Origin of the sequence: Microbacterium sp. NPDC077644, assembly GCF_040702785.1 — a bacterium.
Lineage (GTDB): Bacteria > Actinomycetota > Actinomycetes > Actinomycetales > Microbacteriaceae > Microbacterium.
In genome coordinates this window covers 57194-109121 of sequence record NZ_JBFBME010000004.1, presented here as the reverse complement: position 1 = coordinate 109121, position 51928 = coordinate 57194, and the positions used below count along the sequence as shown (strand labels likewise).

The following is a 51928-nucleotide window of genomic DNA, read 5'->3' as shown; positions in this document are numbered from 1 at the left end:
GAGCTCACCACCCTGGCCCGGACCCTGAAGAAGCGAGCCGCTGACGTGCTCGCCTACTTCGAACGACCCGGCACCAGCAACGGGCCGACCGAGGCGCTCAACGGACGGCTCGAACACCTGCGCGGCTCCGCACTCGGGTTCCGCAACCTGACCAACTACATCGCCCGAAGCCTGCTCGAGACCGGCGGCTTCAGACCCCAACTCCTACACCCCCGATTGGGATGAGCCGGTAATCCGTCGACGCACACACCACATAGCCGGGGTTCCTCAGTATGGAGTCGACGAAGTCATCGTTCAGGATCTGGGTGAGCTGCATGTGTAGCGACAGATCCTTCGAGAGGGTGTCTCCGAAACGCGCGTACCATTGGGCGATCCGCTTGGCGCCGTAGACGAGTTCTTCGGGGTCGTTCAGCATGGTCGCAGCAGTCGCCCAGAGTTGCCTGTTCTCGACCATGCTAACGAGCGCGCTCGAGTCGGTGAAATGCCAGATCGGACCGTGATAGTGCTCACTGAACGGGAGAGGACCGAATGCTCCACGGTGCTCGACGCTCGCGTCTTCGCGCGCGTCCGATTCTGTGCTCATCTCACCAAGTTAGCGGCTTTCACTCACTCCCCCGTTCAATCAACTACTACTCGCCCGCAGCGCCTGATAGGCGAGAGAGTCGACGGCACGCAGGAGGCGAGGATAGTCATCGACGAGCGCTCTCGGATCAGCGTCGAGATCAAAGTCCCGACGCCAGGACCGCATGGCTGCGCGCACATCCTCAGCTTCGGGACTGTTGTCGAGTTGATTGGTGATTTCTTCGATCAGATCCGAAACGTCTTCGCGGCGAGCTTGGTCATGATGGGTGCGCGTGAATGCACGCTTTGCCCGGTTGATGCGGCTTGAGATCCGGTCGACAGATTCTGCGCGTTCAGCTTGCCGTTGGCAACGTGCGATCTCGGCAAGCAGAATTCGAAAATTCTTCTCGACCTTTGCAACGTCTTCGTCGGTCGTTGAGATGCGCGCGTCACGTCGTGTCATCACGTCGACGACGGCCCTCGCGAACGCCACCTTATCCAGATGGAACCTCGGCAGCCCTGACCGCGCAGCGATCACACGCTGAAGCAGTTTGAGCGTGCCTTCACGTGTGCCGTTGTCCTCCGTTTGGGCAGTGAAGACGCTCGCATCGTCGAGTGACATCGCTGCGACGTCAACGCCTGGCACGAACTCACCACAGTACAGTTGCGCTGCGTCGATCGCGATGCGCAGAGGGATAAGGTCTTCAATCCCCGAGATTCCCTGCGGGTTAGACGATTCCATTCCGTCGAGGGGCGCGATGCCAAGTTGCAACACCAGGCCAGGATCAAGCAGTTTGTCCCCGTACGCGCCGCCGGCTGCGATGTCTTCCCTTGCCTCGTCACCCGCTTTGTCGCTGTCAAGGAGGACAACCACAGGAGGCTTCTCGACGTCGCGCCCTCGTGCGAGGTATACGAGATAGGGAATGTGGCGAGTACCTCCCGCAGGCACGATCGTGAGGCTGTTGAGATTCAAAATATCTCGGTCTGCTGCCTTCAGTGTCTTCAACCACCGCGACGCGCCCGCGATGAGCACCTGATCTGAGGTTCCCTCTACCATCAGGTTGCAGTTTCCGATGAACGCTGTCTCCGCCACAAAACTTCCGAACGCCGAGCGGAGTGGCTCGTAGTGGTTTGCGGACGCGTTACTCACCACTCGCGTCCCTTCATCGAACTCGCCCTTCTCGAGGACGCGAATCCTGTCGGCCTCGTTCTTGTCAATCAAGAACGGTGAGTGCGTGACGTAGACGACTTGTACAGGCTGCCGTCCAGCGTCCTTGGGCTGGGCAAAATCCTCGAAGATGCGGAGTAGGTCCTGCTGACCAGAGGAAGAGAGAAACCGATCGGGCTCGTCCATGAGCAGGATCTCTGCCTGACCATCGCCCCGCGGTTCGTGCGCTAGGTATTGGACGAAGTAACTCAGGAAGTACTTCATGCCATCGCTGCGCTCATCGAAGCCGTAGCTACGCCCGGTTCGATCGCGGATCATGAACACGAGGTCAAACTCGTACAACGAAACGAAAAGCTCGAACTGTGAGTCCTGCGACCACCAGTGCGGAAAATCGAGCGCTCGAGCGAGCAGCGCATTGATGGTATCGACGATGCTGTTGGCATACCCATTCTTAGTTCTCACCGCATCCTGAAGCTCCTGGAACAGGCTTCGCTTGACGCCGCCTACCTTCACCAAGAGGTCAGCTGCAAGCTCGTATTGCTTGATCTCGTCGGGGGAAACATCGCTACTCGATTGAAAGATGCCTACAATCGCGGCAGCGTTCGATGCGACGGATGCTTCGCTTCCGAACCAGTCTCTGTTCTGATTGAGACGATCCCAAAACGCGCGTAGCGATCTCCGCCCCACTCCTGCCGCGACCTTCCCCGTCGCCAGATACTGGATCGGCACGCTGTCGGGAAGTGGGACGTCGGCATCGATTCTGAATGGAACCGGTGCGCCAAGCTTCGCGAGCGAGGTAGACGACTTGATGTGCACACCCTCGGACCACGCCCCGCCGACCGACCTCACGTAGACACGCAGAACCGGGGTGTCATTCATTCGGAAGATGCCGACACGATCGATATCCGAGAGGTTGCGAAGCGACGACATCGCCTCGATCTCTTTTAGATCAGCGAGAGAGATCTCACTGTAAACAGCGCCAAACTCGGGCAGCGTGACTGTCCCATCGACGCCGAAGAAACGCGAGTATCTGCAGAAGTCACTGCGGTCGAATCCTTTGCCGGTGAGAGCGGCCTCGATCGCTCTCAGTACCTGGGATTTGCCCGATTCGTTAGCCCCAACGACCGTCGTGATTCCCGGGCGTAGCTTGACCCGAACGAACGGGTAGCTTCCCATCGGCGTCGCGTCCCACGGATCGGCCACGTACTTCTCGCCAGAAGCCCTCACGAAGTCGTAGTTCAGCGAACGGTAAAAGCGTGCGTAGACCGAGTGAAGCTGCATGGGACACTCCTTCTGCTGTGTTGGTCCATCTGTACCAGATGGGACCGACATCGATGGTGACGGCTCAGTAGCCGAGACGTGCATCAATGGCGGCTTCCACGGCAGCGCACTGACGGAAGCCTCACACGGCGTGTCGCAACAGGTCTGCGGGAAGCCCATCCGCCGTAAGGATCTGGCGCAGTTGTTGACGCCAGGCAGTCGCGCGCGCTCGCTCAACGCCCAGCGCGAAGGAGATCCACCCGTCTAGATGATCGATGAAGGAGAACACTGAGTCGAAGCCGCGATGGGCGGCGTGCTTAGCCAGTCCAAACTTCTCGCATCCTCGCAAGTGAACCTCGATCCTGCGACGGTCCTCGGGGAGCAGCCTCACCGAATCGTCAACGAGAAGGCCCAGGACGATCTTGCGTGCACCGGGAGGAACGACCCGGGACTTCGCGCGATGGGCCTCGAATCCCGCACTTCTTACAAGGCCGCTGACTTCTCCAATCACTCCAGAAGCTTCCACACGACTGAACGTCGAATGACCGGAGAACGCGAGATCATCCGAATAGCGGGTGTACACCAGTCCCGACCGAGTTGCGTAGGCCTGCAGTAGTCGGTCGAGCCGGCCGGCCACCGCATTGGCCAATTGACCGCTCGTAGGCCCACCTTGCGGGAGGACTCCCTGGCTGTGCATTGAGTAGTCGCTAATCACGTGCTCGGATCCAGACGCACGCAGGTTTCCTTCCGCTCGCGTAGTGATGCGCGCCAATTCAAATGCCACGAGTTTCGAGTACCCGAGCCTGCGGAACACTCGGTACACGGAAGGTTCGAGCACGGTGCCGAAAAAGTTGTGAAGATCCATCTTTACCATCCACTGTGCTCCCACGTGCTGCTCGGCGCACTGGACGATCGAAACTCCTTGCCGGTACGCAAAGCTCGCTGGATGCTCGCGAACACCGTTGAGCACGTTCGACAAGAGCCAGCGCTGAACGTCCATCAAGATGGGCTCAGGAACTGAGATCGGCCTTGTTCCACCAGACCGCTTCGGCATGGCGACCGACGAGTATGCGTCTCGTGTCCGATTGACGATCTCGCGGAGATACGAGTAACTCGCACCGGTCTCGTGCGCCAAGTGTGCCAATGACAGCACTGGATACGCACCTTGCGCCTTGAGGCGAGCCACCTCGGCTGTCGCTCGGTTCACTACAGAAGGGTCGCCGCCGTCGGCCACTCCGGTCTTGTAGTAGAGATGAGGAGGAAGCAAACTCACTTACCTTTCGACCCGTCAGGGTCCGCAGGAGCGGATGGGGAATCCCCGAGACATACGAGGACCCGGATTCTCCATCCGCCCCTACGCGTAGCCTCTGATCGTCCTGCGATCGCAGTTAGCCGCGACCTGCGGACACGATACGGCGATCGTGTCCGAGCGAGCTGCCGCAACGCGGCAGCCTCATCACTAAACGAGTTGCTCCTCCTCATCTCTTCAGCCGAGGATAGTACGGAGATGTGTCGGGACGCAGACCCGCGGAGACGTGCCGCGGTGTCTTCTTACGGCGTTCAAGAGTCTGCTTGCCCGCGCTCGTGATCTGGCCAGCGTCGTCAGTCAGCCCGAGGCTACTCAAAGAATTCATCGTTTGCTCAACTTCACCAAGCGACAGTCCGAGCTTTAAGGCAAGATCGTGCTGTGTCGCGGGAAGTAACGCCAGCACCGCAAGATGTTGCCCCCATCGATTCTGATCCTGGAATCGTCTAGCAAGTCGAAGTTGTCCAGCTTGCGCCAACAGCCGCGACGCTTCTACAACTGGACGCTGGACCTCGAGCTGCGCCGCGAGGTCCGCCGACACCGATCGCCCATCAAAAAACGGCTGCCACCTCGTGGATCGACTTATGAGAATCGCTGGGAGATTGTTTGGCACTGAGAACGAACTAGCAAAGAGACCAGCGCTGTTCCGAAAGCCCAAGGCCCCATTCAACCGTCCGCGCCTCGCGTAGCGCTTGCATATCTCTTGAACCCTGCCGTTGAGCGACAAGGCTTGGTCGAGTCCAGGAACAATCTCTTGGACATGCACAGCATCGACGCCTCGATGAGCGCGCACCCTCTCCAGCCCGAGGCGAGTAGCCGCATACGCGACGACCATGATCTTCATCAGACCGTAGGAGTGCCAACTCCGAAGCGACCCATGTCGCCACCATGCATCGATATAGTTCAGTGCCTGCTGCCCGGAACCGATGACGTCAGTGATTAGCACCAGCGAACGCACGCGTGCGCCACGCATACTCTCGAGATTTAGTGGCCGCGGAGCGATCAGTTCCTCTGGGAGCCCTCGACTCATTTCTCGAATCAGATGAGCGAACAGTGCCTCGCTTCCGGGCATATTGTCGAGCGGTTGGTCCGGATCAAACTCGACGAAGACAGTCGGTTCAGAGTCCGCGGGCAACTTCTCCCCGTTGGGGTCGCGCATATCCTCCTTCGACAGCATCGGCGCCAGGACCATAGGGGATCGCCCAGGTGCATTCGTCGCCAATTGCTCTACGCTCCGACGTACGCCCGCGATGACTTCGCCGCCAGGAACATAGAGGATCGAATCTAGAAGCGCCACCGCTGCGTCACGATCATCAACCTCGAACTGCCGCAACCAGTTCGCCGCGCGGGGAGTTTGCGAAAGCCTCATCCGGCAATCTCCGACGTATGTTCCCACTCCTCATCGGCCAACGGGGCACCGTTCAGTTCATCACGCCGCGCTCGCCAGTCTGGCAGGTACTGATCCATGAGCGCGACAAACCGTTCGTTGTGGCTGCGTTCGTGCAGATGCGTCAGCTCGTGGACAACGATGTATTCGAGACAGCGTGGATTCTTCTTCGCCAGCTCCGGGTTCAACCAGATCGTGCGTGAGTGCGCAACGCAGGTGCCCCACTTGGTCTTCATCCGCCGCACGATGATCTTGCCCGCTTCGACACCGATTACCGGTTGCCACTTGGACAGGAGCGCAGGAACGGCTGCCTTCAGTTCCCGGCGATACCAACGGTCTAGCGTTGCTCGCTTGGTCTCTGCGTCAGCGTCCGCGGGTGTGGTGACCCACAGTGTCTGTCCTTTCGGCTCGACGTGAAAGTTCCCCGAAGTTCTCGATATGTCGAGCCTGTACCGCTGACCCCAGACGTAGTGCGTCTCGCCGGACTGCATTTTGCGTACGCTCTGTCGGTCGGCCTTCTGCAGTTGTTCCCTCTGCCGTTTGATCCACGACAGGCGCTGCACGACCGCGAGACGGATCGTGTCCTCGCTCGTCGATGCCGGGGCTGCAACTCGTACACGTCCTACCGGTGGGTAGACGGAGATGTGCAAGTTCTTGATGTCTTTGTAGATGACATCGACCCCAAGTCCGGCAATTGTTAGGTAGGAGTTAGCGGTATTCATCGCGAGCCTTCACTAGTTCAAATAGCTCTTCGAAGCGGTCGAAGCCAGCAGGCAGTGCCCGGCGGAGCTCCCTGGCCAGCGCCCGCTCCTTGATGCGGCTGCCGACCCAGCCATGCTCCTTCTGGCGCATGACGGTGTAGTCGACCACGACGGCGAGGTTGGGGTCAGGGAAGCTGAAGTCGACCAGCGCCCGCTGGGCACCGTTCTTCGCCCACTCCGGATAGACCGTGTCGGACTCCTTCTTGCCGACCTTGGTCGCAAGCTCAAGGAGGCGCTCCAGGTATGCCCTGTAGTCGAGGGCATCCTGGCGGCGTTGTTCGATCAGGGCATCGAGCAGTTCGGACATCCGGTCGTAGTAGCGCGGGTTGAGAGCTCGCTCGTCAACGATGGTCTTGCGAACGTTGTTGACGATCGTCTCGGCAGCAGCTTCGGGGCTCTTGCGAATACCTGGTAGGAGCGAGGTCAGAGCGTCCTCACCGCGTTCGACGATGAGATCGACGAGACCCTTCTCGAAGGTCGCTACCACCTCCGACGGGTCAGCCTGGATGTAGTTGTCGAGCAGTGCGCGCATGCCAGCCTCGAACTGCTTCATGTCGATGTTCTCGCCAGCGCCGAGTTCGACCTCGTCGCGAACGGCGACGAAGTGTGCGACCTCGTTCTTGATCGCCGCAGCCTCAGCCAAGGAGTAGCCCGCAGCCTCCATCTCGTTAGCCAGAGCACCGTACGCGCGCACGAGGCCAGAGACGGTCTTGTACAGTTCGACGCGCTTGGCCTCGTTCGCCTTGATCTGAGCGAAATCACCCGGCGTTGAGGCCACGAAGTAGTGCTGGTACTCGAGAGTGCCCTTGGGAGGCGCGACCGGTTCGGTCAGAGCGCGGATCCGTTCCAGTGCCTCTTCGAGATCCTCGCGTCCCTGTTCGACACGGTCTTTGAGCAACCCCTCGACGTCCTTCTCCTCATAGCCGTCCAGAGCGCCCGAGGTGTAGTCAGTGATGGCCGACTCCAGCGAGTTGAACAGATCGCGGTAATCGATGATGTAACCGTAGGTCTTGTCGTCGCCGTCAAGACGGTTGACCCGGCAGATGGCCTGGAACAGGCCGTGATCGCGCATCTTCTTGTCGATGTACAGATAGGTGGCGCTCGGAGCGTCGAACCCGGTCAGGAGCTTGTCGACCACGATGAGCAGCCGCATCTGGCCGGGTTCTTCGATGAAGCGGCGCTTGACTTCCTTCTCAAACTCCTCGATCCGGCCAACCGCCTCGTCCGCGGGCACACCGAAGAAGTTCGCCAGCATCTGCCGGTAGATGTCGTACTGGCGTAGCTTCTCAGTCGCGCCCTCGCCCGAGTCCTCCTTGGAGATGTCGCTCGGGTTCGGCACGTAGCTGGTGACAATGGCAACCTTGTCCTTGAAGCCAGCGTTGACGAACATCTCGTAGAACTTGCACGCCTGGTAGATCGAATCGCCAACGAGCATCGCGTTACCGCGACCGCTCACCAGCCTTGGTTCGGTCTCCATGTCCAACAGGATGTCCTGGACGATCTGCTTGGCCCGAGGTTCAGCGGACACGACTTTCTGCATCGTGCCCCACTTCTTCTTCAAGCGGGCCTTGCTCAGGTCGGTGAGGCCCTTGGTCTTGGCCTCGAACCACTTGTCGACCTTGTCCGGGCTGGTCAGGTTTTGTTCGATATTGCGCGCCTCGTAGCGCAGATCGAGCACGACCCCGTCCTCGACAGCCTCATCGAACTTGTAGGTGTGGATGAACGAGCCGAAGGTCTCGATACTCGTTGCCTTGTCCGCCTTGAGTAACGGCGTGCCTGTGAAGCCGATGAACATCGCCCCGGGCAGAAGCTCTTTCATGGCTCGGTGCATCTTGCCCGACTGCGTCCGGTGCGCCTCGTCGACGAAGACGAACAGGTTGCCCTTCGGGATGAACCCGGCGGGAACGCGCGAGCGTAGCTCAGCGATGAAGTCCTCGCTGTCCCGGTCGATCTCCTTGTCGTCGTCGCTGCCCCGAAACTTGTGGACGAGGGAGGCGATGAGCCATGGATCGTGCTTGTTGACCTGGGTCAGCAGGTCCGCGCCGGAGGTCGTGCGGTAGATGTTCTCGTTGACGCCGCCGAAGACTTTCTCAATCTGCTCATCAAGCTCGGTGCGGTCGGTGATGATCAGGACGCGCGATTCCGGCTGATGCTCACGGATCCACTTGGCCAGCCACACCATCGTCAGGCTCTTACCAGAGCCCTGGGTGTGCCAAATGATGCCGCCCTCACGCTTGGCGATGCGTGCCTGTGTCGCCTTCACCCCAAAGTACTGGTTGTGTCGAGCCGTCTTCTTCTTGCCTGCATCGAACACCACAAAGTCGTGGATTAATTCGAGGAAGCGTTCCTTCGAGCACATCTGGAGAATCGCCCGGTCCAGCGGTTCGGCCGCGTCAGCCCCGACTTCGCTTCCCTCAGGCTCTTTCCATTCCAGCCAGTACTTCTCCGGTGTCTCGATGACGCCGTAGCGCAGGCCCTCGACGTCGTTGCCCGCGAACAGGAACTGGACAGTCGAGAAGAAAGGTCGGATGAAGTGAGCACTCTGGTTGCCGATGTTCTGGCGGATACCCTCCGTGATGCTCACCTTCGAGCGTTTGAACTCGATTACGCCCAAGGCCAGGCCATTGACGTAGAGCACGACGTCGGGACGCTTGTTGTGCTCGCCAGCGATCGCAACCTCTTCGGCCACGACGAAGTGGTTGGCTTCCGGGTTGCTCCAGTCAATCAGCCACACGGTCTCGAACTGATCGCCCACGCCCCGCTTTACCTTCACGCCGTAGCGCATCAGGTCGTAGACCTCACGGTTTGCCTCGTACAGCGTGCGGACTCCACCAACTGACGCAGCCTTGGATAGCTCGTTGATCGTCTTACCGACGATCTCCTCGTCGTAGCCACGAGCCAACAGGTTGTCCCGGAGGTCGGCAACCTCGACATTCGAGTTCGCCGCGCGGTCTTCCCAACTGCCGCCGTACCCGTATCCGAGGCGCTCTTGGAAGAAGCGGACGACGCGATCCTGCGTCTTGCGCTCGACTTGTCCGACGGTGCTCATGGTTAATCTCCCGCGTGCTCGACTGATGATTCATCGACCCAGCGAGCGAGCACGCTCAGAGCCGCCAGATACTCGAGCGCCATCTGCTCATCAAGCTCCTGGCCCGCCTCGTGGCTCAGCGGATTGCCGATGCCGGCGAAAACTCCCTCGGCCAGCGCCATCGCACCGCGCTGCACTGACTTGTAGGTGTCGCTGGCATCAGGCGTCATCCGGCGCAGCCGCGCCTTGCGAGGCTCCGCAGGTTTGTCCGTAAAAGCTTCCTGGAAGAGCTTCGTCTCACTTAAGTCGCGTCGACCAACCTTGTTCTGCGTCTCGGCATTGACCTTCTTGACAGCGTCCTCCACCGACGAACGGTAGTGGCCCGACTGCCAGAGGGACGCTGCTCCGCTCCAGATCCACGAGTGCAGGCTGGACGCCGAAATCTCCGGCGCATCATCGCCGAGGTTCGCGCCAACCTCCTCCCGGCGCAGCAATTCCTCCCTTGCACGGATGGCGGCCTCGCGATGGCGGGTCCATCGATTCGATTTCTTCAACTCAATCTCGGTGCGCCATTGAGGCAACACTCGATCCAGGATCTTCTCGACAATCTGTGCTTGTTTCGTAACCTCGGCATCCGGGGCTGCGGTGCTGGACGTGTGCGTAATCACCGTCATCCCACCACCACTCCTGCTGTTGTTGGTCAGCACGGTCTGCTGGATGAACTTGTCCAGTTCCGCCAGCGCCCACTCGGTGTTCAGGCCGCTCATGCTGATACCCCCGACGGCACCAGAAGAGTGCGACCCGTCAGGAGCTCCTGCATCATGCCCTGCTTGATGGCACGAGTGGCTTCGAGTCGGCGTTCGAGGGCGGCAATCTCGGCGTCAGCGTCGCGAATAGTCCTCCCGATCGTGTCTTGTTCGTCTAACGACGGCGCCCAAATCGGTATCGCGCCGACCTTTCGAGCACTGATCTCAAGGAACGTACTTCCTGCAGCCCGTGATTCAAGTTCCGCCGTGTTCTGTTGGATCCAGTAGTAGAGGAACCAGGTCGACCGGCGACTGTTCGGCACAAGTGACGCGAAGCCCTGGTTTGTAGCAACTGGAACGGCCGCCACCGCAGTATGACCGATGCTGGCACGTGACGTCACCAAGACCGTGCCTGCCGGGAGCAGGTTTGCGCCGGAACTCGCCAGCCCGTCCCGGGTGATAGAACGTTCTGACTTCGACACAAGCCCAGCGCCGCTTGCGCCGATTTCAGCTGGCGTGAACCACGGTATCTCGCCACCCCAGTACGCAGGGACACGCGTTGAAGGCGTACCGCCACCGACAGCGCGGGCAAGTGAGCCAATGGTCGATTCGCCCCACTCACCCGAGAACCCAGGCAGTCGCTTCCGGCCGCTCAGCAGCTCCTGCATCATGCCTTGCTTGATGGCCCGCTTCTTGACGATCAGTCGCTCCAGCGCATAAGCCAGAGCAGACACATTGGCAAGCTTGTCAGCTACATCCTCTTGAACGTCGATAGCCGGGAGGTCTAAGGGAAGTCGAGACAGCTGTTGGGCATTGATACCGGGCTGGCCACTGCGCGTGGATTCAGAAGCCACCCAGTTCCAGTACGGCTTCGATTGGAGCACATGGGATAGATATGTCGGATCGAGTCGCTGAGGGTCGGGGCGAATATTGATCAGAAACCCGGCAAATACAAGCTCTCCGTCCTCGTCGCGGTAGCGATATGACTTTCCGACGCTCGCTCCAGTTCGAGCAACTACCAGATCCCCGTCGCTCAGGCAGTAGTTACCGCTGAGAGGCGAATCAACGCTCACGCGCGGGCTTGGACGAAATCGGCCGGCCTCGTCGATATCTGTGATGCGGACATAGGTCGGAAGATCCGACTGGTATGGGACAGCGGCGGCCCCAATGCCATATCGCGGCGGGCGAGCAAGAAAACTCCCAAGCACACTCGTCATCGCTCTACCCCCATGTCCGCCAGATGGACCGTGACCTTCGCGCTCAACATATCTAGCTCGGCTTCGAGGTCGCCCACGGTCTGTTCGTAGCGGCCACCGAGCAGATTCAGACGCTCCACAAGTTTCTGGATCAACGCCGCACGCTCGGCGTTTACACCCCCAGCGATGCGGCCTCCCCACTTGTCGTCGATGACGATGCTCTGCACATCGGCAGTGCCGAGCCGGGTGTATTGCTTGAGCGTCAGCTGGTCCAGGTTGAGCCGGGCATCCTTGGCCGCCTTCTTCGCTGCAGTCTCCGCTTTGAAAAGGCCAGTCACTTGGACAAGTGCCTTGATCTCCTCGCCGTCGACACCTTCAGTCTTGGCGGCCTTGAGCCGGTCGGTCGCGGTCTTGTTGGTGACCTTGCCGTCGTCATCGGTCGCGTCAAACAACAGTCCTTCCTCGACGGCGTGCTCTTCGACGTACTCCTCGATCGCTTGGCCAGCCGCTTCGACAGCTGCGTCCAGCATGTCGAGCTCGACCTGCTCTTCGGCAAAGAAGCGAGCGACGATCAACTCAGGCGGCACCAGGTCCATCACCCAGCGTTGGGCCTTGACGCCGGTTCCGAACGTGATGTGCGCCGACTCGTACTTCGGCTTCTTGTTCTTGTCGTAACCGAGGATGCGGGCTGCGCGCGGCTTCGCTGCGTCATCCCAGCCCTCTCCCATGATGAGGGCCATGTCATCGTGCATGACGTCGTTCCAGTAGCTCATCAGCTGCTCATACACGCCATACTCGTCGAGGAGAGGCTGCGCGCGGAACGCCTCCAGCAGACTGTCGCCCAGCTCGGCAATCAGGTGAGCAGGTCGGGTGGTGTTCGTGATGCCTTGCAATAACGTCCCGTGACCGTTCCACCAGCCGTTGACGGCGTCGTTGGTGTCGCTCACAAACGCTTCGTACTCGGTGGAGCCGGTGATCGTGACCTGGATGTCACCCTTGTCGACAGCCAGTTCGCTGTAGCCGTCGCGCAGCGGCTGGAACAGAGTCCTCCGCAGACTCGGGAAGGCTTCCCAGTACGGCTGGAGGGCGTCGAGGTCGCGGTTCGGGATGCCGCCCTTGAGGTGGGCGTGCAGGTCTTGGATGTCTTCGGGCTCTGAACCGTCGATGTAACGAGGAATGTTGAGGTTGTAGTCGTTCTTCGGGTCGGCGATCTCACTGATCGGCACCATGCGCGAATAGCGCTCGATCTCCTTCTGATTCACGAAGGCGTCGATGATCTGGTGCATGTCCCGCGGGCGGAGACGGTTCTTATTGCCGTCTTTGGTGAAGCCCTTTGAAGCGTCGATCATGAAGATCCCAGTCCGACCTACGGCGTCCTCCTTATCGAGCAAGATGATGCAGGCCGGGATGCCAGTGCCATAGAAGAGGTTCGCCGGCAGACCGATGATCCCCTTGATGTTTCCGCGCTTGATCAGTTCCTTGCGGATGGTTGCCTCAGCATTGCCACGGAAGAGCACGCCGTGCGGCAGGATGACAGCGCCCTTGCCGGTGCTCTTGAGGCTCTTGATCATGTGGAGCAGGAAAGCGTAGTCGCCGTTCTTCTCGGGCGGTCGCCCGTAACCGTCGAATCGGCCGTACTCGTTCTCCAGGCCGTTGTTCCAAGACTTGACGCTGAAGGGCGGGTTGGCGACCAGGTAGTCGAAGGTCTGGAGTTCGTTGCCCTTCAGGAACTGCGGGCTCGTGATCGTGTCGCCCTGCCGAATCTCCGCGGTTCCGTTGCCGTGCAGGTGCATGTTCATCACGGCGAGAGCGCGCGTGGCGTTGTCCTTCTCCTGGCCGTAAATCGTCAAGCCATTCGGTGCGGCGTCGGCCACCTTGAGCAACAAGGAACCAGATCCACAGGTCGGGTCATATACGGTTGCCGACTTCGGCGTGTCCGGCTTGATGCCGATGAGCGCAGCCATCACTCGCGACACCTCGGCTGGCGTATAAAACTGCCCCTTGCTCTTGCCGGATTCGCTGGCGAAGTGACGCATCAGGTATTCGTAGGCGTCGCCCAGCAGGTCATCGCCCTCGGCCCGCGAGCCGGAGAAGTCGAGATCCTGGAAGATGCCGATCAGCTTGGTCAGCCGGTCGACCAGTTCCTTGCCCTTGCCGAGCTTGTCCGGGTCATCGAAGTCGGCGTTGTTGATCACGCCTTGCAGGTCGTTGGCGTCAGCCAGCTTGCGGATGGCGACATTGACCTGCTCGCCAAGATCGGGCTTGCCTTTCATCGCGACCAAGTCATCGAACGAACCGCCGTCGGGCACATCGACATCAGCGTAGGGATCGACCTTCGCCTTGTCCGAGACGTACTTGACGAACAGCAACGTCAGGACGTAGTCCTTGTACTGGCTGGCATCCATGCCACCCCGGAGCTCGTCCGCACCCGCCCACAACGAGCTATACAGGTCTGACTTCTTGAGAGCCATCAGCTGACCCGAGCATTCATACAAGACCGGAAATCGTGAACATTTGTCATCAGGCACTCTCTCTACGACGTTCAGCACGCCCTGCTCTGCCGCCCTTCACACTCTATTGGCGGACGACCTCCAGATCCGCTATGGGGAGCGCGGGAGGGTCTTCTCAACACCAAGCGTTGACAGTGCTGCATCGCTACGCGATCGAGGTCAGCCCGGGGCCGGGTCGACGTCGACGACCTCGTCGTGATGCCGATCGCAGAGGGCAATCACCCACATCCGGATCACATACTGCTTCGCCGGCGCTCCGCACTCCTCGCACGTTTCGATGCTTCGCCACTCCGCCGCGCGGATCGCCGCCTGGAATTCCTCGTTGTAGTCATACGGATCCTCGGACGGCGCGGCATAGAAGCTCAGGGATCCGAACTTCTGCTTGACCTGGTGGATGAGATACCCAGGCGCGATCGTCGCGAGAGTTCGATCGAGTTCCACGAGCAGGTGGTGCCAGCCGGCGGACACGTCGACGAGCGGCGGCCAGCCGGGCGCGAACCGAGCGACGATGCGCCGTAGTTCTGGAGGATATTCCTCGTGCATGGTCACCTCGCTGCTCGATGGGGTGATCCCCTATCAATAGCCGCTACTCCTGACACATCGGCTTCGTCTTGGATGCCGGGCCCGCGCGCCGCCGCAAGGTCCCGTTGGCGCCGACGTGACCGCTTGCGGAACTCACGGCCGACACGAAGACTCCGCATCACACCCTTGTCAAAGCTGATCATGCCGCGCCGTCGCCAGTCGATCGTCGCGTGGGCGCGGAATCCTGAGATCGCAAGGCGTCGCTCGTCCGGCTGGAGGTTGTCCGGGAACGGCCCCGGCAGTCCGCCCGAATCCGGGAGGAGAAACGCGAAGAGTTCGGAGAACGTCGGGCCGGCACCCGTGCGTCTGCGTGTCTGTGCGATGCACACCGCGGCCGCCAGCGCCCACTCGTCCGCAGTGTCCTCGCCCGTGAGTTCTTCGAAAACGTAGGCCCACTCAGCAGGTGGCGGCGTCGCAATTCCTCGCCACCAGATCGGGTAAGCCTCATGCATCTCAGCCATCGCCTTCGCGGTCGCACACGCGAGCCGTTCCCGTAACGCGACCGTCTGAAGTCGGGATCGGCAGCACACGTGCAGAGGAGAGCGGAACGATCCGGTGAAGTCGATGATTGTTTCGTATGGCCTCCCGAATTATGCCATACGGATTAGGCCATACGCGGACACCACAGTCACGACGCTTGAGACGTGCGGCAGCGGAACGATGACCTCGAAGCGGAGTGGGCGGCATTCGCCCAGCGTTTCGCGACTTCGCTCCGCACTGCTCGCGACAACGCCCACCTAAGCCAAGAGGACGTGGCCTACCGCGCCGGCCTGACACGCTACACGTACCAGAAGTACGAGAAGGGCGAATCGCGGCCCGGCCATCCTGCCAATCCCACGCTACGCACGCTCCTGGCCCTCGCTCAGGTGCTCGGCGTCACGTTGCATGACTTGATCCCGGACGATGCGCCCGATCTGCGGAGCCGTTGACTGAGCAGAATTGACCACCGGGTTCCACGGCCCGTTGTCCGCCCACCCCGGCACGATTCGTCGAGAAACAACACGGGAGGATGGCGCTCCACGCACCGCGCGGTTACCGAATGTATCCCGACGGCCGGAGCGGGTGACGTGGCGAAGGAACACCGCCTTGGCTCGGAAGGACGCCTCCGCGATAGCCTTTTCAAACGGCGCTCTGCTGATCGTTGCCTTGTTTGACTTGGGCATCCGGAGCGCCTCGTACATGGCTGCACGATGCACCCTGATCACACGGATTGCCGTGTCTTCCAGTTCCGACGTCCTGCTCCCCTTCCCCGCGCCGACCACTAGTCCGATCAGCCCCTCCACCTGCCGACGTTGACTTTCGGCAAGTGCCGCCAGTGCGAGGGCGACATCGGGATGGGTCAGCGTCACGAGAAGTTGTACGACTGCGCTGTACGAGCGCCAGGTCGGGCGCCGTGCTTCCGAGGGTTGTTCTCGCCAACTGTCAAGGAGGAGCCGGGTTGCAAGATCGAACTCGCCAGTGTGCAGCGTCACCCCACGACTCCAGAGCAACCCCGAAAGCGCCTGCTCAGCACGAAGGAGGTCGTCCGCATCGCCCACGAGTGAATCAACGTGGCGAGAATGCCAACGACGGTGACGGATGCAGAACCATCCGCCTCTGGAGAACACTTCGGTCGTGCTGCCATCGCTGCACACGAGGCAAGCGGCGCGCGCACGATCGACGACATTGCAGATGGCGCAACGCCGCAGAGCCCATCCCGTGTGATGGCATCTGCGATACAGACGATGCCTCGCCCGGTCCTGATCGAAGAACCCCGCACGTAGCCCACCGAGCGATTCGACTGCCGCGGTGAAGCGACGATCCGACGTTCCGATGGTTTTCACGCCAAACTCGTGCGACACATGGCGAGTAAGAGCATCAATGTCCAGCGCGTTATGTTCCGCAAGCCGGTTGAAGAATCCCGTCGGCGTCTCACCGGGTATCGGGTCTACACGACACGGGAGGGCACGCATCACTATCTCGCGACCGGCTCCACGCGATGGTGGAGCAGGTGCGCCCGGATCGTCTTCGCTCGATCAAGCATCCTTTGAGCTGATGGCGTGAGCGTCCGGCCCCCTTGGATGGGCACTACGCACGTTCCGATCCGAAGCTCGCGTCCTTGAAGTTGTAACCCATCGAGCACGCCCAAGGCGGCTCGATGCCCCATCGCATGCGCCGTCACGATCTGGTCCAAGATCATCGCCAGCGCATATGTGCCGACGGTCGGAACCATCAGGATGTTGACGAGGCGGGAGTCCGTCAGCAGAGCTGTTAGCCTCACGCGCCGAGAGAAGAAGCGAACTTCATCCTCGTTGACGCCTTCAACGCCATCGCCAGGGCTGTGCAGAGTGAGGAGCTCCGCCGCCGCTCTGACCTCGGGAGACCGATAGTGCACGCCGCGTGCGGCGAGCGGACCGTTGAGAACTCGTTGCGCAGCCAGGTGATCCGGTCGCGCGATGACGTCTACGTCGTCAGGGTTACTGCACCAGCGTCGATGGCGCAGGCAGACGGGCCCGTGCATCCGCGCCACGACGATCCGGTGACCGGAAGCGCAACGCTTGCACAAGACGACGGGAGGAGGGATCAACCGACAGGTTGGGCACTCTACTTGCCGAGTCGCGCCGCCATGGCCGCACGCAAGCCCACCGGTGTCATGGAGCAGCGCACCAGTCGCGAGTCCACCGAGAAGCTCGATGTACGCGAGTGCACTCCTGGGCGTCACTCGGATCGGGAGCGCGCGATCTCGCTTGCGCAGCGCAAGCCACAGGTCTTTCTCGGCGATCGCGTTGACTGCACACAGCCGAGACCAGTAGCTGGCCGGAGTCTCTCCGGGATAAAGGCTGAGGCCGATCGGGAGTGACGAGAGCATGATCACGCCGCATTCGTGCGAGCGCGTGTCCGTCGCGGAATGGTGCCAAGACCTTTCGCCAACTCTTGGCGACGTCCGAGGTCCCGCTCGAAAGAGCTGAGATCCAGCTTCTCCGTTCCGTCCTCGATGGCGCGGAGCGCCGCGAATTGGAGGAGATCCTTGAGCAGTCCTATCTCCCCGCCGGTCAACGCGTGGAGAGTAGCCGCCGCGGGGAGGATGGACCCCGCGGTCTGCTCAGCGAGGCAGAGCGAATTCTCCAATGCAAGCAACAGATCTCCCCAACGGGCTTTCTCCACGGTGTTACTCAAGGGGAAGGGGACTGCGACGTGCACTTCGAAGCGCTTCCCGATCTGACCGCCACGCTCACCGTCCAAGAGACCCGTACTCTCCACGGCGATCCCGGCGTACACGAACGTGCCACCGCATCGTTCCGAGAGTTGTTTGAGCATGTCCGACGCTTCGATGTTCTGCCGGTATTTCAAGTCCAGGTGGTGCACATCGTCGATCAAGACCAATTCCGTGGAGCACCGCCGCAGCGCATTCGCGACCATGTCGAGCAGATCCCCATATGTCATGCGGTTGAGCACCGGTAGCCCCAGGAATCTCGCGAACTCATGCATCAAGGCTTTCGCGGAGCACTGCGCCGGCACCGCAACGTACACGACAGGGATCTTGCCCCGCCCTGCCGCCGGATGCTGCGTCTCTCGCCTGCGCCGTTCATGAGCCTTGCCCACCTCGACGAGAGACGTGGTCTTGCCTTGCCCCGGCTCACCCGACAGGATCAGGCCCAGCTTCCCCACACGACGGTAGGCATTGAGCATGACGCGGTCGCGTACCGCCGCCTGGAAGGCTTGGAAATGCGGGGTCCGCACGAACGCACCCGCCTGTGAGAACTGGGCGCGACCTTGGTTGTACAACGCGCGCTCTCCAAAGCTCATCGCTCGAAGCTCCCGTGCTGTGACTGGCACAGGACGCTCGTAGACGGTGTTGACGTGCTCCCGCCAGCCTTCTTTCGTGCTGATCTCGGTCATTCGGTGATCCTTCGCCGTGTCTCCTCCAGCGAGTCGCCGATGAAGGGAAAACCGCCGGTGTTGGGCCATTCCTCGAGGTACTCGACTTCAGCCGCATCGGCTTGCACTCGATCTGAGGACTCCGCAGAATCAACGCTCTTCACGCTTGTGAAGTTCATCGGATCGTCAGCCACGGCTTTTACCCGAGCTCGTTGCCTTGCGTTCTTCGTCTGCTTGCGGCTCCGGGTGCCATGGTTCCCCTGTCCAGCGAACGCCTTGATCGCATCCGAGAGCTCCTGCCTCTCAGCATCAATCGCCGCATCACGCGTGCCGTGCTGCGTACGGGCGTATCGCCATACGTCACCGAGCATCGGGAGCTCATGGACCTGATTCGACCAACGCAGCGGTATGAACTCACCCTCGTGCTCGAGCCAGACGACATGCATATTGTAGGGATCCACGCGAATCGGCCATCGGCCGTTTCGCGCCTTGTCGTCGGACCTGCGTTGCCAGAGCCCCTTCAGCCGCGCTGAGTTGTAGACGCGATGATGAATGCGCACGCCGTAACGGTTGAGCACTCGGTGCTGGACCGGAAGAAGCGCAATGTAGTCCTCGCGCGTCAGCGGGACATGGATCTCGGGGACATAGGCACGAAAAGCCCGACACATCTCATTCGGGGACAGCTTGATCCGGGGATACAGCGGGTCTCGAAGGCCGTCGTGCGGACGATTCTGCCATTCGACTGCGATCCAGTCTTCGATCAGTTCCTGAGCCTGTGCGATCGTCAATAGTTGCTCGGAGTCTGCCGTTGCATCCCGTCCTCGATGTTCAACACTTCTGCCTACGTAGCCTTTGACATGCTGCAGGAGCATAGAGTTGATCGCTCCGAACGCACGCTCCACGTGAGGCTTGTCGGTCGGAGTGTGCGGCGCGGATGTGATCAGCGAGATCTGCAAAGCTTCGCACGCGGCACGGAAGTGCTGAGACAGGTAGTTGCGCCCTCGATCCGTCGTAATCGTGTCGGGGAACACGTACGGTTGCGCGAGCCTGAGTCGTTCAAAGCGCTCCTGCTCGATGAGCCGATCGTCGGCCCATGCCGTCGAGATCAGTTGACGAGTTTCCCGCGCGCCTTCCAGCCGACGGCCGTACGGCACGAGGGCTCGGGCCAGGACCGCCACCAGATCCACGCTCTTCGTGCCCTCAGGACGCAACAAGGCTGCCAGAATCGAGCGAGTCGCGACGTCGATCAGAATGGTTAGCTCGGGCCGCCCGACCGTCTCCTCGTCGATCCGCATCATCACATCTATGCGTGTCGAGTCCATTTCGACGAGTTCCCCGGGCCGCAGCGCCACGTGCGTACCAAACGGACGGTCAGGTCGAAGTGCCAGGGATTCGCGGGTCCGCGCGGATCCGAAGGTAAACCTGCCATTTTCTTCGGCCTCCAGCAGACGATAGAACGTAGCCTGGCTCGGCAACTTCACCGAGTCACCATAGAGCTGTCTGATTCTCCGTTCGACTTGCTCGATTACTGTGGATCGATTGACGGTCGAGGCCCGACTCCTGCCGCCCAGCACGTGCCCGATCGCTTCAGTAATACGCGGGTCCCACGTAGTTTTTCGTGGCGCGCGAGGCGATTCAGGAAGGGCTCCCTGTTCCCGGAAGCGCTTCAGTCGACGTTCGACGTTTCGGGTCGAGACGGGCCGGCCCAGGCGTGCCGATAACCATGCGGTCTCGGTTGCCACGGCCTTCCCTACCCCGACTTCTTCCCGCGCAGCCTCGATTCGGATACATGACTGAAGCCAGGGGTCCATGTCTGGCTCGATATCCTCCAGTTGCGGTGTGAAGCGCCGGAGGTTGATGTCATTGTCCGGCGCACGCTCCGCTTCGCACGTGAGCTCGTCCAGGTCAACTTCGAGCTCAGCTCCGTCGTCGTCTCTCAGCATCGCCGAGCTCTGGTTGATCACGACAACTTTGTACTTCCGCGTACGCCAGATCAGCGCCCCACCTACTGCAACGCGCATGATGCGCTCCTTTCCCACACGAGCGTGCTCAGGCCTAGAGGTTGGTCAAGATCTGTCTCAAGCGACCCTGACCAAAGCCGTGCGTAACAGTGGGCATACCCGTCGGCGCCGACGCCGTACACCGCTGCGGCTTCGGCGAGTGCCTGCCTGCCTGCTGGGAGCGATGGCAGTTCGTCGCCATCGCCCCAGTTTCTAAACGGAGCCAGGAATCGCAGATTCGCCATGCGAACTTGTGATTCCGCGTCGTAGACGACGTACCACCACCCTCGATCGGCCGCGAAGCGCGCTGTCGTGTCGAACTGTTCTCGGACATCGTCATCGATGTGCGCGGCGGGTTTGACATCGATGAGCACGGCTTGACCGCCCTCGAGACGCACAAAGTAGTCAGGTGCGTGCTCCCGCTGACCCGTGGGTAGCACCCACCGGATCCACATCGGCTGGCTTGCCACGGCAACAACGCCCGGGGTCCGATCGAGCTCAATCAGGAATGCCCGCTCCGTCAGCGATTCAAAGCCGACCGTCGTGCCCAGCGCACCCATCCAGTGGTAGCCGTCGTAGTGCCGCTTCAGCCGCCAGTTCGGGAAGGTGCGCACAGGGTCGCATTGCTCGAACGGGATGTCACCGCAGTCGACAGCATCCGCTTCCAGCCGGACCCCGGCCAGACGATATTCAACACGAGACCGCGCTGCGCCCGCCGCGGACGAGGCGGGTGCGTGCCACTGCTGAGTCAGGTCCATAGGGATCCAATCGACATCGACGGATACGTCCTATTCGGCAGTCAGCCTCTCTCCTGAGGAGTGGTTCTGGCCTATGTCCTGAGCCCTGACAATTTGATCCCCCGATGAGGGAGACCGACTCACGAGCAGGCTACGTCTCTTGCCGTGGCAGGACAGTCGCCACGCCGACGCTTCCGACAAGCTTCGTGAGAATCCGACACCTTCGTGAGAAGCTCCGACAGGCTTCGTGAGAATCCGACAGGTTTCGTGAGAACGGACAGCTCTAGCGTCGCCCAGAATCTTCGTGATCAAACCGTTGCATTCGTTACCTCGCCGTTATAGAGTGATCGCACGGTGAATGTTTGCTGTGGCATCCACCGCATGTGATTGCAGGACACTCTTGGTGCAAGGGACAAGGGCCGGTCGGGAGCCTCTCCGACCGGCCCTTCACCGTTCCGTTACTCTGTATCCATGTCAGACCGGAAGCTCGCGCTCGAAGCGTGGGAGGGCCTGTTCCGCGCCCAGCATGAACTCTTCGAAGCGATGAGCGCCGACTTCGTGGGCACCCCGATAACGCAGGCCGAGTACGACGTGCTCCTCACGGTGACGCGAGCACCGGACATGACCGCGCGCCTGCGCGACGTCACGACGCACATGCTCATCAGCCAGCCGAGCGTCTCGCGCCTGGTCGACCGGATGGTCGCCCGCGGACTGCTCACCAAGACCGGCGACCCGTCCGACGGCCGCGGCGCCGTCCTGAAGGCGACGGATGCCGGGGCGCGAGGCTTCCGCGAGGTCGCCACCGTGCACAGCCGCTCGATCGTCGACCGCATGTCAGCGCTCGACGAGGACGAGCTCCGTCAGTTGCGCGCGCTGACCGACAAGCTGCGCGGGCACTGAGTCCACTGCATCCGACCCTGCCCTGACGCGATACATGCCGTTTCTGGCATAGTCGGGGGTGCGTGCTCCGTTCGGAGCGCACTCACAAGGGGGTAGTCACATGGAGATCGCCGGACTCGTCGGCATTCTGGTTCTCGTCGGCATAGCGGTCGTCGTCCTGATCGTGATCGGTCTGGTGGTCCTGCTGTTCGCCCGGAGCTGGATCAAGGTCGCCCGGGCCGACGAGGCGCTGGTCATCTCGGGTCGCAAGCAGAAGGTGCAGCGTGCGATCGTCAGCGCCGACGGTACGAGCAGTTCCGAGATCGTCGACTCCCCCGTGACCGTGATCGTCAACGGCAAATCGCTCGTCAACCCGATCACCCAGCGCCACGAGATCATCTCGCTGCGTTCGCGGCAGGTGTCGCTGAACGCCGAGGCGCAGTCGCTCGACAGCGTCACGCTCAACGTCGATGGCGTCGCGATCGTGAAGATCGGATCCGACCCTCTCTACGTGCGCCGGGCTGCTGAGCGCTTCGCGTCGCAGGACAAGGCCATCGAGCAGTTCACCACCGAGCAGCTCGAAGGAGCGTTGCGCGGCATCGTCGCGACCCTGTCGGTCGTCGAGCTCATGCGCGAGCGCAAGAAGTTCTCGGACCAGATCGCCGCGGACGTCTCGCAGGAGCTCGCCGAGCAGGGCCTCATCCTCGACTCGTTCCAGATCAAGGGCATCACCGACAAGGTCGGGTACATCCAGTCACTCGGTGCCCCCGAGATCCAGTCGAAGCGTCAGGCCGCCGAGATCTCGCAGACCAATGCCGACCGCGCGATCAACCAGAAGAACATCGCCAACCAAGAGTCGAACCTGGTCGAGCAGACCGCGCTCGACACGAACACGGCCAACGCGAACGCCGGCATCGGCCGTGCCCGCGCCGAGGCCGAGCAGGCCGAGCACCTCGCCCGCGCCCAGGCCGAACAGGCCGTCCTGCAGCAGCAGGCCGAGAACCGTCAGGCTCAGCTGGACGCCGACGTCAAGCGCGTCGCCGATGCCCAGCGCTACGAGGCCGAGACGCGCGCACAGGCCGACCTGTACACGCGTGAGCGCGCCGCGGAGGCCGCCGCGATCGAGCAGGTCAAGCAGGCCGAGGCCCGCACCCGCATCGCCGAGCAGCAGGCCGAGGCCGACCGCGCCCGCGCCGCCGGTGAGGCGGCGGCCGCCGAAGCCAAGGCCACCGGTGAGGCGAACGCGCTGCGCGCCCTCGCGGACGCCGAGGCCGAAGCACGACGTCTGCGCGCCAGCGCCGAAGCCGACGCCATCCGCGCCGAGGGCGAGGCCCGCGCCGCCGCCGTCGAGGCCGAGGCCAAGGCCATCGCGTCGAACCAGGAGGCGTTCCTCTCGCAGCGCGTGCTCGAGGTGCTGCCGACGGTCATGGGCGAGTTCGCCAAGGGCTACGCGGCGATCGGCAGCGTCTCGATCATCGGCGGCAGCGGCGAGGACGGCGCATCGAACGTCGTCGGCGCCGACAGCGCCAAGGCGATGAAGTCGGTGTTCGACAGCGTGAGTTCGGCGACCGGCCTCGACCTCGCCGCGATCATCCAGGGCCAGGCCGTCGGACGAGGCATCGGTGAGAGTCTCGCGAACGCCCAGGCCGCGAACAGCCCCGCCCCCGCTGCGACGGCGCCGGAGACTCCGCGCACGCGGGCTGCGGCGACGGATGCCGGAGTGCAGGACGCCGGCGACGAGGCGGCACCGGAGTAAGGCTTCGACTCCCTCCGGTCGCTCAGCCCGTTTCGTCTCGCTGCGCTCGCTCAGCGCCCCGCGAATGTGTGTCTGCGGGTCGTTGAGCGAAGCGGCCGCAGGCCGCGCAGACGAAAACGGGCTGAGCGCAGTCGCGAAGCGACGGAGCCGAAGCCGCGCGAGATGATGGAACCGTGAAGACCGCGCCGTTCGACCTCGCCCGCATCGGCGACGGCCTGGCGTTCGCGGCAGCGGTCGGCGACCTCGACGCAGCACTCGATCGCAGCGACGGCGCCGTCGTCAGCGCCCCGCCCGGCACGGGCAAGACCACGCTCGTGCCGCCGAGCCTCGCGAACCGCGTCACCGGCCGTGTGATCGTCACGCAACCACGCCGTGTCACCGCCCGCGCCGCTGCCCGCAGACTCTCCCGGCTCGACGGCACACCGCTCGGTACCCGCGTCGGCTTCACCGTCCGCGGCGAGCGCGAGGTCGACGACCAGACGCGGATCGAGTTCGTCACCGCCGGGGTGCTGCTGCGCCGGCTCCTGCACGATCCCGCCCTCGACGGCGTCGGCGCGGTCGTGATCGACGAGGTCCACGAGCGCGCGCTCGAGACCGACCTGCTGATCGGACTCCTCGGCGAAGTGCGCGAGCTTCGCGAAGATCTCGTCCTCGTCGCCATGTCGGCGACGCTCGATGCGGACCGCGTCGCCGCGGTGATCGGGTCGGATGCGAGACCGGCTCCCATCGTCACGCAGACCGTGCCGCAGCATCCGCTCGAAGAACGCTGGGCGCCGAGCACGAGCCGGCGGCTGGACGACCGCGGGGTCACGCGCGACTTCCTCGCTCATGTCGCGGGCGTCACATCATCCGCGGCTCGAGCGCTTCGGGCGAGCGACCCGGCCGCCGACGTGCTGGTGTTCGCGCCCGGCGCATGGGAGGTCTCCGTCATCGCCGACCACCTCCGCCGCGATGCCACGGAGTTCGACGTCCGCGAGCTGCACGGCCGGTTGCCCGCTCGCGAACAGGATGCCGTGATCAGCGGCCGCGCGTCCGCGGGTCCGCCGCGCATCATCGTCACGACATCGCTGGCCGAATCATCGCTCACCGTCCCCGGCGTGCGGCTCGTCATCGACACCGGCCTGTCGCGGTACCCGCAGCGCGACGCCGCTCGCGGCATGACCGGTCTCGTCACAGGCCAGACCTCGCGGGCTTCGATGATCCAGCGTGCCGGACGCGCCACCCGCCTGGGTCCGGGAACGGTCATCCGCTGCGTCGACGAGCGCACGTTCGCTGCGGCACCCACCCGCCCCGCCCCCGAGATCGCGACGACCGACCTCGCCGACGCAGCACTCCTTCTCGCATGCTGGGGCACGCCGGGTGGCGCGGGGCTCCGGCTGCTCGACCCGCTCCCGGCGGACAGCCTGACCGACGCTGTGGCCGCACTGCGCAGCATCGGCGCACTCGACGAAAAGGGCCGGGCGACGGATGCGGGGCGCGAACTCGCCCGCATCCCCACCGATCCGCGGCTGGCCCGCGCGCTGCGCGACGGTGCTCCGCTGGTCGGGGCGCGGTTCGCGGCAGAGGTCGTCGCGCTGATCGGCGGGGACATCCGCATCGCCGACGGCGACATCGCCGCCTCGCTGCTCGCGCTCCGCACACGTCGAGCACCGGACACGCGTCGCTGGACGCAGGAGGTCGCCAGGCTCCTCCGCAACGCCTCGTTCGCGAACGCGGAACAGACCGGGTCGAGTACGGAGGACGTCGGCCTCGTCGTCGCGCTCGCTTTCCCCGAGCGCATTGCGCGGCGGATGGATCGTGCGAAGAGCGGAGCGACCTTTCTGCTGGCATCCGGCACGCGCGCCGGCATCACCGGTCCACTCGCGGATGCGCCGTGGCTCGCCGTGGCCGATATCACCCGTGCGCGGGGCAGGGCGGCCGCAGACACGGGAGCGGTCATCCGCTCCGCTGCGGCGATCTCCGAGGAGCAGATCGAGCACGCGGCCAGTCACCTGAGCACCGACCGCGTCGAGGTCGAGTTCGCCGATGGTCGCGTCATCGCGCGCCGTGAACGTCGCATCGGCGCGATCGTGCGATCATCGGTCCCCCTGCGCGCACAGGCCGACGGCGGCGGGCACGACGCCGTGCGTCGTGCCGTGACCCGGAACGGTCTCGAACTCTTCACCTGGTCGGATGCCGCAGGCGACCTGCGCCGGCGTCTCGCGCTGCTGCACCTCGAGCTCGGGATGCCGTGGCCCGACGTGTCCGATGCGGCGCTGCTCGATCGGCTGGACGACTGGTTGGGTCCGGAACTGGACGCCCTCGCCGGCGGCCGCCCTGCCGCCAGGATCGATCTCGCGCCGGCGCTTCGTCGCCTGCTGCCCTGGCCGGCCGCGACAGATTTCGACACGCTCGCGCCGGAGCGTCTCGAGGTGCCGAGCGGATCGCGAGTCCGCATCGCCTATCCGCCGCTCGACGACCCGACCGCGCGGCCGGTGGTCGCGGTGAAGCTGCAGGAGTGCTTCGGGTGGGCGCAGACGCCGCGATTGGTCGGTGGGCGCGTGCCCGTGCTGTTCCACCTGCTCTCTCCTGCCGGCAGGCCTCTCGCCGTCACGGACGATCTCGCCTCGTTCTGGTCGGGGCCGTACGCGCAGGTCCGCGCCGAGATGCGCGGGCGGTACCCGAAGCATCCGTGGCCGGAGGACCCGTGGGCGGCTGCACCGACCCGGCATACGAAGAAACGAGCGACGGGTGGCCAGAGCTAACGGGTCCGCCGGCGGAGCGTCAGCGAGGCGAGCAGCAGCGCGCCGACCAGGAAGGCGGCGACGACCAACAGGGGCCTGTAGACGTCCCATCCCTCGTCGCCCGCCGCGACCGCGCCGATCGCGTCGATCGCGTAGCTCAGCGGCAACCAGTCCGAGATCGCGTGCAGCACATCGGGCATCTGATCGCGCGGCATGAACAGTCCACCGAGGATGATCTGCGGGAACACGAGCAGCGGCATGAACTGCACGGCCTGGAACTCCGTCTGCGCGAAGGCGCTCGCGAGCAGTCCGAGCGCTGTGCCGAGCAGGGCGTCGACGACCGCGACGAGACCGAGCTGCCAGAGCGGCCCGTCCACGTCGAGCCCGCACACCCAGACGGCGAAGGTCACGGTGATGACAGCCTGCAGCAGCGCCATCAGCCCGAACGCGAGCGCGTAGCCGAGGATGAAGTCGGGCTTGCCCAGCGGTGTCGTCATGAGCCGTTCGAGCGTGCCGGATCGCCGCTCGCGCAGTGTCGTGATCGAGGTGATGAGGAACATCACGATGAACGGGAAGAGCGCGAGGATCGCGCCGCCGAACTGATCGAACACGCCCTCCTTGTCGCTGAACAGCCAGGCGAACAGCCCGACGAGCAGGCTCGGCGCGATGAGCATGAGCGCGATCGAGCGCGGGTCGTGCCGCAGCTGCGCGAGCACACGTCCGGCGGTGGCGAAGGTGCGGCGGATGCTCATTCCCCTGCCTCCTGTTCGCGGGCGTCCTGCTCGCGGGCCTCGCGCCGGGACCGCGGTGCCGAGTCCGATCGATCCCGCTCGATGAGGGCGAGGAATGCCGCCTCGGCATCCGTCGTGCCGGTCTCCTCGAGAAGCGATGCGGGGGTCGTGTCGGCGATGATCCGCCCCTCGCGCATGAGCAGCAGCCGGTCGCATCGCTGCGCCTCGTCCATGACATGGCTCGACACGATCATGGTCACACCGCGGTCGGCGAGCTCGCGGAACAGCTGCCACAGCTCGGAGCGCAGCACGGGGTCCAGGCCCACGGTCGGCTCGTCGAGCACGACGAGCTCGGGGGCACCGATCAGCGCCATCCCGAGCGAGACCCGCGTGCTCTGCCCACCGCTCAGGCTCTCGACCAGCTGCCCGGCCTGGGCGCGCAGCCCGACCTCGTCGATCACCCGGTCGACATCGCCCTTCGGCGCGTTCAGAAGGGATGCCGCGTACGCGAGGTTCTGCCGGACGCTCAGATCCCCGTAGACCGCAGCGCCCTGAGTGCCGTACGCGACCCGATGCCGCAGCTGCCGCGAGCCCCCGGGCTCGCCGAGGACCGTGACCGTGCCGGACGCGACCTTCTGCACGCCGACGATCGACCGCATGAGCGTGGTCTTGCCGCACCCCGACGGCCCGAGCAGGCCCGTGATCTGTCCGCGAGGAATCGTCAGATCGACGCCGTCGAACACGCGCACCGATCCTCGGCGCACGTGCAGCCGGTCGATCTCGACCGCGGCATTATTCATCATGTGATGAATTATTGATCCGCGCCCGTCCCGCGTCAAGGGGTTCAGTCGAACAGGTAGCGCTGGATCGTCGGCCCGATCCGCTCGACGAGCTCGCCCATCGACGCCTCCTTCATCGCCGGAAGCTCCACGATGTACCGGGCGATGATGAGACCGGCGACCTGCGAAGCCACGAGCGTGGCGCGCAGCTCGGCATCCGGAGCATCCAGGTCGGCGGCGATCCTCGGCAGCAGCTCGCGCGAGAGGAACCCCGTGACGAGCGGTCCTGTGAGCTTTCCGCTGACCGCGGTGCGCAGCACCATGACGCCGCGCTTTCGCACATCGGGCCGCTCGAAGGCCTCGAGCACGAAGCGCACGATCCGCTCCCCCGCATCCGACCTGCGCTCGCGCAGGATCGCGGGCACCTCGCGGTCGGGCCGCACCGGGAAGCCCGCGACCTCGGCGAACAGATCCGCCTTGGCGCCGAAGTAATGGTGCACGAGCGCGGGATCCACCTCGGCCCTGGCGGCGATGGCGCGCATCGTCGCACCGTCGTAGCCGTGCTCGCCGAACTCGTGCATCGCCGCGGCCGCGATCCGCTCGCGGGCATCCGAGTCGCCCGGAGGGCGCCCCCTGCCGCGTCTGCTCACCATGCCGACAGCCTACGACCGCCGACGTTCACCGCGGTCAGCACTCGATGACGTTGACCGCGAGACCGCCCTCGCTGGTCTCCTTGTACTTCGTCGACATGTCGGCGCCGGTCTGCCGCATCGTCTCGACGACGGCATCCAGCGAGACGTAGTGCTCGCCGTCGCCGCGCAGCGCGAGCCGCGCCGCCGTGACGGCGGTGGATGCCGCGATCGCGTTGCGCTCGATGCAGGGGATCTGCACGAGCCCGCCGATCGGGTCGCAGGTGAGGCCGAGGTGATGCTCCATCGCGATCTCGGCGGCGTTCTCGATCTGCCGGTTCGTGCCGCCCATGACAGCCGTGAGACCGCCCGCCGCCATCGCGCACGCCGAGCCGACCTCGGCCTGGCAGCCGCCCTCGGCGCCCGAGATGGACGCGTTCGCCTTGAAGAGCGACCCGAGCGCGGTCGCGGTGAGGAGGAAGCGCCGGATGCCGCGGCGCCGGTTGGCCTCGGCGATCTGCTCGGGGGACGGTTCGCTTTCGACTCCCTCCGGTCGCTCAAGCCGTTTCGTCTCGCTTCGCTCGCTCAACGAACCGTCAAGGGCACGCGCATCGCCCCCGGAGAAGCCGAGGAGGGCACTGCCGACGAGTTCACCGTACGGGGTGACGGCGTTGCCGGAGCCGAGCCCGGAGTCGGCGAGGAACCGCCACCAGTACATCGCGACGGCGGGGAGGATGCCGGCGGCGCCGTTCGTGGGTGCGGTGACGACGCGACCGCCCGCCGCATTCTCCTCGTTCACGGCGAGCGCGAACGCGCCCAGCCACTCCCCCGGGATCGCGGGCGAACCGTCCGCCTCGATCGCATCCAACTGCTCGCGGATGGCCCCGGCCCTGCGCTTGACCTTGAGGATGCCGGGCAGCACGCCGTCCGCATGGAGTCCGGCATCCACGCATCCGGCCATGGCGTCCCAGATCGCGTCGAGACCGGCCGCGACCTCCTGCTCGGAGCGCAGCGCCATCTCGTTCTCGCGGGCGACGTCGGCGATCGTGATGCCGCGCTCATCGCACAGCGCGAGGAGCGTCGCGGCGTCCGTGTAGTCGAGCGGGAAGCCGCCCGCTGCGATCTGCGCCTCCTCGCCGTCGCGCCGGACGAACCCGCCGCCGATCGAGTAGTACGTGTGCTCGGCGATCACGTCGCCGGCCGCGTCGTGCAGGCGCAGCGTCATGGCGTTCGGGTGGCCGGGCAGTCGCGTGCGAGGGGCGAACTCGATGTCGTCCTTCACGAACGGCACCGGATGCTCGCCGGCCAGCAGCAGCGGAGCGCCCTCGGGGTACGCGGACCACGCCGAACGGACTTCGGCCGGGTCGCAGGTCTCCGGCGCGAGTCCGCGCAGTCCCGCGACGACGGCATCCGGGGTTCCGTGCCCGATCCCCGTGGCGCCCAGCGACCCGTACAGCGTGCACGTGACCCTGGCCGCATCCGCGAGCGCCCCGCCTGCGTTCAACCGCTGCACGAAGTCGAGCGCGGCGCGCATGGGTCCGACGGTGTGGGAACTGGACGGCCCAACACCGATGGAGAACAGGTCGAAGGCCGAGACGTACGCAGTCACTCCTCCAGGCTACGCTGGCGGCGCCGAAACGCAGGGAAGAAAAGAGCCCCGCCGCTTTCGCGACGGGGCTCGACTACTGTCTCAACACAGTGTGCGCCACAAGGGACTCGAACCCCTAACCTTCTGATCCGTAGTCAGATGCTCTATCCATTGAGCTAGTGGCGCATTTCTCGGCCTGTTCCGGTGAAACGGGCCTCAGCAAGAATACATGACGGAGCACGCGAACGCGAAACCGGGCGTCAGGACGCCGTCTCGCGCTTGCGCTTGGCCCGCTGCTGCGAGGACAGCGCCTGGAGGTCGACGAGGCGCAGAGCCTGCATCCGCGCCTCGCGCATCGTGTCGTAGTCCGGGTCCTGATCCGGGCGCATGCCTTCGACGATGAGCCGGCGATCGAGGTTGCTGCGCACATCGGCCCACGCCGCCTCGCGGGCGCCCTCGACGAGAGCACCGAGCTTCTCGGCGTCGTCCGACATCGCCACCAGCTTCTCGGCGACGCCGGCGTACTGCCTGGCTCTGCGCCGCAGGTTGCGTACATCGCGATCGCGGTAGTCATGCGTGCCCGCCGGGTCGGAGTACCGCCCGCGCGCACGCTTTCGCAGTCGCGTCATCGCCTCGGCCGCGTTCTCGGACTCGCGTGCCATCGCCAGCAGCGCTTCGCGGGCGTCGCCCAGGTACTGGGCCGGATCGAAGACGCCGCCCTGAGCGATCGTGCCGACCAGGATGTGGTTCTTCACGGTCAGCCGAGCTGCGGCCGTGGCGATCGCGACGCCCTCGGCGATGGCATCCGCAGTCTTTCCCACCCCGACCTCCTCTCCCGATCGTATCGTCACCCGCCGACGCCGGTGTCGGCCAGAATAGAACGGACAGGTTCTCCCCACCTGCAATGACGCGAACGGCACGACCCGAGTGCTGGAGGAGGATGCGATGCGACGGCTGACCCTGGCCGGAAACACGACCGTGATCACCGGCGCCGCCAGCGGAATGGGCGCTGAGATCGCGCGGCTGCTCGCGGCGGCACGCGTCGATCTCGCACTGATCGATCGCGATGCCGAGGCGCTGGCATCCCTCGCCGCGGGCCTTCCCGGCCGCGTCACGACGCACGTGGTCGACCTGAGCGAGGACGCCGCCGTGGCGGATGCCGCGACGCAGATCATCGCGGCGCATCCGCGCATCAACGCCCTGATCACGTGCGCGGGGTCGTCGATGCTCGGCAGCATCGAGCAGCTCACCATGGACGAGATGCGCTGGCTCCTCGACGTCAATCTGTGGGGCACTGTATCGATCACCAAGGCCCTGCTGCCGGCGCTGCGCGCACAGCCGGCCGCGCACATCACGCATCTCGCGAGCATGTACGCCCTCGCCGCTCCCGCCGGACGCATCCCCTACGCCATGAGCAAGTTCGCCGTGCGCGGTTTCTCGGAGGCGCTCCGGCACGAGCTCGAGGGCAGCCCGGTGACGGTCGGCGCCGTCTACCCGGCGGGCGTGCGGACCGGCATCATCCTGCACGGCCGGTACGCCGCCGCGATCGACCCGGCGGTCGCGGCACGTGCGGCGTCGGCGCAGGCTGCGATGTACCACACCGAACCCGCGGATGCCGCTGCGCGGATCATCCGCGCGACGGAGCTGCGCCGCGCGAGGACCATGGTCGGCCGCGAGGCGCGGCTGATCGATCTCATCGTGCGGGCGGCGCCCTCCGGCTACTGGCGGGCGATGCGCGGTCAGCTGCGCGATGCCACCGATACGACGACGCCGGTGCACTGAGCGCGCGGAGAGGCCTCAGCCGGCGGACGCCTCCGGCAACCCGAAGCGGCGCTCGGCCGCCGCGAATCCCTCGGCGAGATGATCGGCCACGAGGCGGCGCACCAGTTCGACGTCGCGGGATGCGATCGCCGTGTAGAGTTCGCGATGCGACACGGCCATCGTGTCGGGCTCCTCGTACAGGCCGAAGATCCACTTCAGGCGCGTGCCGAACACGCCCACCAGCTCGACGAGCACGGCGTTGCGCGCGAGGACGGTCATGTAGGCGTGGAAGTCGACCGCCGCGTTCTGCGCCGCGAGGAGGTCGCCGTCCCGGGCGGCCTGCTCCTCGCGCTCCAGCACCCGCAGGAGCCCTGCGAGATCGGCTTCGTCATGACGCTCGGCGGCGTACGTGAAGAGCATCGTCTCGAGCGGACCGCGCACCTCGGCGAACTCGCGGACGTCGTCCCGAGTGTACTCGCGGACCACTGCCCAGGTGCGTGGACGCGAGACGACGATGCCCTCGGTGACGAGTGCACGGATGGCTTCCCGGACGGGAAGCCGCGAGACGTTCAGCTCTGCGGCGATGTCGCGCTCGACGAGCTTGGACCCCGGTTTCCTGCGCCCCAGCACGATGTCGTCCCGCAGCACGCGCGCGACGCGTGCTGACTCGAGTTCCCCAGATTTCTCCCCCATTCGAGCAATTCTGCCACTCATCCGCGCGTTCGCCCAGGAAACGGTATACCGGCGACGGTGCCGCGGCGGCGGAGAACCGGCCACCGCGGCAGCGCGACCATGCTCCGTCAGGGCAGGCGGTTCGCCTTCGCGAGGTTCTCGGTGAGCTCGGCGGCGTTCTGCCGCACGACGTACGCCGGGCGGTCGCGCTCGACCCGCCAGGACTCGCTCAGGGGCCCGACGTTGACGGCGTCGAAGCCGATCTCGTCGTAGAACCTCGTCGCGAACGCGGCGGCATCATCGAAGTCGCTGGAGATCGCGAGCGCGCGGCGGTTCTCCGTGCCGGCGGGAGAGCCGTCGGTGGTGATCTCGCCGGAGCGGATGTGATTGAACGCCTTCACGACCTTCGAGGTCGGCAGGTGCTCCTGCAGCAGCTGCGAGGTCGTGGTCTCACCCGCATCGAGGGCGTCGATGTGCCCGTCGCGCTCGAAGTAGTAGTTGTTGGTGTCGAGCACGATCTTGCCGGCGAGCGGCTCGACGGGCACCTGAGTCAGGGCGTGCAGCGGCACCGTCACGACGACGACGTCACCGGCCTCCCCTGCCTCGACGGGCGTCGCGGCGCGTGCCTTCGGTCCGAGCTCCGCGACGAGGTCGCCGAGCGTCTCGGGTCCTCGCGAGTTCGCGATCACGACGTCGTATCCGTTCGCGACCGCGGCACGCGCGACCTGGCTGCCGATGTGTCCTGCACCGATGATTCCGAGTGTTGTCATGCGGTGGTGCAACGCCGTCGGTGCGACGTTATTCCGTCAGTCGAGCTTGCGCAGAGCATCCTCGGCGGCCACCCAGGCGAGCATCGCGCACTTCACCCGAGCGACGTAGCGCGAGACGCTGCCGAGGGCCGCGGCATCGCCGAGGAGCTCCTCGTCGGGCTCGATCTTTCCGCGCGAGCGCATCGCCTCGCGGAACACGTCGATGCGCTGCTGGATCTCGGCGACCGTCATACCCTCCACGAGGTCGGCGAACAGCGAGGCCGAGGCCTGCGAGATCGCACAGCCGTGCCCCTCCCACGCGATCGCCTCGATCGTGCCGTCCGCGGCGGGATGCACCTGCAGGGTGATCTCGTCGCCGCAGGTGGGGTTGAGCTGGTGGGACTGGGCCGTGACCTCATCGCGCAGCCCGAAGCCGTGCGGGGTGCGCGAGTGATCGAGGATCAGCTCCTGATACAGGTTCTGCAGGTCGCTGGAGGTCATGAGCGCGCTCCGATGTCGCGAGTGGCGGCGACGCCGCCGAGGAAGAAGCCGATGGTCGCGGCGACGCCCTCGAGGAACGCGTCGACCTCGGCCTCGGTCGAGTAGAGGTAGGTGCTCGCCCTCGTGGACGACGTGACGTCGAGCCGGCGGTGCAGCGGCTGGGCGCAGTGGTGGCCGACGCGCACGGCGATGCCGCGGTCGTCGAGGAACTGGCCGACGTCGTGCGAGTGGATGCCGGGGATGTCGAAACTCGCCAGCCCCACCCGCGGCAGGTCGATGCCCGCGCCGAGGACGCGGACGCCGTCGATCGCGGCGAGCCCTTCGACGAGCCGGCGGCCGAGGGGCTCCTCATGGGCGGCGATCCGCGGCATCCCGACCTCGTCGAGATAGCGCACGGCGGCGGCGAGCGCGACGGCCTGCGACACGCGCTGCGTCCCCGCCTCGAAGCGCTGCGGCGGCGGCAGGTACTCCGCCTCGGTCGTCGTGACCGTCGTGATCATCGACCCGCCGGTGAGGAACGGTGGCATCGCGGCGAGCAGCTCTCGGCGGCCGTAGAGCGCGCCGATTCCCGTGGGGCCGAGCATCTTGTGACCGGACAGCACCGCGAAGTCGACGTCGAGCTGCTTCACGTCCAGCGGCAGGTGCGGCGCCGACTGGCACGCGTCGAGCAGGACGAGCGCACCGACGGCGCGAGCGCGCTCGACGAGCACGGCGACGGGGTTGATCACGCCGAGCACGTTGGACACGTGCGTGAACGCGACGATCTTCGCCCGTTCGGTGATGTGCGTCTCGAGTTCGTCGAGACGCAGTGCGCCGTCGTCATCGAGCGGGATGACCCGCAGCGTCGCGCCGGTGCGGGCGGCGAGCTCCTGCCACGGGATGAGGTTCGCGTGGTGCTCCATCTCGGTGGTGACGATCTCGTCGCCCGCACCGATCCGGAATCGCGCGGCATCCGCACCGCCGCGGCCCGCTGCCGCGTTCGAGAACGCATAGGCGACGAGGTTGATCGCCTCGGTGGCGTTCGAGGTCCAGACGATCTCGTCTTCGTCGGCTCCGACGAAGCGCGCGAGCGCGCCCCGCGCGTCTTCGAAAGCCTCGGTCGCCTCAGCGGCGAGGGTGTGCGCGCCGCGGTGCACGGCGGAGTTCAGCGTCATCGCGAAGTCGCGTTCGGCGTCGAGCACGGCGAGCGGACGCTGCGAGGTCGCCCCGGAGTCGAGGTACACGAGCGGATGCCCGTTCACCTCGGTGTGCAGGATCGGGAAGTCCTCGCGGATGCGGAGGACCTCGGCATCCGTGAGGGCGTCAGGAGAACTCATCCTTCAAGGATCTCATCCGCCGGGCGACGCGGGGCCCCGGGACAGCTCAGGCGGGGTTGTCATCGGGATCGAGAGACTTCAACATGTCCTCCTCGACCTCGATGTCGGCATCCAGCTGCTCCTCGGTGGTCTCGTCGCCTCCGAGCGGCGCACTCTCCCGGGCGTGGGCCACGCTCTCGGCTGTCTCCTCGGGGCGGCTCTCTTCTGCAGGGTCGGGTCGGTGATCGTCCATACCCGCACGCTACGCGCGATCCCGATCGTGTGCCACGTCATCGCCGGCTCGCGCTCGGTCGCGACGGATGCGCAGCGCACTACGCCGCGGCGCGCTCGTTCTTGACGAGCACGCCGGCGGCGATGAACAGGAGCGCCGCGACGAACTGCGCGGCCGTCCACACCTGGCCGGTGAAGCCGAACGGGAACACCGGGTTCCAGATCACGGCGATCGCGACGAACACGATCGTCCACCACCACTGCCGCGCCTGCCAGGCGAACCACGCGACGATCAGCGCGAGGATCGGGACGAGGTAGAAGATGATCGTCGCGACGACGTTGTCTCCGGTGAACAGCGGAGACAGGAACAGGGCGATCGCGGCGAGGAGCCCTGGAGCAAGCGCATTGCGCTGCGTCTGCGGGGTGGGGGAAGCCATGCCTCCATCTTCCCGCACTTCCAGTCTACCGGCCGGGTGGGGGCTTGCGGCAAGGGCCCCTCGGGGGCGCATACTTGTCGATCGTGCGCAACGAGAACCGCAGATGCGCGCCGGAATCGGAGCCCCGTGAACCAGCCTTCCCTCACCGCCTTCCACCTCTCTCACGGCCTCGCCCACAAGGCCGACCCCGCACTCACCGCTCGTGACGACCAGCAGTTCTCCGCCATCGCCGAAACGCTCAGCGAGAACCTCGCCACGGCATCCGCTCGACTCGATGGGGTGCTCGCCGCACCGAGCGGGGTCGGCGGCGCCGCCGTCGAGCGCGACCTCGAGATCCATCGCCTGGGCGCCCGTCTGACGATGCTGCGCCGCTACGGCATCGACATGTGCCTCGGACGCATGGTCACCGACGCCGGCGACCACATCTACATCGGCCGCCTCGGCCTCGCGGGCCCCGACGGACGCCAGCTGCTCGTCGACTGGCGCGCACCCGCAGCCGAGCCGTTCTTCGGGGCGACCCTCGCCGACCCGATGGGACTGGTCAGCCGCCGCCGTTACCGATGGAAGAGCGGCATGGTCAGCGACTACTGGGACGAGGCATTCACCGCCGACGCCCTCGAAGCCGGCGGTGCGGGTCGAGCTCTCACGGTTCGTCGCGCCGGAGATCATCGAGGACCACCGCAGCGCTCCGGTGAACGCGCTGGGCTACCTGCGGGTGATGTTCGAGGTCGACGACATCGACGACACGATCGCCCGGCTGGAGAAGCACGGAACGCGCCTGGTGAGCACCGAGGTCGTGCAGTACGAGGACGTGTACCGGCTCTGCTACGTCAGAGGCCCGGAGGACATCCTCGTCGGACTCGCGCAGAGCCTGCGCTGATCCGAGGTCAGAGCTCGACCGGCGGCGCCGGCTCGCTCTCTGCCTCTTCGGGGTGACGCACGAGGTTCACGATCGCGGCGACGAGGCCGCCCCACACCGTGACCATCGCGATGATCATGAAGATGATTGCCGGCGTCGTCATGCTCCCGCTCCCTCGGTCGTCCGGATCGTTCCGGTCTCGGCATCCGGCTCGTAGCTCTCCTCGACGAGGAATTCGTCGTACTCGGGGTCGTCCTTGGCGTGCGAACGCCGGCTCCATGGAACGAGCGACAGCACCACGGCGAGGATCACGAGGGAGATCACCATGCCCCACCCGAAGATCGACAGGAACCAGTCGGGGTAGCTCCCGTACGGGGTGTTGATCTTCGCGATGAGCTCGCTGATGAACAGGTAGCCGAGCACGATCGGGGCGAGCAGACCCACCAGCAGCTTCCAGGTCAGGCCGGTGCGGAAGCTCGAGCGGCGGTTCAGGTGCTCGCTCAGAACTGGGAGCTTGTGCAGCAGCCAGGCGACCACGATGACCGCCACGAGCGCGACCGCCATGATACCGAAGGCGTTGACGAAGGCATCCGTCGTGTCGAGCACCGCCAGCGCCGTGGTCGTCGAGAAGAACGCCATCGAGATGACCGCCAGCGGGATCGTGACGATGAGCGTCGCGCGTACGCGACCCCAGCCGAGCTTGTCCTGGATGGCGGCGACGATGACCTCAAGGATCGAGATCATCGAGGTCAGCCCTGCGAACGTCAGCGCGCCAAAGAAGAGAACGCCGATGAGCGGGCCACCGGCGGCCTGGGAGACGATCGTCGGGAAGGCGACGAAGGCAAGGCCGATGCCGGCAGAGGCGACGTCGGACACCTGGGCCGACTGCGCCTGCGCCATGAAGCCGAGGGCGGCGAAGACGCCGATGCCCGCGAGGATCTCGAATCCCGAGTTCGCGAAGCCGACCACGAGGCCGGAGCCGGTCAGGTCGGTCTTGCGCTTCAGGTACGACGAGTACGTCACCATGATGCCGAACGCCACGGACAGCGAGAAGAAGATGTGCCCGTACGCACTGGCCCACACGGCGGGGTCGCCGAGAGCCTGCCAGTTGGGCGTGAAGAACGCGTTGAGCCCGTCCATGGCCCCCGGGAGGAACAGCGACTGCACCACGAGGACGATGAACATGACCGTCAGCAGCGGCAGCAGCACCGAGTTCGCCGCGCCGATGCCGCGCTTGACGCCGAAGCCCATGATCACGATCGTCACGACCCAGACGACGAGCAACGGGATGCCGACCTGCGGAACGAATTCGAGCGAGATGCCCCCGGCGACATCGCCCATGTTGAGGAAGTCGCCGAAGAAGAAGTCGTTCTCGTTGCCGGGGCCCCAGCTGAGCTGCGCCGAGAACCAGGTGTACATCGCCGCCCACGCGATGATGACCGCGTAGTAGACCGAGATCACGACGCAGATGAGCACCTGCCACCAGCCGAGCGGCTCGGCCGCGCGGTGCAGGCGGCGGAATGCGAGCGGTGCCGAGCCGCGGAAGCGGTGTCCGATCGCGTAGTCGAAGAACAGCAGCGGGATGCCGGCGGTCAGGAGCGCGCACAGGTACGGGATGAGGAAGGCGCCGCCGCCGCCCTCGTATGCGACATACGGGAAGCGCCAGATGTTTCCGAGGCCGACGGCCGAGCCGATGGCCGAGAGGATGAAGACGTTGCGAGAGCCGAAGGCCTCGCGTTTCGGTGCGCGCGTCGTTGCCGTACTCATGTCAGCCGACACTACCCGACCGGGTCGCCGCACGTGGGTCGTTGAGCGCAGACGGCGAAGCCGTCGGAGACGAAACGGGCTGAGCGCGCGACAGCGAGTCGAAGCCCCAGCGCACCGCGTTACTGTGAATGGATGCCGCAGACGACGAGGTCTCTGACCGACAGGCTCATCGATGCCCTCCCCGACGAGGCGGTCATCACCGATCCGGCGTCGATGGATGCGTACCGCTGGGACCGTGCGAACGATCCTGCCGCCGGGGTTCCGCTCGCGGTCGTGCGCGCGACCTCGACCGAGGACGTGCAGGCCGTCGTGCGACTGGCGGCCGAGACGGGGACGGCGGTGATCCCGCGCGGCGCGGGCTCGGGGCTGTCCGGCGGGACCACGGCCGTGGCCGGCGCGATCGTGCTGTCTCTGGATCGGATGCGGTCGATCTCGGTCGATCCGGACACGCGGATGGCCGTCGTCCAGCCCGGCGCGTTCAATGCGGAGGTGAAGGCCGCGGCGTCCGCTCACGGCCTGTGGTATCCGCCCGACCCGTCGTCGTTCGAGTTCTGCTCGATCGGCGGGAACGTCGCGACGAACGCGGGCGGCCTGTGCTGCGTGAAGTACGGGGTGACGACCGACTATGTGCTCGGGATAACGGTCGTGCTCGCCGACGGGCGGGCGGTGCGCCTGGGCGGCCCGCGGGTGAAGGATGTCGCGGGGCTGTCGCTCACGAAGCTGTTCGTCGGCAGCGAGGGGACGCTCGGGGTGATCACCGAGGTGATCCTGCGGCTCGTGCCGCCGCAGCTGCCGCCCACGACGCTGGTGGCGGTTTTCCCGACGCTCGAGGGCGCGACCGGCGCCGTCATCGAGGCGACCCGCAGTGCACGCCCGTCGATGCTGGAGTTCATGGACAACCCGACCATCCGCGCGGTCGAGGCGGCGACGCGCATGGGTCTCGACGTGGACGCGGCGGCGATGCTCGTCATCCAGTCGGACGGGCACGCGGATGCTGCGGCGCAGGAGATCGCGACGATCGAAGAGGTGTGCCTGCGGCACGGCGCGACGGAGTGCTTCGCGACCGCGGACTCCGATGAGGGCGAGGCGTTCGTGCAGACGCGGAGGATGGCGATCCCGGCGATCGAGCGGATGGGCACGATCCTGCTCGAGGACGTCGGCGTTCCGGTCCCCCGGCTCGGCGACCTGGTGCTGGGTATCGAAGAGATCTCGAGAAGGCTCGAGGTGACGATCGCGGTGCTCGCGCACGCCGGTGACGGCAACACGCACCCGGTGCTCGTGTTCGATCCGGCCGACGATGCGCAGCGGGAGCGCGCGCACCTCGCGTACGGCGAGGTCATGGATCTCGCGATCGCGCTCGGCGGGACGATCACCGGCGAGCACGGCGTCGGACGGCTCAAGAGGCCGTGGCTCGGCGACTATCTGGGCGACGACGTGCTCGAGCTGAACGAGCGGATCAAGAAGGCGCTGGATCCGCAGGGGATCATGAACCCGGGGGCCGTGTTCGCGGGGTGACCGGGCCTGCCCGCCGGGAACCCGACGTCAGGTGCCGAGCGTGGATGCGCGCGCCACGAGCTCAGGTTCGAAGCGGACATGCTCGTCCGCCGGGTGACTCGATCCGAGCAGCAGGTCGACCGCGGTCGATCCGATCAGCGCCGCCGGCTGGCGCACGGAGCTGAGCGGGATGACGGCGGCTGCGGCGAAGTCGATGTCGTCGTAGCCGATGAGCGCGATGTCGTCCGGCACGCGCACGTCGCCGGTCATGACCAGGCTCTGCAGCAGTCCGAGCGCGAGCAGGTCGTTGGCCGCGAAGATCGCGTCGGGGCGGTCGGACCGGTCGCGCGCCAGGATCCGCTCCCCCGCGAGCCGCCCTTCCTCGACGCTCAGCGCATCAGTGGCGATGAACTCGACGCCGACGCCGCGCTCCGCTGCGGCATCCTGCGCCCCACGGAGTCGGTCGGACACCTGCCGCAGAGCCGCGGGGCCACCGACCAGCGCGAGCCTGCGCCGCCCCTGATCGAGCAGGTGGGCAGCGGCGATCCGGCCGCCCATGACGTCGTCGACGGCCACGGAGCAGAACCGCGAGTCGTGCGATTCGCGATCCACGAGGACTGCGGGGATGCCGTGCTCGCGCATGCGCTCGAGCCGCGGCAGGGCCTCCTGCACGGGGGTTATGAGGACGCCTGCGACGCGCTGCTCCTCGAACAGATCGAGGTGCGTCGACTCGCGCTGGTGCTTCTCGTCGCTGTTGGCCACGAGCACCGAGTAGCCGTGTTCCGCCGCGCGCTCCTCTGCCCCGCGCGCCACCTCGGCGAAGAAGGGGTTGCGGATGTCGAGCACGACCAGGCCGATCGACTTGCTGCGCCCGGCCCGCAGCTGCCGCGCGGCGTCGTTGCGTACGAACCCGAGCCGCGCGATCGATGCGTGCACCTTCTCGACGGTCTCGGGTGCGACCCGCTCCGGGCGGTTGAGCACGTTCGAGACGGTGCCCACCGACACGCGGGCGTCGGCTGCGACGTCACGAACGCTCACCATGGCGATCCTCCGGAATGAAACGAATCAGTTGCGGACTCATCCGCTTCTTGACATGCAATCAAAGCACAGTCTATGTTCGATCACACAACGAATGAAACGATTCATACTGTGACGTCCGAGTCAACGAAGACAACGAAAGCACCGCGCCCATGAGCATCCTCACCCCCACGGTCCTCGCAGAGCTCGAAAAGCAGTCGATCGAGCTGCCCAGCTGGGCCTTCGGCAACTCGGGCACCCGGTTCAAGGTGTTCGGCACCCCGGGCACACCGCGCGACCCGTTCGAGAAGATCGCGGATGCCGCGCAGGTGCACAAGCACACGGCCTTGGCGCCGACCGTCGCGCTGCACATCCCGTGGGACATGTGCGACTTCGGCGACCTGCGCAAGCACGCCGAGGACCTGGGCGTCGAGCTCGGCACGATCAACTCGAACACCTTCCAGGACGACGACTACAAGTTCGGCGCGCTGACCCATGAGGATGCCGCGATCCGTCATAAGGCGATCGATCACCACCTCGAGTGCATCGACGTGATGGATGCCACCGGCAGCCGCGATCTGAAGATCTGGCTCGCCGAGGGGTCGAACTACCCCGGCCAGGCAGACCTCCGCGGCCGCCAGGACCGGCTGCACGAGTCGCTGCAGACGATCTACGCGCGCCTCGGAGATGATCAGCGCCTCGTCCTCGAGTACAAGTTCTTCGAGCCGGCGTTCTATCACACCGATGTTCCGGACTGGGGGACGTCCTACGCTCAGGTCAGCGCCCTGGGCGAGAAGGCGATGGTGTGCCTCGACACCGGCCATCACGCGCCGGGCACGAACATCGAGTTCATCGTCATGCAGCTGCTGCGCCTCGGCAAGCTCGGCTCGTTCGACTTCAACTCGCGCTTCTACGCCGACGACGATCTCATCGTCGGGGCGGCCGACCCGTTCCAGCTGTTCCGCATCGTCTTCGAGGTGATCCGCGGCGGCGGCCTGAACAATCCCGATGTCGCGTTCATGCTCGATCAGTGCCACAACGTCGAGGACAAGATTCCCGGCCAGATCCGCTCGGTGCTCAACGTGCAGGAGATGACCGCGCGGGCGCTGCTCGTCGATCGCGACGCGCTGACGACTGCGCAGAAGTCGGGCGATGTGCTCGCGGCGAACGCCGTCTTCATGGACGCGTTCTACACCGACGTCCGCCCGGCGCTGGCCGAGTGGCGTGAGTCGCGCGGCATGGATGCCGACCCGATGGCCGCCTACGCGGCATCCGGTTATCAGCAGAAGATCGCCGCCGATCGCGTCGGCGGCGTCCAGGCCGGGTGGGGCGCATGAGCATCGCTCCATCGAACGCACCGGCTCCGCTGCTGTCGCTCCGCGGGGCCGCGAAGACCTTCGGCCCCGTCGTGGCACTCGCCGACGGGACGATCGAACTCCTCCCCGGCGAGATCCACGCGCTCGTCGGCGAGAACGGCGCCGGAAAGTCGACGCTGGTGAAGATCCTCGCCGGGCTTCACCACCCCGATGCCGGAGACTTCCTCGTCGACGGCGTGCCCGTCGCCTTCCGCACCGTCGCCGACAGCAAGGCGGCGGGGATCTCCGTGATCTACCAGGAGCCGACCCTGTTCCCCGACCTGACGGTCGCGGAGAACATCTTCATCGGTCGGCAGCCGCGCGGCAGGCTCGGGCTGATCAGCCGCTCCGCGATGCGCCGCGAAGCCATGGCGCTCTTCGAACGCCTGGGCGTCCCGATCGATCCCGACCGCCCCGCCGAGGGGCTCTCGATCGCCGATCAGCAGATCATCGAGATCGCCAAGGCCATCTCGATCGACGCCCGGATCCTCATCATGGACGAGCCGACCGCCGCGCTCTCCGGCGTCGAGGTCGAACGCCTGTTCACGGTCGCGCGCTCGCTGCGCGACACCGGCGCCGGCATCCTCTTCATCTCGCACCGCTTCGACGAGATCTTCGCCCTGACCGACCGCATCACCGTCATGCGCGACGGCCGGTACATCGGCACGCACGACACAGCCGCAGCGACCGTCGACGGAATCGTCCGGGAGATGGTCGGACGCGACATCGATCAGCTCTTCCCCAAGCAGGACGCGACGATCGGGGAGGTCGTGCTCGACGTGAGCGGCCTGTCTCGTCGAGGTGTGTTCCGCGACGTCGACCTGCAGGTGCGCGCCGGTGAGATCGTCGGCCTCGCCGGGCTCGTCGGAGCAGGCCGGACCGAGGTCGCCCGCGCGATCTTCGGCATCGACCCCTACGACACCGGCTCCGTCACGCTGAGCGGGGCGCGCCTGAAACCGGGCAACCCGCAGGCGGCGATAGACGCCGGCATCGGATTCGTCCCGGAGGACCGCCGCAAGCAGGGGCTCGTGATGGACCTCTCGGTCGGGCGGAACCTCACCCTCACGCTGCGCAACACCCTCAGCCGCGCAGGGATCATCGACACGGCAGCAGAACGGCGGGCGGCCGACACCTGGTCGCAGCGCCTGCAGGTGAAGACGGGCTCCGCGGAGTTCGCGGTCTCCACACTGTCCGGCGGCAATCAGCAGAAGGTCGTGCTGGCGAAATGGCTCGCGACCGAGCCCCGGCTGCTCATCGTCGACGAGCCGACGCGCGGCATCGACGTCGGGACGAAGGCCGAGGTGCACCGCCTGATCTCCGATCTCGCCGCCCGCGGGATCGCGATCCTCATGATCTCGTCCGAACTGCCGGAAGTTCTGGGCATGGCGGATCGCGTCGTCGTCATGCGCGAGGGACGGGTGACCGCGCGCCTCGACCGTGCGGATGCGACGCCCGAGAACGTCATGCTGGCGGCCACGGCCGAGCCCGCACCGATGCTGGAGGACACGAAGTGACCGTTGCAACGCGGAGCGCTCCGCGCACCGAGAGAACCTCGCCCCTGAGCGGCATCCTCCGCCGACGGGAGATCCCGGTCGCCGCGGCGCTCATCGTCCTCGTCCTGGTGACCTACGCGGCGAACCCGCTCTTCCTGAGCCAGCAGGGCGTCAAGGACCTGATGCTCAACGCGACGATCATGATCATCCTCGCCGTCGGGCAGGCGATGGTGATCTTCACGCGCAACGTCGACCTGTCGGTGGGCTCGATCCTCGGGCTCGTCGCGTTCCTCACGGGAACGCTGTTCGCGGATGCGCCGGGCATCCCCATCCCCGTCGTCTTCCTCGCCGGTCTCGCCCTGGGAGCTCTGCTCGGCGCGATCAACGGCCTGCTCGTGACGGTCGCCCACGTGCCGGCCCTGGTCATCACGCTCGGCACGCTGTACGTGTACCGCGGCATCAACAACGCGTGGGCGGGTGGCACCCAGTACTTCGCCGGCGATCGACCGGACGAGTTCGGAGCCCTGGCCGTCGACACCGTGCTCGGTTTCCCCATCATCACGCTGCTGGCGATCGCCGTCGTCGTGATCGTCGGCATCTACCTCTCCGGGGCCCGCTCCGGACGCGACCTGTATGCGATCGGCTCCGACCCGGAAGCCGCCAGGGTGTTCGGGATCCCGGTCGCACGACGCGTGATGACCGCGTTCGTCGTGAACGGCCTGCTCGCGGGGCTCGCCGGCGTCCTGTACGCCGCACGATTCAACTCCGTCGGCGCCACGACGGGAACGGGGATGGAACTCGACGTCGTCGCTGCGGCCGTCGTCGGCGGCGTCGCCATCTTCGGCGGCAGCGGATCCGTCGCGGGTGCCGCGATCGGGGCAGTCCTTCTGACCACGATCACCAGTGCCCTCACGGCGCTGCGCGTCGACAAGTTCTGGCAGCAGGCCGTCGTCGGCATCCTCATCATCGCCGCGATCCTCGTCGACCGGATCGCGAGCGTCCGCACCGCCCGCAAGCTGCGACTCACGGAGGCACGCGATGTCTGAAACCGCCCGCACCTCGACCACGGACCCCACCACGACAGCCGTCATCGCCGCCGGCGTGCTCGAGACCGAGCCGCGAGGGCGCACGGGGTGGACGCGCATCCTCCTCGGCCGCGACGCCGTGATGATCTACGCGCTCATCGCCGCGCTCATCATCGCCGCGATCAGCATCCCGCGGTTCGCGTCCCCTGTGACGACCGGCTTCCTGCTTCTCGACGTCATCCCCATCCTGCTCATCGCCATGCCGATGACCCTGGTGATCATCACCGGCGAGATCGACCTGTCCGTGGCGAGCATCGCGGGTCTCACCAGCGCCGTCATCGGCGTGCTCTGGCAGGCGGGACTCGACATCGGCCTCGTGCTCGTGATCGGGCTCGTCGTCGGGGCGGTCGCCGGTGCGGTCAACGGCTTCCTCATCGCCGTGGTCGGGCTCCCGTCCCTCGCGGTCACCATCGGAACGCTCGCTCTGTTCCGCGGTCTCGCTCTCGTCGTGATCGGCGACAACGCCGTGGCGAACTTCCCGCCGGAGCTCACCGCCTTCTTCACATCGAAGCTCGGGGCGACCGGCATCCCCACCGTCATGATCGGGGTCGCCCTCGTGATCGCGTTCTTCGCGATCCTGCTGCACTTCACGCCGTTCGGCCGCGGCCTCCCCGCGATCGGATTCAGCAAGGAGGCGGCACGGTTCGTCGGGATCGACGTCGCCCGCGCCAAGTTCTGGCTGTTCGTGGGAACCGGCTCCGTCTCGGCGCTCGCCGGCATCTTCTGGACGCTGCGCTACTCGAGCGCGCGGTCCGACAACGCCAGCGGCCTCGAGCTCGCGGTGATCGCCGCCGTGCTCCTCGGCGGTGTGTCCATCTTCGGCGGGCGGGGCTCGATCCCCGGCGTCGTCGCCGGCGTGCTGCTCATCGGCGTCATCAACTACGGCCTGCGACTCGGCCGCGTCTCCGAGGTGATCCTCATCATCGTCACCGGGTCGCTGCTCATCGCATCCGTCGTCGCCCCAAGCGTCGGGCAGGCGATCGGACGCTGGCGTCACGACAGACGAGTCCGCAGAGAACTTCCCCAGGCCACCGCCTCGGGTCGACCACGCGCCTAGCACCGGCGCAGACGAAAGGAAAAACAATGGAGTGGATCCGCACACACCGGGCACGGCGCCGGCTCTCCGCCATCGCCGCACTCGCCTCGGTCGCGCTCATCGCGACCGGCTGCGCCGCCGGCGGCGGAGGCGACGGAGGAGGTGACGGTTCGGGTCAGGACGGCGACCAGACCATCACCTTCATCCCGAAGCAGCTGAACAACCCGTACACGGACGTGGTCCTCGGCGGAGGTGAGGACGGCGCCGAGTCCGCGGGCTTCGCATCCAGCCAGGTCGTCGGCCCGCTCGACGCCAGCGCCTCCAGCCAGGTCTCGTTCATCAACGCCGAGACCCAGGCGGGCACGAACGTCATCGTCATCGCGGCGAACGATCCGGATGCCGTCTGCCCGGCGCTGGAAGAGGCGCGCTCGGGCGGCGCGAAGATCGTCGCCTTCGACTCGGACACCAATCCGGACTGCCGCGACGTGTTCATCAGCCAGGTCGTCGCGAAGGACGTCGCGCTGATCCAGGTCGAGCTCATCGCCGAGCAGATCGGCGGTTCGGGTGAGATCGCGATCCTCTCGGCGACGGCGAACGCGACGAACCAGAACGAGTGGATCAAGTACATCGAGGAGGAGCTCGACTCCAACCCCGACTACGCCGACATCGAGCTGGTCGCGAAGGTCTACGGCGACGACGACGACACGAAGTCGTTCCAGGAGGCCCAGGGTCTCATGCAGGCGCACCCGAACCTCAAGGGCATCATCTCGCCCACGACGGTCGGCATCGCCGCCACGGCTCGCTACCTGTCGACGTCGGAGTACAAGGGCAAGGTCGCGCTGACAGGCCTCGGCCTGCCCAACGAGATGCGTCCGTTCGTCAAGGACGGCACCGTGACCGAGTTCGCCCTGTGGGATCCGGCACAGCTCGGCTACGTCGCGGCCTTCGCGGGCAAGGCTCTCGCCGACGGCGACATCACCGGCGCCGCGGGCGACACGTTCGAGGCCGGCGACCTCGGCGAGCGCGAGGTCGGTGAGGGCGGCATCGTCATCGTCGGTCCGCCGACGGTGTTCAACGCCGACAACATCGACGAGTACGACTTCTGATCGCCAGGAGGGCGGCCCGGCGCAGCGGGGCCGCCCTCCGATCGAAGCCACTACGGAATGAAGGAACCATCATGACGCCGTCCACCTCCTCGGGGTTCGCCGAGCTCCTGCCCGCCCACTCCCGCCGCAAGCCGCGCATCGGCCTCGTCGCCGGGGGCCTGGGAACGTACTGGCCGCAGTTCCCGGCGCTGCGGCCTCAGCTCGAGGATTCGGCACGATACGTGTCCGACCGCTTCCAGGCGATGGATGCCGAGGTCACCGACGTCGGGTTCATCTCGGATGCGCAGGAAGGAGCTGTCGCCGCGGAGACGCTGCGCCGCGCCGACTGCGACCTGATCGTGCTGTTCCTCACCACTTACCTCACCGCTTCCATGGTGCTCCCGATCGCGCAGCGCGCCGGTGCGCCGGTGCTCGTCATCGACCTGCAGCCGACGGAGAAGATGGACCACGCGTCCTTCGACACCGGGGCCTGGCTCGCATACTGCGGCCAGTGCCCCGTGCCGGAGGTGGGCAATGTGTTCCGTCGCGCCGGCATCGAGTTCCGCTCGGTCTCGGGCTGGCTCCGGCAGGAGTCGGCCTGGGCCCGGATCGAGCAGTGGATCCACGCCGCGCACATCCGCGCCGCACTGCGCCACGCCCGCCACGGGCTGATGGGACACCTGTACCCCGGCATGCTCGACGTCTCCACCGACCTCACCCTGCTGCCGACGACCTTCGGATCCCACGTGGAGGTCCTGGAGTTCGACGATCTGCGGGTGCGGGTGGATGCGGTCACCGATGCCGAGGTGAAGGACCGCACGGACCTCGCGCGTGAGATCTTCACCCTCGACGACTCCGTGAACGACGAGGACTTCGCATGGGGCGCCCGCGTCTCGGTGGGGCTCGACCGGCTCGTCGACGACTTCGGCCTCGACACGCTGGCCTACTATCATCGGGGCCTCGACGGCGAACTCCACGAGCGCCTCGGCGCCGGCATGATCCTCGGGGCGTCGCTCCTCACCGGGCGCGGTATCCCCACCACCGGCGAGTACGAGCTGCGCACGACCGTGGCGCAGCTCGCGACGCAGGTCGTCGGAGCCGGGGGCTCGTTCTGCGAGATCCAGGCGCTGAACTTCGAGGACGGCGTCGTCGAGATGGGGCATGACGGGCCGGCTCATCTCGCGGTGTCCAGCCGCGAACCGCTGCTGCGCGGCCTCGGCGTGTACCACGGCAAGCGCGGATGGGGCGTCTCGGTGGAGTTCGACGTGCAGCACGGCCCGGTGACCCTCCTGGGGCTCGGTCAGGATCGCGACGGCTCGCTGTCGTTCGTGGCATCCACGGGCACCGTCGTGCCCGGGCCCCTGCTCGCGATCGGGAACACCACGAGCCGGGTCGACTTCGCCCGCGACCCCGGCGAGTGGGTCGATGCGTGGTCGGCCACCGGCGTCGGGCACCACTGGTCCCTGTCGGTCGGCGACCGCATCGGCGACTACCGGGCTGCGGCGTCGCTGCTGGGCATCGACTTCCGGGAGGTCTGATCGTGAGCTCCTCTCTCGAGCGCGTCTGCTTCGAGCTGCGCGTGCGTCCCGAACGGATCGACGAGTACCGCGCGCGCCACGCCGCGGTCTGGCCCGACATGCTCCGCGCGCTCCGCGACACAGGGTGGCGGAACTACTCGCTGTTCCTGCGCGAGGACGGTCTGCTCATCGGCTACTTCGAGGCAGAGTCCGCCGAACGCGCCATGGCAGCGATGGCCGAGACCGAGGTCGACGCCCGCTGGCAGGCCGACATGGCCGAGTTCTTCGAGGACCGACCCGGCGGCGGCCTCCGACGCTACCTCGAGGTCTTCCATCTGGAAGATCAGCTCGCCGGCCTCGCAGACTGACGCCCTCCCCCATCCGAAGGATCCTCATGATCAACCCCACCGCTGCCGCTCTCATCGAGCGCTCGAACCACCTGGGCGCCGACCCGAAGAACACGAACTACGCCGGCGGCAACACCTCGGCCAAGGGCACCGAGACCGACCCGGTGACCGGTCAGCCGGTCGAGTTGCTGTGGGTCAAGGGCTCGGGCGGAGACCTCGGCACACTGACGGAGCAGGGCCTCGCCGTCCTCCGCCTGGATCGCATGCGTGCGCTCGTGGACGTCTATCCCGGCGTCGATCGTGAGGACGAGATGGTCGCCGCGTTCGACTACTGCCTGCACGGCAGGGGCGGGGCGGCACCGTCGATCGACACCGCGATGCACGGACTGGTGGATGCCGCGCACGTCGACCACCTGCATCCCGACTCGGGCATCGCGATCGCGACCGCCGCCGACGGCGAGGCACTCACGTCGAAGATCTTCGGCGAGAAGGTCGTGTGGGTGCCGTGGCGCCGCCCGGGCTTCCAGCTGGGCCTGGACATCGCCGAGATCAAGCGCGCCAATCCGCAGGCGATCGGCTGTATTCTCGGCGGGCACGGCATCACCGCGTGGGGCGACACGTCGGATGCGGCAGAGGCGAACTCGCTGTGGATCATCGACACCGCCGCCGCGTACATCGCCGCAGAGGGCAAGGAGTCGCCGTTCGGGGAGGTCCGCGTCGGCTTCGAAGCGCTCTCGTCGGATGAGCGGCGGGAGCGGGCCGCGGCCCTCGCCGGCACGATCCGCGGCATCGCGTCGACGGACAAGCCGATGGTCGGGCACTTCACCGACTCCGACGTCGTGCTCGACTTCCTCGCGTCGTCGAATGCACCTCGGCTCGCCGGTCTCGGCACAAGCTGCCCCGACCACTTCCTGCGCACCAAGGTCAAGCCGCTCATCCTCGACCTGCCCACCACGGCGTCCGCGGAGGAGCAGATCGCACGTCTGCACGAGCTGCACGCCGAGTACCGCGCCGACTACCAGGCGTACTACGACGCGCACGCCACCGACGAGTCGCCCGCGATCCGCGGCGCGGACCCGCTCATCGTCCTCGTCCCTGGGGTGGGCATGTTCTCGTACGGCGCGAACAAGCAGACCGCGCGGGTGGCGGGCGAGTTCTACGTCAACGCGATCAATGTCATGCGCGGCGCCGAGGCGCTCTCGACCTACTCCCCCATCTCGGATGCCGAGAAGTTCCGCATCGAGTACTGGGCGCTGGAAGAGGCGAAGCTGCAGCGGATGCCCAAGCCGAAGTCGCACCAGGGGCGCATCGCGTTCGTCACCGGCGCAGCATCCGGCATCGGCAAGGCCATCGCCACCCGCCTCGCGGCCGAGGGCGCCTGCGTCGTCGTCGCCGACCTCGACCTCGAGAAGGCGCAGGCGACGGCTGCCGAGCTCGGGACCACCGATGTCGCGATCGGCGTCGCCGCGAACGTGGCGGATGCCGACGCCGTGCAGGCCGCGCTGAACGAAGCCGTCCTCGCCTTCGGCGGCGTCGACCTCGTCGTCAACAACGCCGGGCTCTCGCTGTCGAAGCCGCTGCTCGAGACCACCGAGAAGGACTGGGATCTGCAGCACGACGTCATGGCGAAGGGGTCCTTCCTCGTATCGAAGGCCGCAGCCCAGGTGCTCATCGATCAGAAACTCGGCGGCGACATCGTCTACATCTCGTCGAAGAACTCCGTCTTCGCCGGCCCGAACAACATCGCCTACTCGGCGACCAAGGCCGACCAGGCGCATCAGGTGCGGCTGCTCGCGGTCGAGCTCGGCGAGCACGGCATCCGCGTCAACGGCATCAACCCCGACGGCGTCGTCCGCGGCTCGGGGATCTTCGCCTCGGGGTGGGGCGCGAACCGCGCGGCTACCTACGGCGTCGCCGAGGAGGACCTCGGGCAGTTCTACGCGAACCGCACGATCCTCAAGCGCGAGGTCGTGCCCGAGAACGTCGCGGACGCCGTCTACGTGCTCACCGGCCCCGAACTGTCCCGCACCACCGGCCTGCACATCCCCGTCGACTCCGGCGTGGCCGCCGCATTCCTGCGATGACTGTGTCGATGCGATGGCTTCGGCTCGCTCAGCCCGTTTCGTCTCCGTCGCTGCGCGACTCCGCTCAACGCCCCGCACGGGAAAGCTCCGGGTCGTTGAGCGAGCGCAGCGCGACAAAACGGGTTGAGCGAGCGCAGCGAGTCGAAACCAGCACCTCGAACGCCACCCGCGCGGTCGCCGCCGTCGACCTCGGGGCGACCTCCGGGCGCGTGGTGATCGGACGGATCGGGCCGGACGCACTCGAGCTCGAACTCGTCTCGCGGTTCCCCAACGGCCCCGTCGAACGCGAAGACGGCCTGCATTGGGACTTCGGCGCGCTGCACGAGAGCATCCTCGACGGCCTCGCCGAGGCGGTGCGGCGCGAACCCGCGATCGAGAGCATCGGCATCGACTCCTGGGCCGTCGACTACGGGCTGCTCCGTGACGGCGAGCTGATCGGCGAGCCGTTCCACTACCGCGACGACCGCACCGCGCGCGGCGTTGCGGAGGTCCACGAGGTCATCCCGTTCGCGGAGCTGTATCAGCGCAACGGCCTGCAGTTCCTGCCGTTCAACACGCTGTACCAGTTCGCCGCCGACCCCAGGACCGCCGATGCGGATGCCGCCCTGCTGATCCCCGACCTCGTCGCCTGGGTGCTCACCGGACGCCGCGTCGCCGAGCGCACGAACGCGTCGACGACCGGACTGCTCGACGTCCGCACGTCGGAGTGGGATCTCGAGCTCGCCGAGCGCCTCGGCATCCCCACCGGCATCTTGCCCGAGCTCGTCAGCCCCGGGGAGAGGATCGGGATGCTCCGCCCCGAGGTCGCGGCACGCATCGGCAGGGATCTGCCGGTGATCGCCGTCGGCTCGCACGACACGGCGTCCGCCGTCGCCGCCGCGCCTCTCGCCTCGCCGGACGCCGCGTACATCTCGTGCGGCACGTGGGGCCTCGTCGGTCTCGAACTCGATGCGCCGGT

46 protein-coding genes and 1 tRNA gene (1 of these 47 only partly in view) are annotated in these 51928 nt (G+C 65.9%); 17 read left to right on the top strand and 30 right to left on the bottom strand.

From position 1 onward, the window contains the following. A partial coding sequence (locus tag AB0269_RS14465; RefSeq protein ID WP_366211951.1) for a transposase occupies positions 1–225 on the top strand: 225 nt, incomplete at its 5' end. Here AB0269_RS14465 and AB0269_RS14460 read toward each other — a convergent pair. The 10 genes from AB0269_RS14460 to AB0269_RS14415 form a co-directional block, all read right to left on the bottom strand. After that, positions 191–583: a hypothetical protein gene (locus AB0269_RS14460; protein WP_366211950.1), complete on the bottom strand. Its 393-nt coding sequence runs from the start codon at positions 581–583 to the stop codon at positions 191–193. The two genes, AB0269_RS14465 and AB0269_RS14460, sit on opposite strands and share 35 nt — an antisense overlap. Before the next feature lie 39 nt (positions 584–622). Further along, positions 623–3010: an AAA family ATPase gene (locus AB0269_RS14455; RefSeq protein WP_366211949.1), complete on the bottom strand. Its 2388-nt coding sequence runs from the start codon at positions 3008–3010 to the stop codon at positions 623–625. 121 nt (positions 3011–3131) lie between these two features. Further along, positions 3132–4262, bottom strand: coding sequence for a reverse transcriptase family protein (locus tag AB0269_RS14450; protein WP_366211948.1), 1131 nt, complete (start codon positions 4260–4262; stop codon positions 3132–3134). 205 nt (positions 4263–4467) lie between these two features. Then, complete coding sequence (locus AB0269_RS14445; protein ID WP_366211947.1) at positions 4468–5664, bottom strand: hypothetical protein; 1197 nt, start codon at positions 5662–5664, stop codon at positions 4468–4470. Further along, positions 5661–6404 (bottom strand): SprT family zinc-dependent metalloprotease, encoded by a 744-nt coding sequence (locus AB0269_RS14440; RefSeq protein WP_366211946.1) that lies wholly within the window; start codon positions 6402–6404, stop codon positions 5661–5663. The genes AB0269_RS14445 and AB0269_RS14440 overlap by 4 nt, the downstream gene beginning before the upstream one ends. Then, entirely contained in the window at positions 6391–9492 is a 3102-nt protein-coding gene (locus tag AB0269_RS14435; RefSeq protein ID WP_366211945.1) for an HsdR family type I site-specific deoxyribonuclease, read from the bottom strand. Before AB0269_RS14435 ends, AB0269_RS14440 begins: the two co-directional genes overlap by 14 nt. Positions 9493–9494: 2 nt before the next feature. Further along, on the bottom strand, positions 9495–10238 hold the full coding sequence (locus AB0269_RS14430; protein ID WP_366211944.1) for a TIGR02391 family protein: 744 nt from the start codon (positions 10236–10238) through the stop codon (positions 9495–9497). After that, positions 10235–11434 carry a restriction endonuclease subunit S gene (locus tag AB0269_RS14425; protein ID WP_366211943.1) on the bottom strand — a complete coding sequence of 400 codons (1200 nt, stop codon included), beginning with the start codon at positions 11432–11434 and terminating at the stop codon, positions 10235–10237. The genes AB0269_RS14430 and AB0269_RS14425 overlap by 4 nt, the downstream gene beginning before the upstream one ends. After that, positions 11431–13884, bottom strand: a complete 2454-nt coding sequence (locus tag AB0269_RS14420; RefSeq protein ID WP_366211942.1) for an N-6 DNA methylase — start codon at positions 13882–13884, stop codon at positions 11431–11433. The genes AB0269_RS14425 and AB0269_RS14420 overlap by 4 nt, the downstream gene beginning before the upstream one ends. Positions 13885–14082: 198 nt before the next feature. Beyond that, positions 14083–14466, bottom strand: coding sequence for a hypothetical protein (locus AB0269_RS14415; protein ID WP_366211941.1), 384 nt, complete (start codon positions 14464–14466; stop codon positions 14083–14085). A 683-nt stretch (positions 14467–15149) separates the two neighbouring features. Here AB0269_RS14415 and AB0269_RS14410 point away from each other — a divergent pair. Further along, positions 15150–15434, top strand: coding sequence for a helix-turn-helix transcriptional regulator (locus AB0269_RS14410; protein ID WP_366211940.1), 285 nt, complete (start codon positions 15150–15152; stop codon positions 15432–15434). Here the strand turns inward: AB0269_RS14410 and AB0269_RS14405 are convergent. From AB0269_RS14405 to AB0269_RS14385, 5 genes are all read right to left on the bottom strand, one after another. Next, positions 15345–16328, bottom strand: coding sequence for a hypothetical protein (locus tag AB0269_RS14405; protein WP_366211957.1), 984 nt, complete (start codon positions 16326–16328; stop codon positions 15345–15347). The genes AB0269_RS14410 and AB0269_RS14405 overlap by 90 nt on opposite strands. Positions 16329–16459: 131 nt before the next feature. After that, positions 16460–17359: a hypothetical protein gene (locus AB0269_RS14400; protein WP_366211939.1), complete on the bottom strand. Its 900-nt coding sequence runs from the start codon at positions 17357–17359 to the stop codon at positions 16460–16462. Further along, entirely contained in the window at positions 17356–18384 is a 1029-nt protein-coding gene (locus AB0269_RS14395) for an ATP-binding protein (protein ID WP_366211938.1), read from the bottom strand. The genes AB0269_RS14400 and AB0269_RS14395 overlap by 4 nt, the downstream gene beginning before the upstream one ends. After that, positions 18381–20384: a Mu transposase C-terminal domain-containing protein gene (locus AB0269_RS14390; RefSeq protein WP_366211937.1), complete on the bottom strand. Its 2004-nt coding sequence runs from the start codon at positions 20382–20384 to the stop codon at positions 18381–18383. The genes AB0269_RS14395 and AB0269_RS14390 overlap by 4 nt, the downstream gene beginning before the upstream one ends. After that, complete coding sequence (locus tag AB0269_RS14385) at positions 20369–21121, bottom strand: TnsA-like heteromeric transposase endonuclease subunit (protein ID WP_366211936.1); 753 nt, start codon at positions 21119–21121, stop codon at positions 20369–20371. The genes AB0269_RS14390 and AB0269_RS14385 overlap by 16 nt, the downstream gene beginning before the upstream one ends. Before the next feature lie 450 nt (positions 21122–21571). Between AB0269_RS14385 and AB0269_RS14380 the strand changes: the two genes are divergently transcribed. The 3 genes from AB0269_RS14380 (at position 21572) to hrpB (ending at position 26479) form a co-directional block, all read left to right on the top strand. Next, positions 21572–22000 (top strand): MarR family winged helix-turn-helix transcriptional regulator, encoded by a 429-nt coding sequence (locus AB0269_RS14380; protein WP_366211935.1) that lies wholly within the window; start codon positions 21572–21574, stop codon positions 21998–22000. A gap of 100 nt (positions 22001–22100) precedes the next feature. Continuing rightward, positions 22101–23735: an SPFH domain-containing protein gene (locus tag AB0269_RS14375; RefSeq protein WP_366211934.1), complete on the top strand. Its 1635-nt coding sequence runs from the start codon at positions 22101–22103 to the stop codon at positions 23733–23735. Positions 23736–23908: 173 nt separating this feature from the next. Continuing rightward, positions 23909–26479 carry an ATP-dependent helicase HrpB gene (gene hrpB, locus AB0269_RS14370; RefSeq protein WP_366211933.1) on the top strand — a complete coding sequence of 857 codons (2571 nt, stop codon included), beginning with the start codon at positions 23909–23911 and terminating at the stop codon, positions 26477–26479. On the opposite strand, the gene AB0269_RS14365 is transcribed toward hrpB, so the two are convergent. The 6 genes from AB0269_RS14365 to AB0269_RS14340 all read right to left on the bottom strand — a co-directional run bounded on the left by AB0269_RS14365 (position 26476) and on the right by AB0269_RS14340 (position 31006). Continuing rightward, entirely contained in the window at positions 26476–27210 is a 735-nt protein-coding gene (locus tag AB0269_RS14365) for an ABC transporter permease (RefSeq protein WP_366211932.1), read from the bottom strand. The genes hrpB and AB0269_RS14365 overlap by 4 nt on opposite strands. Then, positions 27207–27992, bottom strand: coding sequence for an ABC transporter ATP-binding protein (locus AB0269_RS14360; protein WP_366211931.1), 786 nt, complete (start codon positions 27990–27992; stop codon positions 27207–27209). Before AB0269_RS14360 ends, AB0269_RS14365 begins: the two co-directional genes overlap by 4 nt. A 41-nt stretch (positions 27993–28033) precedes the next feature. Continuing rightward, entirely contained in the window at positions 28034–28621 is a 588-nt protein-coding gene (locus tag AB0269_RS14355; RefSeq protein WP_366211930.1) for a TetR family transcriptional regulator, read from the bottom strand. A gap of 34 nt (positions 28622–28655) precedes the next feature. Next, the gene (locus AB0269_RS14350; protein ID WP_366211929.1) at positions 28656–30206 is read right to left on the bottom strand and encodes an L-serine ammonia-lyase, iron-sulfur-dependent, subunit alpha; all 1551 of its coding nucleotides are present in this window, start codon (positions 30204–30206) and stop codon (positions 28656–28658) included. A gap of 92 nt (positions 30207–30298) precedes the next feature. After that, a tRNA-Arg gene (locus AB0269_RS14345) sits at positions 30299–30371 on the bottom strand. Between the two features lie 74 nt (positions 30372–30445). Then, complete coding sequence (locus AB0269_RS14340) at positions 30446–31006, bottom strand: asparagine synthase (RefSeq protein ID WP_366211928.1); 561 nt, start codon at positions 31004–31006, stop codon at positions 30446–30448. 124 nt (positions 31007–31130) lie between these two features. Here AB0269_RS14340 and AB0269_RS14335 point away from each other — a divergent pair, with 124 nt between their 5' ends. Beyond that, positions 31131–31967, top strand: coding sequence for an SDR family oxidoreductase (locus AB0269_RS14335; RefSeq protein WP_366211927.1), 837 nt, complete (start codon positions 31131–31133; stop codon positions 31965–31967). 15 nt (positions 31968–31982) lie between these two features. On the opposite strand, the gene AB0269_RS14330 is transcribed toward AB0269_RS14335, so the two are convergent. The 6 genes from AB0269_RS14330 to AB0269_RS14305 all read right to left on the bottom strand — a co-directional run bounded on the left by AB0269_RS14330 (position 31983) and on the right by AB0269_RS14305 (position 35831). After that, positions 31983–32639 carry a GntR family transcriptional regulator gene (locus AB0269_RS14330; RefSeq protein WP_366211926.1) on the bottom strand — a complete coding sequence of 219 codons (657 nt, stop codon included), beginning with the start codon at positions 32637–32639 and terminating at the stop codon, positions 31983–31985. A 107-nt stretch (positions 32640–32746) separates the two neighbouring features. Then, positions 32747–33388, bottom strand: coding sequence for an NADPH-dependent F420 reductase (locus AB0269_RS14325; RefSeq protein ID WP_366211925.1), 642 nt, complete (start codon positions 33386–33388; stop codon positions 32747–32749). 36 nt (positions 33389–33424) lie between these two features. Further along, on the bottom strand, positions 33425–33868 hold the full coding sequence (gene sufU / locus AB0269_RS14320) for a Fe-S cluster assembly sulfur transfer protein SufU (protein ID WP_366211924.1): 444 nt from the start codon (positions 33866–33868) through the stop codon (positions 33425–33427). Beyond that, positions 33865–35184 (bottom strand): cysteine desulfurase, encoded by a 1320-nt coding sequence (locus tag AB0269_RS14315; protein WP_366211923.1) that lies wholly within the window; start codon positions 35182–35184, stop codon positions 33865–33867. Before AB0269_RS14315 ends, sufU begins: the two co-directional genes overlap by 4 nt. 46 nt (positions 35185–35230) lie before the next feature. After that, positions 35231–35416, bottom strand: coding sequence for a hypothetical protein (locus AB0269_RS14310; RefSeq protein ID WP_366211922.1), 186 nt, complete (start codon positions 35414–35416; stop codon positions 35231–35233). Positions 35417–35495: 79 nt separating this feature from the next. Beyond that, positions 35496–35831, bottom strand: a complete 336-nt coding sequence (locus tag AB0269_RS14305; protein WP_366211921.1) for a DUF6804 family protein — start codon at positions 35829–35831, stop codon at positions 35496–35498. A 628-nt stretch (positions 35832–36459) separates the two neighbouring features. Here AB0269_RS14305 and AB0269_RS14300 point away from each other — a divergent pair. Then, positions 36460–36711 carry a hypothetical protein gene (locus AB0269_RS14300; RefSeq protein ID WP_366211920.1) on the top strand — a complete coding sequence of 84 codons (252 nt, stop codon included), beginning with the start codon at positions 36460–36462 and terminating at the stop codon, positions 36709–36711. 7 nt (positions 36712–36718) lie between these two features. Here AB0269_RS14300 and AB0269_RS14295 read toward each other — a convergent pair whose 3' ends face one another. Both AB0269_RS14295 and AB0269_RS14290 read right to left on the bottom strand, forming a co-directional pair. Continuing rightward, positions 36719–36853 (bottom strand): methionine/alanine import family NSS transporter small subunit, encoded by a 135-nt coding sequence (locus AB0269_RS14295; protein ID WP_227530097.1) that lies wholly within the window; start codon positions 36851–36853, stop codon positions 36719–36721. Next, positions 36850–38457 (bottom strand): sodium-dependent transporter, encoded by a 1608-nt coding sequence (locus AB0269_RS14290; RefSeq protein WP_366211919.1) that lies wholly within the window; start codon positions 38455–38457, stop codon positions 36850–36852. Before AB0269_RS14290 ends, AB0269_RS14295 begins: the two co-directional genes overlap by 4 nt. A 132-nt stretch (positions 38458–38589) precedes the next feature. Between AB0269_RS14290 and AB0269_RS14285 the strand changes: the two genes are divergently transcribed. Then, positions 38590–39972, top strand: a complete 1383-nt coding sequence (locus AB0269_RS14285; protein WP_366211918.1) for an FAD-linked oxidase C-terminal domain-containing protein — start codon at positions 38590–38592, stop codon at positions 39970–39972. A gap of 27 nt (positions 39973–39999) precedes the next feature. On the opposite strand, the gene AB0269_RS14280 is transcribed toward AB0269_RS14285, so the two are convergent. Then, positions 40000–40992 carry a LacI family DNA-binding transcriptional regulator gene (locus AB0269_RS14280; protein WP_366211917.1) on the bottom strand — a complete coding sequence of 331 codons (993 nt, stop codon included), beginning with the start codon at positions 40990–40992 and terminating at the stop codon, positions 40000–40002. A 149-nt stretch (positions 40993–41141) separates the two neighbouring features. Between AB0269_RS14280 and rhaI the strand changes: the two genes are divergently transcribed. The 9 genes from rhaI to AB0269_RS14235 form a co-directional block, all read left to right on the top strand. Further along, on the top strand, positions 41142–42305 hold the full coding sequence (rhaI, locus tag AB0269_RS14275) for an L-rhamnose isomerase (protein ID WP_366211916.1): 1164 nt from the start codon (positions 41142–41144) through the stop codon (positions 42303–42305). Continuing rightward, entirely contained in the window at positions 42302–43837 is a 1536-nt protein-coding gene (locus AB0269_RS14270) for a sugar ABC transporter ATP-binding protein (protein WP_366211915.1), read from the top strand. The genes rhaI and AB0269_RS14270 overlap by 4 nt, the downstream gene beginning before the upstream one ends. After that, a complete protein-coding gene (locus AB0269_RS14265; protein ID WP_366211914.1) occupies positions 43834–44862 on the top strand; it encodes an ABC transporter permease in 1029 nt (342 codons plus the stop codon). Before AB0269_RS14270 ends, AB0269_RS14265 begins: the two co-directional genes overlap by 4 nt. Then, positions 44855–45958 (top strand): ABC transporter permease, encoded by a 1104-nt coding sequence (locus AB0269_RS14260; protein ID WP_366211913.1) that lies wholly within the window; start codon positions 44855–44857, stop codon positions 45956–45958. Before AB0269_RS14265 ends, AB0269_RS14260 begins: the two co-directional genes overlap by 8 nt. Positions 45959–45984: 26 nt before the next feature. Further along, on the top strand, positions 45985–47043 hold the full coding sequence (gene rhaS / locus AB0269_RS14255) for a rhamnose ABC transporter substrate-binding protein (protein ID WP_366211912.1): 1059 nt from the start codon (positions 45985–45987) through the stop codon (positions 47041–47043). Positions 47044–47114: 71 nt separating this feature from the next. Continuing rightward, a complete protein-coding gene (locus tag AB0269_RS14250; protein WP_366211911.1) occupies positions 47115–48560 on the top strand; it encodes an L-fucose/L-arabinose isomerase family protein in 1446 nt (481 codons plus the stop codon). Then, entirely contained in the window at positions 48557–48907 is a 351-nt protein-coding gene (locus AB0269_RS14245; RefSeq protein ID WP_366211956.1) for an L-rhamnose mutarotase, read from the top strand. Before AB0269_RS14250 ends, AB0269_RS14245 begins: the two co-directional genes overlap by 4 nt. Before the next feature lie 26 nt (positions 48908–48933). Further along, positions 48934–50970, top strand: a complete 2037-nt coding sequence (locus AB0269_RS14240) for a bifunctional aldolase/short-chain dehydrogenase (RefSeq protein WP_366211910.1) — start codon at positions 48934–48936, stop codon at positions 50968–50970. A gap of 95 nt (positions 50971–51065) precedes the next feature. Then, a protein-coding gene (locus AB0269_RS14235) for a rhamnulokinase family protein (protein WP_366211909.1) crosses the window boundary here: on the top strand, positions 51066–51928 show its 5' portion. 607 nt of this gene lie beyond the right edge of the window; 863 of the gene's 1470 nt are visible here — the first part of the coding sequence; the start codon lies at positions 51066–51068; the stop codon falls past the right edge of the window.

What these genes read in the sequence shown, in the direction of transcription:
- AB0269_RS14460 (WP_366211950.1), bottom strand. Translation starts at nt 583, where the DNA reads ATGAGCACAGAATCGGACGCGCGCGAAGACGCGAGCGTCGAGCACCGT.
- AB0269_RS14455 (WP_366211949.1), bottom strand. Translation starts at nt 3,010, where the DNA reads ATGCAGCTTCACTCGGTCTACGCACGCTTTTACCGTTCGCTGAACTAC.
- AB0269_RS14445 (WP_366211947.1), bottom strand. Translation starts at nt 5,664, where the DNA reads ATGAGGCTTTCGCAAACTCCCCGCGCGGCGAACTGGTTGCGGCAGTTC.
- AB0269_RS14440 (WP_366211946.1), bottom strand. Translation starts at nt 6,404, where the DNA reads ATGAATACCGCTAACTCCTACCTAACAATTGCCGGACTTGGGGTCGAT.
- AB0269_RS14435 (WP_366211945.1), bottom strand. Translation starts at nt 9,492, where the DNA reads ATGAGCACCGTCGGACAAGTCGAGCGCAAGACGCAGGATCGCGTCGTC.
- AB0269_RS14430 (WP_366211944.1), bottom strand. Translation starts at nt 10,238, where the DNA reads ATGAGCGGCCTGAACACCGAGTGGGCGCTGGCGGAACTGGACAAGTTC.
- AB0269_RS14425 (WP_366211943.1), bottom strand. Translation starts at nt 11,434, where the DNA reads ATGACGAGTGTGCTTGGGAGTTTTCTTGCTCGCCCGCCGCGATATGGC.
- AB0269_RS14420 (WP_366211942.1), bottom strand. Translation starts at nt 13,884, where the DNA reads ATGGCTCTCAAGAAGTCAGACCTGTATAGCTCGTTGTGGGCGGGTGCG.
- AB0269_RS14415 (WP_366211941.1), bottom strand. Translation starts at nt 14,466, where the DNA reads ATGCACGAGGAATATCCTCCAGAACTACGGCGCATCGTCGCTCGGTTC.
- AB0269_RS14395 (WP_366211938.1), bottom strand. Translation starts at nt 18,384, where the DNA reads ATGACCGAGATCAGCACGAAAGAAGGCTGGCGGGAGCACGTCAACACC.
- AB0269_RS14390 (WP_366211937.1), bottom strand. Translation starts at nt 20,384, where the DNA reads ATGCGCGTTGCAGTAGGTGGGGCGCTGATCTGGCGTACGCGGAAGTAC.
- AB0269_RS14385 (WP_366211936.1), bottom strand. Translation starts at nt 21,121, where the DNA reads ATGGACCTGACTCAGCAGTGGCACGCACCCGCCTCGTCCGCGGCGGGC.
- AB0269_RS14380 (WP_366211935.1), top strand. Translation starts at nt 21,572, where the DNA reads ATGTCAGACCGGAAGCTCGCGCTCGAAGCGTGGGAGGGCCTGTTCCGC.
- AB0269_RS14375 (WP_366211934.1), top strand. Translation starts at nt 22,101, where the DNA reads ATGGAGATCGCCGGACTCGTCGGCATTCTGGTTCTCGTCGGCATAGCG.
- AB0269_RS14365 (WP_366211932.1), bottom strand. Translation starts at nt 27,210, where the DNA reads ATGAGCATCCGCCGCACCTTCGCCACCGCCGGACGTGTGCTCGCGCAG.
- AB0269_RS14360 (WP_366211931.1), bottom strand. Translation starts at nt 27,992, where the DNA reads ATGATGAATAATGCCGCGGTCGAGATCGACCGGCTGCACGTGCGCCGA.
- AB0269_RS14355 (WP_366211930.1), bottom strand. Translation starts at nt 28,621, where the DNA reads ATGGTGAGCAGACGCGGCAGGGGGCGCCCTCCGGGCGACTCGGATGCC.
- AB0269_RS14335 (WP_366211927.1), top strand. Translation starts at nt 31,131, where the DNA reads ATGCGACGGCTGACCCTGGCCGGAAACACGACCGTGATCACCGGCGCC.
- AB0269_RS14330 (WP_366211926.1), bottom strand. Translation starts at nt 32,639, where the DNA reads ATGGGGGAGAAATCTGGGGAACTCGAGTCAGCACGCGTCGCGCGCGTG.
- AB0269_RS14325 (WP_366211925.1), bottom strand. Translation starts at nt 33,388, where the DNA reads ATGACAACACTCGGAATCATCGGTGCAGGACACATCGGCAGCCAGGTC.
- sufU (WP_366211924.1), bottom strand. Translation starts at nt 33,868, where the DNA reads ATGACCTCCAGCGACCTGCAGAACCTGTATCAGGAGCTGATCCTCGAT.
- AB0269_RS14315 (WP_366211923.1), bottom strand. Translation starts at nt 35,184, where the DNA reads ATGAGTTCTCCTGACGCCCTCACGGATGCCGAGGTCCTCCGCATCCGC.
- AB0269_RS14310 (WP_366211922.1), bottom strand. Translation starts at nt 35,416, where the DNA reads ATGGACGATCACCGACCCGACCCTGCAGAAGAGAGCCGCCCCGAGGAG.
- AB0269_RS14305 (WP_366211921.1), bottom strand. Translation starts at nt 35,831, where the DNA reads ATGGCTTCCCCCACCCCGCAGACGCAGCGCAATGCGCTTGCTCCAGGG.
- AB0269_RS14295 (WP_227530097.1), bottom strand. Translation starts at nt 36,853, where the DNA reads ATGACGACGCCGGCAATCATCTTCATGATCATCGCGATGGTCACGGTG.
- AB0269_RS14290 (WP_366211919.1), bottom strand. Translation starts at nt 38,457, where the DNA reads ATGAGTACGGCAACGACGCGCGCACCGAAACGCGAGGCCTTCGGCTCT.
- AB0269_RS14285 (WP_366211918.1), top strand. Translation starts at nt 38,590, where the DNA reads ATGCCGCAGACGACGAGGTCTCTGACCGACAGGCTCATCGATGCCCTC.
- AB0269_RS14280 (WP_366211917.1), bottom strand. Translation starts at nt 40,992, where the DNA reads ATGGTGAGCGTTCGTGACGTCGCAGCCGACGCCCGCGTGTCGGTGGGC.
- rhaI (WP_366211916.1), top strand. Translation starts at nt 41,142, where the DNA reads ATGAGCATCCTCACCCCCACGGTCCTCGCAGAGCTCGAAAAGCAGTCG.
- AB0269_RS14270 (WP_366211915.1), top strand. Translation starts at nt 42,302, where the DNA reads ATGAGCATCGCTCCATCGAACGCACCGGCTCCGCTGCTGTCGCTCCGC.
- AB0269_RS14260 (WP_366211913.1), top strand. Translation starts at nt 44,855, where the DNA reads ATGTCTGAAACCGCCCGCACCTCGACCACGGACCCCACCACGACAGCC.
- rhaS (WP_366211912.1), top strand. Translation starts at nt 45,985, where the DNA reads ATGGAGTGGATCCGCACACACCGGGCACGGCGCCGGCTCTCCGCCATC.
- AB0269_RS14250 (WP_366211911.1), top strand. Translation starts at nt 47,115, where the DNA reads ATGACGCCGTCCACCTCCTCGGGGTTCGCCGAGCTCCTGCCCGCCCAC.
- AB0269_RS14240 (WP_366211910.1), top strand. Translation starts at nt 48,934, where the DNA reads ATGATCAACCCCACCGCTGCCGCTCTCATCGAGCGCTCGAACCACCTG.